44 protein-coding genes, 1 tRNA gene, 3 pseudogenes and 1 riboswitch (1 of these 49 only partly in view) are annotated in these 57,671 nt (G+C 46.5%); of the genes and pseudogenes, 19 read left to right on the forward strand and 29 right to left on the reverse strand.

Features of this window, described 5'->3' with window-relative positions; translation table 11 throughout:
* A protein-coding gene (gene rapA / locus A8L45_RS03945; protein ID WP_068899465.1) for an RNA polymerase-associated protein RapA crosses the window boundary here: on the reverse strand, positions 1 to 1,831 show its 5' portion. Its footprint begins 1,088 nt before the window's first position; 1,831 of the gene's 2,919 nt are visible here — the first part of the coding sequence; the start codon lies at positions 1,829 to 1,831; its stop codon lies beyond the left edge, outside the window.
* Positions 1,832 to 2,127: 296 nt separating this feature from the next.
* On the opposite strand from rapA, the gene A8L45_RS03950 reads away from it, so the two are divergent.
* Positions 2,128 to 3,501 carry a PhoH family protein gene (locus A8L45_RS03950; protein WP_068899467.1) on the forward strand — a complete coding sequence of 458 codons (1,374 nt, stop codon included), beginning with the start codon at positions 2,128 to 2,130 and terminating at the stop codon, positions 3,499 to 3,501.
* 66 nt (positions 3,502 to 3,567) lie between these two features.
* Here A8L45_RS03950 and A8L45_RS03955 read toward each other — a convergent pair whose 3' ends face one another.
* The 11 genes and pseudogenes from A8L45_RS03955 to leuA all read right to left on the reverse strand — a co-directional run bounded on the left by A8L45_RS03955 (position 3,568) and on the right by leuA (position 16,546).
* Complete coding sequence (locus A8L45_RS03955) at positions 3,568 to 5,007, reverse strand: transporter substrate-binding domain-containing diguanylate cyclase (RefSeq protein ID WP_068899469.1); 1,440 nt, start codon at positions 5,005 to 5,007, stop codon at positions 3,568 to 3,570.
* Positions 5,008 to 5,144: 137 nt separating this feature from the next.
* Positions 5,145 to 6,143: a GGDEF domain-containing protein gene (locus A8L45_RS03960; RefSeq protein ID WP_068899633.1), complete on the reverse strand. Its 999-nt coding sequence runs from the start codon at positions 6,141 to 6,143 to the stop codon at positions 5,145 to 5,147.
* 82 nt (positions 6,144 to 6,225) lie between these two features.
* Positions 6,226 to 6,921 (reverse strand): thiamine ABC transporter ATP-binding protein, encoded by a 696-nt coding sequence (gene thiQ / locus A8L45_RS03965; protein ID WP_068899470.1) that lies wholly within the window; start codon positions 6,919 to 6,921, stop codon positions 6,226 to 6,228.
* Positions 6,905 to 8,506: a thiamine/thiamine pyrophosphate ABC transporter permease gene (gene thiP, locus A8L45_RS03970; RefSeq protein ID WP_068899472.1), complete on the reverse strand. Its 1,602-nt coding sequence runs from the start codon at positions 8,504 to 8,506 to the stop codon at positions 6,905 to 6,907. Before thiP ends, thiQ begins: the two co-directional genes overlap by 17 nt.
* A 4-nt stretch (positions 8,507 to 8,510) precedes the next feature.
* On the reverse strand, positions 8,511 to 9,500 hold the full coding sequence (thiB, locus tag A8L45_RS03975) for a thiamine ABC transporter substrate binding subunit (protein ID WP_068899474.1): 990 nt from the start codon (positions 9,498 to 9,500) through the stop codon (positions 8,511 to 8,513).
* A 52-nt stretch (positions 9,501 to 9,552) separates the two neighbouring features.
* Positions 9,553 to 9,662, reverse strand: a riboswitch (TPP riboswitch).
* 477 nt (positions 9,663 to 10,139) lie between these two features.
* Positions 10,140 to 10,952: a DUF547 domain-containing protein gene (locus A8L45_RS03980; protein ID WP_068899476.1), complete on the reverse strand. Its 813-nt coding sequence runs from the start codon at positions 10,950 to 10,952 to the stop codon at positions 10,140 to 10,142.
* A 56-nt stretch (positions 10,953 to 11,008) separates the two neighbouring features.
* Positions 11,009 to 11,770, reverse strand: coding sequence for a DUF4344 domain-containing metallopeptidase (locus tag A8L45_RS03985; protein WP_068899478.1), 762 nt, complete (start codon positions 11,768 to 11,770; stop codon positions 11,009 to 11,011).
* Positions 11,771 to 11,842: 72 nt separating this feature from the next.
* Positions 11,843 to 12,445, reverse strand: coding sequence for a 3-isopropylmalate dehydratase small subunit (gene leuD, locus A8L45_RS03990; RefSeq protein WP_068899480.1), 603 nt, complete (start codon positions 12,443 to 12,445; stop codon positions 11,843 to 11,845).
* An 11-nt stretch (positions 12,446 to 12,456) separates the two neighbouring features.
* Positions 12,457 to 13,865: pseudogene (gene leuC / locus A8L45_RS03995) on the reverse strand (3-isopropylmalate dehydratase large subunit).
* A gap of 29 nt (positions 13,866 to 13,894) precedes the next feature.
* Positions 13,895 to 14,986, reverse strand: a complete 1,092-nt coding sequence (leuB, locus tag A8L45_RS04000) for a 3-isopropylmalate dehydrogenase (protein ID WP_068899483.1) — start codon at positions 14,984 to 14,986, stop codon at positions 13,895 to 13,897.
* Between the two features lie 2 nt (positions 14,987 to 14,988).
* A pseudogene (gene leuA / locus A8L45_RS04005) lies at positions 14,989 to 16,546 on the reverse strand (2-isopropylmalate synthase).
* A gap of 833 nt (positions 16,547 to 17,379) precedes the next feature.
* Here leuA and A8L45_RS04010 point away from each other — a divergent pair.
* Positions 17,380 to 17,886, forward strand: coding sequence for a phosphatase PAP2 family protein (locus tag A8L45_RS04010; protein ID WP_068899485.1), 507 nt, complete (start codon positions 17,380 to 17,382; stop codon positions 17,884 to 17,886).
* 30 nt (positions 17,887 to 17,916) lie between these two features.
* A pseudogene (locus tag A8L45_RS23730) lies at positions 17,917 to 19,070 on the forward strand (MJ1255/VC2487 family glycosyltransferase).
* 57 nt (positions 19,071 to 19,127) lie between these two features.
* Here the strand turns inward: A8L45_RS23730 and A8L45_RS25465 are convergent.
* From A8L45_RS25465 to A8L45_RS04030, 3 genes are all read right to left on the reverse strand, one after another.
* Entirely contained in the window at positions 19,128 to 21,032 is a 1,905-nt protein-coding gene (locus A8L45_RS25465; RefSeq protein ID WP_281181483.1) for a CoA transferase, read from the reverse strand.
* Entirely contained in the window at positions 21,032 to 21,631 is a 600-nt protein-coding gene (locus tag A8L45_RS25470) for a CoA transferase (protein ID WP_281181484.1), read from the reverse strand. Before A8L45_RS25470 ends, A8L45_RS25465 begins: the two co-directional genes overlap by 1 nt.
* Before the next feature lie 168 nt (positions 21,632 to 21,799).
* Positions 21,800 to 22,726, reverse strand: coding sequence for a LysR substrate-binding domain-containing protein (locus tag A8L45_RS04030; protein WP_068899494.1), 927 nt, complete (start codon positions 22,724 to 22,726; stop codon positions 21,800 to 21,802).
* 289 nt (positions 22,727 to 23,015) lie between these two features.
* On the opposite strand from A8L45_RS04030, the gene A8L45_RS04035 reads away from it, so the two are divergent.
* The 7 genes from A8L45_RS04035 to A8L45_RS24400 all read left to right on the forward strand — a co-directional run bounded on the left by A8L45_RS04035 (position 23,016) and on the right by A8L45_RS24400 (position 32,443).
* Positions 23,016 to 24,596: a BCCT family transporter gene (locus A8L45_RS04035; RefSeq protein ID WP_175401899.1), complete on the forward strand. Its 1,581-nt coding sequence runs from the start codon at positions 23,016 to 23,018 to the stop codon at positions 24,594 to 24,596.
* Positions 24,593 to 25,753, forward strand: a complete 1,161-nt coding sequence (locus A8L45_RS04040; RefSeq protein ID WP_068899495.1) for an iron-containing alcohol dehydrogenase — start codon at positions 24,593 to 24,595, stop codon at positions 25,751 to 25,753. Before A8L45_RS04035 ends, A8L45_RS04040 begins: the two co-directional genes overlap by 4 nt.
* A gap of 18 nt (positions 25,754 to 25,771) precedes the next feature.
* Positions 25,772 to 27,265, forward strand: a complete 1,494-nt coding sequence (locus A8L45_RS04045; protein WP_068899497.1) for a CoA-acylating methylmalonate-semialdehyde dehydrogenase — start codon at positions 25,772 to 25,774, stop codon at positions 27,263 to 27,265.
* A 333-nt stretch (positions 27,266 to 27,598) separates the two neighbouring features.
* Positions 27,599 to 29,395 (forward strand): AMP-dependent synthetase/ligase, encoded by a 1,797-nt coding sequence (locus A8L45_RS04050; RefSeq protein ID WP_068899499.1) that lies wholly within the window; start codon positions 27,599 to 27,601, stop codon positions 29,393 to 29,395.
* A gap of 489 nt (positions 29,396 to 29,884) precedes the next feature.
* A complete protein-coding gene (locus tag A8L45_RS04055) occupies positions 29,885 to 31,618 on the forward strand; it encodes an acetolactate synthase 3 large subunit (RefSeq protein WP_217492117.1) in 1,734 nt (577 codons plus the stop codon).
* Positions 31,618 to 32,115: an acetolactate synthase small subunit gene (ilvN, locus tag A8L45_RS04060; protein WP_068899502.1), complete on the forward strand. Its 498-nt coding sequence runs from the start codon at positions 31,618 to 31,620 to the stop codon at positions 32,113 to 32,115. Before A8L45_RS04055 ends, ilvN begins: the two co-directional genes overlap by 1 nt.
* A 187-nt stretch (positions 32,116 to 32,302) precedes the next feature.
* On the forward strand, positions 32,303 to 32,443 hold the full coding sequence (locus A8L45_RS24400; RefSeq protein WP_175401900.1) for a hypothetical protein: 141 nt from the start codon (positions 32,303 to 32,305) through the stop codon (positions 32,441 to 32,443).
* Positions 32,444 to 32,514: 71 nt separating this feature from the next.
* On the opposite strand, the gene pykF is transcribed toward A8L45_RS24400, so the two are convergent.
* The 4 genes from pykF to A8L45_RS04085 all read right to left on the reverse strand — a co-directional run bounded on the left by pykF (position 32,515) and on the right by A8L45_RS04085 (position 39,342).
* Positions 32,515 to 33,927 carry a pyruvate kinase PykF gene (gene pykF / locus A8L45_RS04070; RefSeq protein ID WP_068899506.1) on the reverse strand — a complete coding sequence of 471 codons (1,413 nt, stop codon included), beginning with the start codon at positions 33,925 to 33,927 and terminating at the stop codon, positions 32,515 to 32,517.
* 769 nt (positions 33,928 to 34,696) lie between these two features.
* Positions 34,697 to 36,745, reverse strand: a complete 2,049-nt coding sequence (locus A8L45_RS04075; protein ID WP_068899507.1) for a M20/M25/M40 family metallo-hydrolase — start codon at positions 36,743 to 36,745, stop codon at positions 34,697 to 34,699.
* A 318-nt stretch (positions 36,746 to 37,063) separates the two neighbouring features.
* Complete coding sequence (locus A8L45_RS04080) at positions 37,064 to 38,365, reverse strand: sterol desaturase family protein (protein WP_068899509.1); 1,302 nt, start codon at positions 38,363 to 38,365, stop codon at positions 37,064 to 37,066.
* 23 nt (positions 38,366 to 38,388) lie between these two features.
* Positions 38,389 to 39,342, reverse strand: coding sequence for an alpha/beta fold hydrolase (locus A8L45_RS04085; RefSeq protein WP_068899511.1), 954 nt, complete (start codon positions 39,340 to 39,342; stop codon positions 38,389 to 38,391).
* A gap of 278 nt (positions 39,343 to 39,620) precedes the next feature.
* Between A8L45_RS04085 and A8L45_RS04090 the strand changes: the two genes are divergently transcribed.
* The 3 genes from A8L45_RS04090 to A8L45_RS04100 all read left to right on the forward strand — a co-directional run bounded on the left by A8L45_RS04090 (position 39,621) and on the right by A8L45_RS04100 (position 42,400).
* Entirely contained in the window at positions 39,621 to 40,277 is a 657-nt protein-coding gene (locus A8L45_RS04090) for a TetR/AcrR family transcriptional regulator (protein ID WP_068899513.1), read from the forward strand.
* Between the two features lie 241 nt (positions 40,278 to 40,518).
* On the forward strand, positions 40,519 to 41,187 hold the full coding sequence (locus A8L45_RS04095; protein ID WP_068899515.1) for a type II secretion system protein: 669 nt from the start codon (positions 40,519 to 40,521) through the stop codon (positions 41,185 to 41,187).
* 376 nt (positions 41,188 to 41,563) lie between these two features.
* On the forward strand, positions 41,564 to 42,400 hold the full coding sequence (locus tag A8L45_RS04100; RefSeq protein ID WP_068899517.1) for an SDR family NAD(P)-dependent oxidoreductase: 837 nt from the start codon (positions 41,564 to 41,566) through the stop codon (positions 42,398 to 42,400).
* A 270-nt stretch (positions 42,401 to 42,670) separates the two neighbouring features.
* On the opposite strand, the gene A8L45_RS04105 is transcribed toward A8L45_RS04100, so the two are convergent.
* Positions 42,671 to 42,913, reverse strand: coding sequence for a hypothetical protein (locus A8L45_RS04105; RefSeq protein WP_068899519.1), 243 nt, complete (start codon positions 42,911 to 42,913; stop codon positions 42,671 to 42,673).
* Positions 42,914 to 43,283: 370 nt separating this feature from the next.
* Between A8L45_RS04105 and A8L45_RS04110 the strand changes: the two genes are divergently transcribed.
* From A8L45_RS04110 to A8L45_RS04125, 4 genes are all read left to right on the forward strand, one after another.
* The gene (locus A8L45_RS04110; RefSeq protein WP_175401901.1) at positions 43,284 to 43,844 is read left to right on the forward strand and encodes a P-loop NTPase family protein; all 561 of its coding nucleotides are present in this window, start codon (positions 43,284 to 43,286) and stop codon (positions 43,842 to 43,844) included.
* A gap of 147 nt (positions 43,845 to 43,991) precedes the next feature.
* The gene (locus tag A8L45_RS25180; protein ID WP_068899523.1) at positions 43,992 to 44,282 is read left to right on the forward strand and encodes a tyrosine-type recombinase/integrase; all 291 of its coding nucleotides are present in this window, start codon (positions 43,992 to 43,994) and stop codon (positions 44,280 to 44,282) included.
* Positions 44,283 to 44,476: 194 nt separating this feature from the next.
* Entirely contained in the window at positions 44,477 to 44,758 is a 282-nt protein-coding gene (locus A8L45_RS04120; RefSeq protein ID WP_068899525.1) for an NERD domain-containing protein, read from the forward strand.
* A 190-nt stretch (positions 44,759 to 44,948) separates the two neighbouring features.
* On the forward strand, positions 44,949 to 46,895 hold the full coding sequence (locus A8L45_RS04125) for an AAA family ATPase (protein WP_068899527.1): 1,947 nt from the start codon (positions 44,949 to 44,951) through the stop codon (positions 46,893 to 46,895).
* Between the two features lie 141 nt (positions 46,896 to 47,036).
* Here A8L45_RS04125 and A8L45_RS04130 read toward each other — a convergent pair whose 3' ends face one another.
* The 3 genes from A8L45_RS04130 to A8L45_RS04140 are packed head-to-tail and all read right to left on the reverse strand — an operon-like array spanning position 47,037 to position 49,356.
* Positions 47,037 to 47,342, reverse strand: coding sequence for a hypothetical protein (locus A8L45_RS04130; protein WP_068899529.1), 306 nt, complete (start codon positions 47,340 to 47,342; stop codon positions 47,037 to 47,039).
* Positions 47,294 to 48,163: a hypothetical protein gene (locus tag A8L45_RS04135; RefSeq protein ID WP_068899530.1), complete on the reverse strand. Its 870-nt coding sequence runs from the start codon at positions 48,161 to 48,163 to the stop codon at positions 47,294 to 47,296. The genes A8L45_RS04130 and A8L45_RS04135 overlap by 49 nt, the downstream gene beginning before the upstream one ends.
* Positions 48,163 to 49,356, reverse strand: a complete 1,194-nt coding sequence (locus A8L45_RS04140) for a ParB N-terminal domain-containing protein (protein ID WP_068899531.1) — start codon at positions 49,354 to 49,356, stop codon at positions 48,163 to 48,165. Before A8L45_RS04140 ends, A8L45_RS04135 begins: the two co-directional genes overlap by 1 nt.
* A 983-nt stretch (positions 49,357 to 50,339) precedes the next feature.
* Here A8L45_RS04140 and A8L45_RS04145 point away from each other — a divergent pair.
* Complete coding sequence (locus tag A8L45_RS04145) at positions 50,340 to 50,930, forward strand: cytochrome c oxidase assembly factor Coa1 family protein (protein WP_068899536.1); 591 nt, start codon at positions 50,340 to 50,342, stop codon at positions 50,928 to 50,930.
* A 12-nt stretch (positions 50,931 to 50,942) separates the two neighbouring features.
* On the opposite strand, the gene A8L45_RS04150 is transcribed toward A8L45_RS04145, so the two are convergent.
* The 6 genes from A8L45_RS04150 to rpsU form a co-directional block, all read right to left on the reverse strand.
* Entirely contained in the window at positions 50,943 to 51,257 is a 315-nt protein-coding gene (locus tag A8L45_RS04150; protein WP_068899538.1) for a hypothetical protein, read from the reverse strand.
* A gap of 210 nt (positions 51,258 to 51,467) precedes the next feature.
* Positions 51,468 to 51,543: transfer RNA gene (locus A8L45_RS04155), tRNA-Ile, on the reverse strand.
* A 154-nt stretch (positions 51,544 to 51,697) separates the two neighbouring features.
* A complete protein-coding gene (rpoD, locus tag A8L45_RS04160) occupies positions 51,698 to 53,536 on the reverse strand; it encodes an RNA polymerase sigma factor RpoD (RefSeq protein WP_068899540.1) in 1,839 nt (612 codons plus the stop codon).
* A gap of 94 nt (positions 53,537 to 53,630) precedes the next feature.
* Positions 53,631 to 55,382 (reverse strand): DNA primase, encoded by a 1,752-nt coding sequence (dnaG, locus tag A8L45_RS04165; RefSeq protein WP_068899542.1) that lies wholly within the window; start codon positions 55,380 to 55,382, stop codon positions 53,631 to 53,633.
* 111 nt (positions 55,383 to 55,493) lie between these two features.
* Positions 55,494 to 55,937 (reverse strand): GatB/YqeY domain-containing protein, encoded by a 444-nt coding sequence (locus tag A8L45_RS04170; RefSeq protein WP_068899544.1) that lies wholly within the window; start codon positions 55,935 to 55,937, stop codon positions 55,494 to 55,496.
* 24 nt (positions 55,938 to 55,961) lie between these two features.
* On the reverse strand, positions 55,962 to 56,177 hold the full coding sequence (gene rpsU / locus A8L45_RS04175) for a 30S ribosomal protein S21 (RefSeq protein WP_005301411.1): 216 nt from the start codon (positions 56,175 to 56,177) through the stop codon (positions 55,962 to 55,964).
* A 182-nt stretch (positions 56,178 to 56,359) separates the two neighbouring features.
* Between rpsU and tsaD the strand changes: the two genes are divergently transcribed.
* Positions 56,360 to 57,379, forward strand: a complete 1,020-nt coding sequence (gene tsaD, locus A8L45_RS04180; protein ID WP_068899545.1) for a tRNA (adenosine(37)-N6)-threonylcarbamoyltransferase complex transferase subunit TsaD — start codon at positions 56,360 to 56,362, stop codon at positions 57,377 to 57,379.
* The last annotated feature ends 292 nt before the right edge of the window (positions 57,380 to 57,671 follow it).

Here is a 57,671-nt window from a genome sequence, read left to right on the forward strand (position 1 = left end):
TCTCGATATCACGCTGTTGGCCGATGCGGTCGAGACGACCGATGCGTTGCTCCAGTAGATCCGGATTGATCGGCAGGTCAAACATCACCAATTGATTGCTGAACTGGAAGTTGCGGCCTTCAGAACCGATTTCAGAACAGATCAGGACCTGAGCACCGCCCTCGTCCTGCGCAAAATAGGCTGCCGCCTTGTCACGTTCAAGAATGGACATACCTTCGTGGAACACAGTCCCCCGGATCCCCTCACGCTCGCGGAGGGCCTGTTCAAGGCTGAGTGCCGTCTGGGCGCGTGAACAAATCACCAGTACTTTCTCGTTACGGTGAGATTTAAGCAGGTTCAGCAACCAGTCAATTCGCGGGTCAAATCCCCACCATGAAGCATCTTCACCTTCAAATTGCTGGTAAATATCTTCAGGGTAAAGCCATTGAAGCGCTTTCTCCTCGGCAGACTTACCACGGCTCATCATACCAGCAACGCGCATTGCTGTGGTGTACTGACTGGGGATTGTCAGCGGGTACAGATTGAGGTGTCTGTCCGGGAAGCCCTTTATGGCTGAACGCGTGTTTCGGAACAGCACCCGGCCGGTGCCGTGTCTGTCCATCAGGTTATCAATTAACTCATGGCGAGCATCTTGACGTTGCTCCTCATCCAGATCACGGGCCTCAATGATCCGCAGCAGTGGTTCAACGTCCTGCTCGGAGAGCAGTTCAGTAATACTGTTTTTGGCGTCATTGGTGAGCGGTGAGTCAGCAAAAAGCTGACTGACTGCATCCGCTACCGGCGCATACTGACGTTCTTCTTCAACGAATGCCTCATAGTCGTAGAAACGGTCCGGATCGAGCAGACGCAGGCGGGCAAAATGGCTCTCGTGGCCGAGTTGCTCCGGTGTTGCGGTCAGTAGCAACACGCCCGGAGTATTTTCAGCAATCGCTTCGATAACCTGATACTCACGGCTTGGCTTTTCCTGATTCCACTCAAGATGGTGTGCTTCATCGACAACCAGCAGATCCCAGCTGCCTTCAGCAGCCTGCTCAAAGCGTTTACGGCTTTTACGCAGGAAATCCAATGAACACAGCACCAACTGTGCAGTGTCAAAGGGGTTTTCTGCATCAGCAAAAGCTTCTACGCAGCGCTCTTCATCGAAAATAGAAAAATGAAGATTAAAGCGACGCAACATCTCAACCAGCCACTGGTGCTGGAGTGTTTCAGGAACCACGATCAATACGCGCTCTGCTCTGCCTGACAGCACCTGCTGGTGGATGATCATACCGGCTTCAATGGTTTTACCCAGTCCAACCTCATCTGCTAGCAATACTCGGGGGGCGTGGCGGCGGCCTACTTCATGAGCGACAAAAAGCTGATGCGGGATTAAGCCTGCACGCATACCGCAAAGGCCACGTAATGGACTACGTAGTTGCTCGTACTGGTTCTTCAGGGCACGGTAACGCAGCGCAAAACGATCCATTCTGTCGATTTGACCCGCGAATAATTTATCCTGCGGTTTACTGAATCTGAGGTGATGATTCAGCATAATCTCACGCAGAGAATAGTCCTCTTCTTCCGTATCCTGACGTGTCCCTATGTATGTCAGCACTCCTTGCTCTTCAACGACGTTTTCGACGGTAAGCGACCAGCCTTCGTGGCTTTCAATTACGTCTCCCTTGTTAAACATTACCCGGGTGATTGGAGCATCACTTCGGGCATAAAGACGGTTTTCTTCACAGGCTGGGAACATCAGGGTAACGGTGCGCGCATCAAGCGCAACAACTGTCCCCAGTCCCAGATCGCTTTCAGTATCACTGATCCAACGTTGTCCTAGAGCGTAAGGCATAATTCGGTGAAACCTCTGTTAAAAGCTGGCACTGAGCAAAATAGGGTGCCAAGAATGCATAGTGACTAGTGCATGCCTGCCTGAGAAATACAGTGTAGGCCATGACGGGCACTCAGAAAAATGGTCAGATATGGTACTTGAACTTGTGAAAAGGGTCACGGTTAATGTGGTGAATCAAGAGCATGTCACAAGAGAGTAACAAAATTTACGTTCTACTATGGGTATGACGCCAAATATGTCTTAGGATTAAGATAAGCGGTGAAAACCCGCTAGCCTTAGCAACCAAGGAGGTGCCTATGGGCGATGGTGACCGAAAATTCTTTGTACTGGATACCAATATCCTGCTCCACGAACCTTTCGCAATTTATTCCTTTCAAGAACACGACGTGGTCATTCCTATGACCGTATTAGAAGAACTAGATCGCATCAAAGACAGCAAACGTGATATAGCGCGTGATGCCCGTGTTGCGATCCGTGCACTGGAGGACATATTTAAGGACGCGACACCCGACCAAATCACTAAGGGGATGAAAGTCGGTAAAGAGGGGGGAACCGGCACAGTTTCAATTCTTGCCGATTTCGAAATCAAAGAAACGGTCCAGGCTTTTGCTGACAAGGCAGGAGATAACCGGATACTCAATGCCGTCCTGTATTTACAGACCAAACGCTCGCCACGCAAAGTGGTTCTGGTGACCAAAGACATCAACATGCGTCTTCGGGCAAAAGGTGCTGGCGTGAGGTTTGTTGAGGATTACCGTTCCGACCAACTCATTGACGACGTCAGCCTTTTGTCTAAAGGTTTTCAGGTCTTCAAGGGGGGATTCTGGGATCAGGTGGTTGCCTGTGAAACAGAAAACAGCGGGCGCACCACACTGCATACCCTACCTCGTGACCAAATAGCAAATACCTACATTAACCAGTATGTGCTGGATGAAGGTGAAGAATTTGCGGGGCGGGTTGTATCTATTACTGACAGCGAGTTGCAACTTAAGGACATCAGCAGGGAGCGTCTGATGCACCGTGAAGCCTGGGGGATCAGGCCGAAAAATATCTATCAGGGGATGGCACTGGATGCATTGCTCGACCCGAGTATTGATCTGGCTATTCTCACCGGCCCTGCAGGATGTGGTAAAACGATTCTTGCGATGGCTGCGGCGCTGGAACAGGTGGTTGAAAAGGGGATGTATGACAAGATCATTGTGACTCGGAATACGCCAGAAATCGCCGAATCTATTGGTTTTCTGCCCGGTACAGAAGAAGAGAAAATGATGCCTTGGCTTGGGGCTGTGACCGATACACTGGAAGCACTCCATAAAAATGATGAGTGCGCAGATGGTTCGATGCGTTACATCATGGAAAAAGCCAACATCCAGTTTAAATCTATTAACTTTATGCGCGGTCGCTCAATTCAGAATGCCTTTGTTATTTTGGATGAGTGTCAAAACCTCACAGCATCACAACTGAAAACCATCATTACTCGCTGTGGCGAAGGAACCAAACTGGTCTGCTCCGGTAACCTTGCGCAGATTGACAGTCCTTATCTGACCCCGGTGACATCCGGATTGACGTATATCGTAGAACGTTTCAAGAATTTTGAGGGAAGCGCCAGTGTCTATCTCAATGGCGTCGTGCGCAGCCGACTTGCGGAGTTTGCTGAAGAAAATCTCTGACAGCGATGTGCCAAATGGCAAAGGGCTGGTGAAAACCAGCCCTTTTTCCTTTTTAGCTCGTTACCGTTACCACGGAAGCTCAGTATCCAGATGCCGATGGCCATCAATACCTGCGCTGAGATTATTTACTCTCTCTGCCTTGTGCTGCCGCATCCTTTTCAATGCAGTGTTAACCAGTGCGCTGCCCTCATCACCGTCTTCCGGGTAGTGAGCAAAGCTATAGCAGAAACTGAGTGGCAGTACCTGCTGATTAAGAGACAGCGGGATCGACGGCAATGACCGACGTAACTTGTCTATCCGCTTAATTGCAAGGTTACGGTCACAGTAGTCAAACAAAATTGCAAACTCCCCACCGCCCAGTCGCGCAATCACGGCTTTGCTTGAAAGCTGTCCACGAAGCTGGGAAATCAAGTGTTTAATGGCGATGTCTCCCACCTGATGACCACACTCGGCATTGAGTTGGCCGAGATTATCCAAATCCAACACCGCTATTGAGTATGGGGATGGACTAAAGCGTTTCTCATTAAGCACATTGTAAAAGGCGTCCCGGTTGAGGGTACCTGTCAGGCGATCTAACTGCGTCACCTGTTCTAATTTTGCCGACGAGGTTGCCAATGCTTTCAGGGCATTTTTAAGGTCCTGAGATTTTCTTCTCAGCACCATAGGTATGATAGACACGACAGCAATGAACAAAATCGATACTGAAATCAGTGGCCATTTTAATTTTGAACCTTGCACAGCACTTTCTTCCAGTCCGGGAATGTCATCGAACCATTTATGGTAAAGCGCATCCACTTCCTTATCGGTAATATTTTCCAGACCCTTTTCAATCGCTGGCATTTGTCGGGCATTCTGTCTGCTCACCGCAAAATGGATTGAGAAGCTATACAACTTTTTGCGTGGCGTAAAAGTGCCCTGGCGGTCGTTTTTATACAAACCGTAAAGCGTGGTATTGAGGTCATCGATAAAGACATCAATATCACCGCGATAGGCCGCTTCATTTAACCCGCCAAAGGTGTCATAGCGACGGATACTTTCTGAGGGCAGGCGAGTGGTCAAAAATTCATCTTTCACACTGGCTGTCACAGAGCCGACTTTCAGATCACTGAGATGTGAGAGTGCGGTATCGTTAAGTTCGCGTTTGGCAAAAAGGTACACATCGTATTTTTGCAGTGGCAGTTCCCGCGAAAAGTAAAGATACTTTGCACGGTTACTGGTGTAACCCAGCCCACCATGGATCACTGTCGTGTCTGTACTTGCAAGGGCAATCGATGCAGGCCAGTTCATTAACTGGAATTTTATCTCTACGTGATTCTTCTCGCCGTATAGCTTCCAGAAATCTACCATTATCCCATCGGGTTCACCTTCACTGTTGATAAAGGAAAAGGGTTCCCAGGTCGATGAGCCTGTGACGATTAACTGCTTTGGAAGGGCTGCTGCGCAACTTGAGTACAGCAGGGTAAAAACAACCGCAATAAGCAGAGCAGATTTTTTAATGAGGTACATATATCCTAAACAAAAAAGGCTAAAGACGACTAAAAGTGCGAACAGCATCACACTATTATACGTCTGGTACTACCTCTCAGCAAAGACATAATTGAATATTTTATGCGCCGATTTTATGACGCTAAACGTGATAATTGTCAAAAGAGTTCGACATCATCTTCGGGGATCATTTCAACAATGTCTCCCGATGCAAGGAGATCGTCGTAGAAACAAATTCGGTTACGACCAAACTCTTTCGCTTTATACAGTGCTTGGTCGGCAAACCCCAATACTGTGATTGCGTTTAACTCGCTTTCATTGATGGAGGCTGCGCCTAATGACACAGTGACATCCTTGACTGCTCCGTAATCCCTCGCACAGACCAAACTCAGGAAACCGTTCAGCAGAGCTTCGACCTCTGCACGCGGTCTGGCGTGAAGTATGACTACGAACTCGTCGCCTCCGTAGCGGAACAGAATGTCGTCATCATCAAAATGCGCCTTCATGATCGCAGTGATCAGAAGGATTACCTCGTCCCCGAATACGTGACCATAGTTGTCGTTTATGCGTTTAAAATGGTCAATATCAAAAATACATACCCAATGGTCGCCATTCTGCGCGATATCCGTGCTCTGAATCAGATAACGATCCAATAAGAGGTCTATCTTACTGGTCAACACTTTGCGGTTGTAAAGACCCGTTAGACCGTCACGCTCACTGGCAGAGATGATCTTCTGGTAGTTTTCGTAGACCTTGGCCAGGCCTTCGACAAGGTGGATATCATCGCCCTGTAGCTTTGCACATTTACAAAACACAACTGCGCTGATTGCTTCATCAGTTTCGCCTGCATGGATGGGAACAGCGACCATAGCCTGCAGATCTTTCGGGCTATATTCGACCACGTTGTCACCACAGCTTATGCAGTTTCTCAGCACCCGTTCAATAGCATCCTTTTCATCCTCGTACAGAAAGATGTCAGAACTGGCGAGCACCATAAACTCAGGGGATGAATCTCGGTTGTAATCCAACACTAATACTTGTTCCGCAGGGGTTAACTGAAGGACTGTGGTTATGAGACTTTCGGTAATAGTATCAGTTTCGGTCTGCGCAGTTATGTCAACGACGGAATCAAGCACATCAATGTTGGTTACGCTCACAAGCACATCTCTCTTTTGGGAAAAGTCTTAGCAACAAGTATAGATGCGACTAATTTATGTGCAATATTGTTGTTGTTTCCAATTATTTGTGACTCAAATACATTTTTAATGTGGGTGGGGGGGTATCCAGTAATGATATTGGGCCCTCACAGGCAATTTGCCCCTGATCGACGAACAGCAGATTATCAGCGATGAGTCGAGCATCTTCGGGGTGGTGGGTCACCATCAGAATGGTCGCTTCCTGTTGCTGGGCCAGTTTTTTAACCAACAGCAGCATTTCCTGTCGCAACGCAGGATCCAATGCCGAAAAAGGCTCGTCCAGCAGTAACAACGGTCGTTGGCGGATCATACACCTCGCCAATGCTACACGTTGTTTCTGTCCCCCTGACAAAGCGTCAGGCAAGCGGTTTAGGTATTCTGATAAGCCCACTGCGTCTGCAGCATCGAATACCTGCTGCCACGCTGCCTCATTAAGTTTCAGTGAAGGGGAAAGGCCCAGTCCAATGTTGTCTTTCACTGAAAGGTGAGAAAACAAATTATGTTCCTGAAACAAAATTGACAGGGGACGCATGTGCGCTGGAGCAAATGTGAAGTCCTGACCGCCAAGCGTCGTCTCTCCCATATCCGGCTCGAGTAAACCGCACAGGAGCATGAGAAGGGTGCTTTTTCCCGCACCGCTGGGGCCCAAAATCGCATTAATGGACCCTTGTTCGGCGGTAAATGAAAATGACAACTTGGTCGTCTGATAACTATGAGTAAGGTTATTGACCTTTAGCATGACCTGCCTTTCTAACAATAAATTCGATAAAGCTATAACAACCCAGACAGAGTAAAAACAGTACCAGCGATGCGGCTGCGGCGGCATCCATCTGGTAACTGCCCATCAGGCGGAACAGGTATAACGGTAAGGTTTCAAATTGCTGGCTGCCCACTAATGAAATAGCCCCCAAATCACCCGTCGAGAGTGCAAAGCTCACAGCCAAAGCGCGGGCTATCGGGCCACGCAACACTTGCCATTCAATCAGCTTTAGACGGTTCACCCCTTTAATGCCAAGTGAACTGCACAGTGAATTGTACTGCTGAGACAGTTGCAAAGCTGGCTGACTGAGTACTTTCACTACATAGGGTAAAGCCATCAGAGCGTTCGCGATAATGACCAACCAGAACGCCATACTGAATACATCGGCAACACTTCGGATAAGCAGGAAAAGCCCGGTACTCAGAACGACACTGGGCACTACCAAAATAATGGTGGCAATCATTTCGATAGTATCGGCTTTCTTGCGCATATTGTTCAGTCGCCAGAAACGGCTGGACAAAACGATGGTGCCGCCAAGAACAAAGGCGATCAGGGAAGACATTGTTGCAATTTTGAGAGTGTTCAACGTTGCCTTCCACAGCGTGGGAGCGGTAAAGACATCTGCCGAAGATGGATTAATTCCTTGATACACCACCATGACCAGCGGGGAGAGCACAAAAACAGTTGCCACCGTTATCCAACTGACATCCCAGCATTTTGCAGATGGCGAATCCTGCCTAGCTGGCAGGCTGAGATTGTCACCACCCACACTGACAGATAATGGACGGTTGGCCCGTTGAACGGCCCAATGAAAAGCTGCGCACAGGATAAGTTGCCACAGCGCGAGTAAAGCACCGGTCTGCAAATCAAAGTCGAAGCGAATAGCCTGATAAATGGCAAGCTCAATCGTTGTTGCACTGGGGCCTCCGCCCAACGCCATCACGGTAGCAAAGCTGGTGAAACAAAGCATAAACACCAGACCTGCGATATGGGGAAGTTGCTGGCGAATAAAAGGCCATTCAAGTAGCTTAAAGCGGTGCCAGCCTGTCATCCCCAATTGATGGGCAAGACGTTGCTCCGGCGCTGGTATTCTCTCCAGTGTCTGGACCAGCAGTTGGGCCGCGAAAGGCATATTGAAAAAGATATGAGCCAGCAAGATCCCATTTAAGCCGTAAATATTGGTATCAGTTATGACACCAAAAGATGCCAGCGTATGCTTAATCAGTCCCTGATTACCACAAATAGCCAGAATACCGAAGACACCCACTAATACAGGCATGACCAATGTCATTGAAAACAGCCGCAGTAGCAGGCGTTTTCCTCGGAAATGACGTCGTGACAGGGCGTGGGCAACCGGGATTGCCAGTCCTACACTGAGCAGCGTCGAGAGAAACGCCTGTTTAATGCTGAATACGGTGACATGTCGCAAATAAGCGTCACTGACCAGTGACCCGATATCGAGCGACGGAGCCTGTATGAGCAGTGACAGTAGAGCAGCGAAAATCAATAAAGAAATTAAACTGGCCGCAGCAGTGCCGGGCCAGGTTCTTGAAGGGTTTAACACAGAGTTATTTCACCAGAGCAGATTGCCATTCCCTAATCCATCCACGTCGCTGGCTTGCCACTTCAGAGGGTGAGAATTGGAGACTGGTTGTCGGAACATGCAAGGTCTCAAAACCCTTGGGTAAGTTGATCGCAGTGACAGGATACATCCAGTTACCTGTTGGGATAGTATTCTGGAAGCCGTCGCTCAGCATAAACTGCAAAAACTGATCAGCCAGTTTCTGATGCTTTGAGTTCTTCACTTTTGCTGCGACTTCTACTTGTAGGTAATGTCCTTCAGAAAAGTCTGCTGAAGCAAAGTTAGCATTTTCTTCGGCAATCAAGTGGTATGCAGGAGATGTGGTATACGATAGCACCATATCCGCCTCACCTTTCAGGAACATATTGTACGCTTCCGACCAACCTTTGGTGACGGTTACTGTTTTCTTAGCCAGTTGTTGCCACGCTTGCGGGGCATTATCACCGTATATGGATTTTATCCATAGCATGAGGCCCTGACCCGGTGTTGAGGTTCTCGGATCTTGATAAAGTACCTTGATATCATCGCGGCTCTCAATCAGTTCTTTTAAGCTCTTCGGTGGGTTTTTAAGCTTGGTTTTGTCGTAAACGAAAGCGAAGTAGCCGTAGTCAAAAGGGACAAAAATTTTGTTGTTCCAACCCTGAGGTAAATTCACCTTGCTGGTATCTGCATTGTGCTTTGCCAGCAGCCCGGAACGCTCCGCTTCTTTCATCAGGTTGGTATCTAAACCCAGTATCAGATCAGCCTTACTGTTGTTTCCTTCAAGGCGAAGGCGGTTCAGGATACTGACACCATCATCCAGTGCCACGAAATCCAGCGTACAGTCGCATTGTGCTTCAAACGCTTTTTTAACCGCGGGACCCGGCCCCCAGTCAGAAGCGAAAGAATCATAGGTATAAACAGTCAGGGTATCTTGCGCGTATGCATTGCCAGCCATGGCGAGCAGGGCGGCAAGGGACAGAAATAGTTTTTTCATGTGTGCCTCACGTCACTGTTAGGCGGCACAGGTTTGAGGAACCTCAAATGCAGGACTTGGGATATCTCATTCCTACGCCAGCATTATCTGGTTCAGGTAATATGGGTTCAGCTTGTGCCATCTCAGCTACTGCTCATTGAACAGGCTCCCCATGAGAGTTGTCACAGTGTATACAATGCGGTGAAGAACACCAACAACGGAAGGGTAAATAAGTTGAGGTTCTACCCATGTTTGCGTTTGTCTCTGGGATCTTATTTTTTTAGGCGTAATTTGGTCATACCACGTTCAATATTTATGTGTTTCATCTATTGCTGAAACTCTACTACTCATAAGTAGCATCAAGTAGTAATCCCGATTGTTGCAGTACTCTTGAGGCGCTGAAGTTGCTTACTCCTGCATTGGGCATATTAATGTGGAGGATGTCTTCGGTATCACGTCAGTAGTGAAGGTCTCTGAGGGGAAGTGTCACGTATTAGGGCATGTTATCGTGGATTATTATGAGATGAAGAACTCGAAGGACGAGGTCGTTGGAGGCCTGTCCGAGACTCAGATAATGGAACGATTCCTCTTATGTCGTCTCTCAATACTGTGATCAAAAAGGAGGCGTAATTTTTACGCCTCCTCATATCATCGAACTGATTATTTCTTCTCGTTTAGGTTCCAGTCGTAGCGGTATTTGATTTTGCCAGACCAGCCTGCAATGTCCGGGTTTTTGCTGTAAGACTGGATATGTTCCAGCACGGCTTTCTCATTGTTACCGAAATCACTGGCGAACCATTCGTAAATAGACGATAGCTCAAGTTGCTTACCCTCTGGCATCACACCTTTCTGGCTGTTAATAAAGGCTTGCGCTGCTACCTCACGAACCTGTTCACTGTTTGATGCCGTCAATGCCTGCGGTGGGAGGTTTGGGCAGCCAAGGCTGGCGCAATTAATTACATAATGGGTGCGGGGATCATTCCAGATTGGGCGCAGTATCCTGTGCTCAATATCATTTAGTGTGAGTGTTTTGCCCACCACTGATACAACATCGTCATCCCATGGCCCAAAGCTGAACAGGCCGCCCAGTTTCTTGATAGATTTCAACGGGTAGTTGTCGAGGATGAGTTTGACCGTGACAGCATTATACAGGTTTGCCCAATAGGCATATTGCTGGGCTTTATTAAGAGTGCGAGGATCCAGTAGAGTCAGGCTGTTGATGTAATCCTGAAGTTGAGCGTTATCTTGCTGGCTCACGGTACTATAGCGAAAAAGGGTATGCTGTCCCTCTTTGACCAGATAACGATCAAGCAATTGTTGCCATTTATCATGACTCACTGTCACCGTACTGGCTTCGTTACTCTGATTCCAAAAAGGCCAAAGATCACTTTTAGGTGCGGCATGTGCCACCATAGAAACTAATGCTATAGCGAAAAGGAAAATGTGGGTGAACAGGCGCCATGTTTTACTCATTATTTCTCCAAAAAATTCGTTCAGTGTGTGCTGATCAGACCTGACTAATGAGAATTCTATTTCATTTGATTTTTAAAGACTCTCGCCATATCGATTATCCGTTCCCAGTTTCGGCTCTGATTTTCAAACTCTTCCTGACAGTATGATTCTCTCTCTTCGCCTGCCAGCTCTTCATTAATTAGGTTACTGTATTTTTCCGGGTCGCTGCCGTAAATTAAGCAGAGTGCGCTGGCATAGCGCTGCGCATCAAGGCTGTGTTCACCCCAGAAGTCTGACTCATTAAATTCGTCTACTTCCAGATCATGGAGCGCAAATAACTCGGCGGCAGCAAATGCGTGATCGGTTTTCTGATGCCAAATCATGATCAACGTTGCAAAGGTATCGACCGCATCCTCCTCTTTTCCAAGGATAGGGATGTCATGATCAAAAACTAATGCATGACCAAATTCATGCAGCATAACGTGTATCAGACCGTATCTTGATGCGTCCTGTACTGACACTCCTTTCTCTAATACCGCATCCGGGGATCTGAAACGTCGTTGAACTTCATTGATAAATGCGTAGGGGATGAGAATTTGCATCTGTTCAGGGTCAAACAGAGGGCCGTCATCACCACCGAGTGTCAGTGTCAGCGTTTGATAAAGCGGGTACTCTTCGTTAACCAAAGTGATAAGTGTGTTGGCGATAGGTTTTGCGAATTCTAGCGCGGTACGCTGCTGTTCATCTTTGGGGGGAGTGACAGTGAGCTGTGTTTTTCCATAGGCTATGGATGCCTGACATAGCAATATTAGTAATAGGGACTTAATGGTCTTGAGCATACTTGTCTCACTCTAAAAAAATGGAAACCCTGAGGTTTCCATTCTTATAGTAAGACGAGTTAGACGCTGTGATCAGGCAAGAAAAGAAGGAATTTTTTGCTCATATTCACTGATTTTATCACTGTGTTGAAGTGTCAGACCAATGGAGTCTAACCCTTCTAACAGGCAGTGACGGCGAAAATCATCAATCTCGAATGTATATGTTTTATCACCCGCTGTGACGGTTTTAGCAACCAGATCCAGCGTAATTTCTGCACCCTCGTTGCTCTCCACATACTTGAAAAGCTCATCAACTTCAGCGTCGTCCAGTGTTACAGGCACTATCTGGTTATTGATGGAATTACCATAGAAAATATCGGCAAAACTTGGCGATATCATCACTTTGATGCCATAGTCGGCCAGTGCCCATGGAGCGTGTTCACGAGATGATCCGCAGCCAAAGTTCTCTCGTGTCAGCAACACACTGGCGCCTTTGTAGCGAGGCAAATTCAGCACGAATTCAGGGTTAGACTCTTCGCCCGCATCGTCCAGATAACGCCAGTCATGGAAGAGGTGGACACCAAAGCCCACTCTGTTCACCTTCTGCAGGAACTGCTTAGGAATAATGGCATCTGTGTCGACGTTAGCGGCATCCAATGGAATGACGAGTCCTGTATGTTGTTTGATTCCTGTCATCTCTTGGTTCCTCAAATCTGGTTAACATCGACGAAGTGACCAGCGATAGCGGCAGCGGCTGCCATGGCTGGACTGACAAGGTGAGTACGACCCTCACGGCCTTGTCGGCCTTCAAAGTTACGGTTACTGGTTGACGCACAACGCTCTTTAGGTCCAAGTCGGTCATTATTCATAGCCAGACACATAGAGCAGCCCGGTAAGCGCCACTCAAAACCAGCTTCTATGAATACTTGATCCAAACCTTCCTGTTCTGCCTGTGCTTTAACCTGCTCAGATCCCGGAACGACCAGAGCCTGTACACCTTCTGCTACTTTATGACCCTTCGCTACCGCAGCGGCAGCGCGCATATCTTCGATGCGTGAGTTGGTACAGGAACCAATGAACACCTTATCTATGCTGATCTCAGTGATCTTTTGGCCGGCTTCCAGTCCCATATATTTCAGAGCGCGTTCTGCTGAGTGACGTTCAATAGGGTCGGCGAAGCTCTCCGGATCGGGCACACTGTCGTTGACTCCCACCACCTGGCCGGGGTTGGTTCCCCAGGTCACCTGATTACTGATGTTTTTTGCTTCCAATGTCACCACAGTATCAAAGGAGGCACCGTCGTCCGTTCTCAGATCATTCCAGTACGCCAGCGCGGCCTGCCAGTCGTCTCCTTTGGGAGAGAACTTGCGGTTCTCAAGGTAACTAAATGTCGTTTGGTCAGGGGCGACCAAACCCGCTTTAGCACGAGCTCGATTGCCATATTACAGACGGTCATCCGTCCTTCCATGGTGAGAGCCTCAATCGCCTCTCCACAGAACTCGACAACATGGCCCGTACCACCTGCGTGACCGACCTTTCCAATGATTGCCAGTACAATATCTTTTGCTGTCACACCCTCGTCGACATGACCACGAACCTCGATCTTCATGGTTTTTGCCCGTGCTTGCTTCAGAGTCTGGGTCGCCAGTACGTGCTCAACTTCTGAGGTACCAATACCAAAAGCCAACGCGCCGAAGGCACCATGAGTGGCGGTGTGTGAGTCGCCACACACAATGGTGGTGCCGGGCAGGGTGATCCCCAGTTCCGGGCCCATAACGTGGACGATCCCCTGGTAAGGATGGTTGAGGTCATACAGAGTGACGCCAAATTCCTTACAGTTTTTCGCCAGTGTCTCCATTTGTATTCGCGCCATTTCACCCGATGCTTTGATGTCCTTGGTCTGGGTGGACACATTGTGATCCATGGTGGCGAACGTTTTGCTGAGCTGGCGAACAGGGCGTCCTTTTTCCTTCAGTCCATCAAAGGCCTGAGGAGAGGTGACTTCATGAACCAAATGGCGGTCGATGTATAACAGAGGGGTTTCGCCCTCTGCCTCGACCACCACATGAGCATCATAAATTTTCTCATACAGCGTTTTAGGTGTGTGTACTGACATGCTTAACTTCCTTGATTTATTTTAATATTTTACTTTGCTTCGCGGATATATCCGGCAATTCTGTCACCCATTTCAGAGGTAGACAGTGGCGCTGTATCACTGGTCAAATCGGCAGTAAGTTCACCGGCTTCCAGAGCTTTTGCTACTGCAGCTTCTATTGATTGAGCGGCCTGCTCTTCGGCAAGGCTATAACGCAGCATCAATGCAGCTGATAATATCTGTGCGACAGGGTTGGCAATGTTTTTACCTGCAATATCTGGTGCTGAACCGCCAGCGGGTTCATACAGACCAAACTTACTGTCATTCAGGCTGGCGGAGGGCAGCATCCCCATCGAGCCTGTGATCATGGCACATTCATCAGAAATGATGTCGCCAAAGAGGTTTGAGCAGAGCACTACGTCAAACTGAGACGGGTCTTTGATCAACTGCATCGTGGCGTTATCGATATAAATGTGTGAAAGCTCAACGTCTGGGTAATCTTTAGCGATGTCTTCTACCACTTCACGCCATAAGATAGAGGTTTGTAAGACATTCGCTTTATCAACTGAGCATACTTTTTTGCTGCGCAGTCTGGCTGATTCAAATGCGATGCGGGCAATACGCTCTATTTCAAACCTGTGATACACCTCAGTATCAAAAGCCTTTTCTTCTGGACCACTGCCTTCACGCCCTTTGGGTTGACCAAAATAAATACCGCCAGTCAGCTCACGTACTACCACAATATCAAAACCTCGCTGGGAGATATCGGCACGCAGCGGTGAGAATGCTTCCAGCCCATTATGGATCTGTGCAGGGCGCAGGTTACAGAACAGTTGGAAGTGCTTGCGCAGTGGCAAGAGTGCACCGCGCTCTGGCTGCTCGTCAGGTGGAAGATTTTCCCATTTCGGTCCGCCGACCGATCCAAAGAGTACAGCATCAGCGGCTTCACAGCCCTTTAACGTGTGTTCAGGTAAAGGAGAACCATGATTATCAATGGCAATACCACCCACGTCATATTCACTTCTGTCGAACACCAGCCCGAACGTATCCTGAATGGCATCAAGCACCTTGTGTGCCTGTTGCATCACTTCAGGGCCAATGCCGTCACCGGGTAATACTGCAATCTTGTACTGTCCTGCCATGGTTACACTGTCTCCGTTTTTAACGTTGCCTGTTGTTTAATTTCTGCAATTTTATCTGCGCGATAGATGCTGTTTATCACGTGAAGCAATGCCTGACCTGAGGCTTCAATGATGTCTGTCGATGCCCCTGTCCCGTGATATTTACGACCTTTATAGTTGGCGATAATGTCAGCCTGACCCAAACCGTCCTCACCCTCACCTTTTGCCGTGAGGTCGAACTTATCCAGCACGATGTCGTAGCCGGTAACGCGGTAAATACACTGGTAAAGTGCGTCAACCGGACCGTTACCGATGGCGGCTTCAGACACATCTTCACTGCCGCATTGTAAGGTTATGGTGGTCGTGGCCATTACGCTGCCAGACTGAACGCTGAGGTATTTCAGCTTATAAAAGTCATCTTCTTCCTGAACGTTATTGAAGAACATCAGGGCTTCAAGATCGTAATCAAACACCTGTCCTTTTCTGTCAGCTAATTTCAAGAAAGATTCATATAGGGTATCAAGGTTATAGTCTGAGTCGGTGTAACCTAAAGTGTCCATGTGGCTTTTCACCGCTGCGTCCCGATCGGCTGGTCAGGTTCAGAGCTTTATTGTTCAGGCCTATCGACTCGGGAGTCATGATCTCATAGGTTTTTTTATTCTTAAGAACACCATCCTGATGGATACCTGAGCTGTGGCTGAATGCATTGGCGCCAACCACGGCTTTATTTGACTGGATAGGCATATTACAAAGTTGGCTGACCACTTTACTGGTGCGGCTGATCTCTTTGTGGTTGATCCCTGTCGTTACTCCCAGCAAATCTCCACGGGTCTTGATGATCATGGCGATCTCTTCAAGTGCGCAGTTACCAGCTCGCTCACCAATACCATTGATCGTGCCTTCAACCTGACGGGCGCCAGCTTGTATCGCGGCGATAGAGTTAGCCACTGACATACCCAGATCGTCGTGACAGTGAACAGAAATGACGGCTTTATCTATGTTTGGTACCCGGTTGAACAGGGTTTCTATGATGCCACCAAACTCGTCCGGTACCGTATAACCGACAGTATCGGGAATATTCACTGTGGTCGCGCCTGCTTTAATTGCTTCCTCGACCATTCTGCATAAGTTATCAATGGGTGTACGGCCAGCGTCTTCACACGAAAACTCAACATCGTCTGTATAGCGACGTGCCCGTTTTACTGCGGCAACCCCCATCTCTACTACCTGATCGTAACTGCGACGCAGTTTGTCCTGAACATGAATAGTGGAAGTAGAGAGAAAGGTATGGATGCGGAAGGCTTCAGCCACTTTGAGTGATTCGGCAGCGACATCTATATCTTTGTTAACCGCACGAGATAAGGCACAAATTCGGCTATTTTTGACGTTGGCTGCAATGGTCTGCACCGATTCAAAGTCGCCCGGGCTAGAAACAGGGAATCCGGCCTCGATAACATCAACACCCAGTCGCTCGAGTGCCAGCGCAATTTGAAGTTTCTCTTTAACAGTTAAACTTGCTGACAGCGCCTGCTCACCATCGCGTAATGTGGTATCGAAAATTATCACTTGGTCGTCTTTCATTGTCGTTCCCTCTTTTCCCTACTATTTTCCAGTCCGCCATACGAAAAAACCCGCGCTGTTAGCGCGGGTTTTAGACATTCTTTTGTTTCCGTTTTCTGTCCAAAAACTACCCGCGCGAGGATTCGCGATAAGAAGGAGTAGTTCTAGCAGCAGTACAGGAAACGTCATCTTTATTCACTCACAATAAGTATGCACAAAGAAATATCAAACCGTTCGCCTAGCCGTCAATACGAAATGCAAAAATAATGAGAAAGCATTAACTAAATTCTCAATACTGGTTCAATTCGTTGCAATATGAGTATGTCGCAGAATAATCCACTAAAGGGCTATCTTGGGCTAAAAATCAGAAAAAAATAAAGATTCGAGATATATGCAGTGTCAGGCGTCAAAAAGCCATCGTGGTATCTCTCTGATATCACAATAAATATCTTTGCCTCTGAGAGTGGGAGAAATATCGGGGTGCAATACAGAAGATGCCTTAATGGAAAACTGACCGATGTGCTTGGCGTTGTCTGCATCCGTCTACAAAAAGCCAGATATGTTTGAAATAAGGTGCAGTAAACCTCAAGAGGGCAGACCTCTCTATGTCCTCTTAATAACACCGGCGGTATTCCCGTTTTCTTCCTTTGATGAGTACCAGGGGCTCTGGGAGATCTGACATGAAAAGTCCATGTAACCAATACTGATGTTTGCTAACTACCCGTTATTTTTATCGAGTTATTTTGTCAGCCGTTGAGTAAACGCGCAGATTCACATGTTTGTCGGAAAACCGTCACCTGAGCGTAATCGGCAATTACTAGTCTTCTCTGAGTTTGATAAGAGGAGAGTGAATTATGAGGGGTCTGATGGCAATAAAAAGAGTAGACAATGCGGTCTCTACTCTTTTTCTGTGTAACAGATTCAGTCCTTCGATTGCGAAGCTCAGTCGATGGGTGTCGAGAACAGGTGACGGGCCAATGTACGCCGTCCTTGGCGCAGTTGCTGCGCTGACCGATGGTCTTCACGGTCAGTCTTTTTTGGTTGCAGGCCTGCTTGCATTCGCGATTCAGTTACCAATTTATGTCACTCTCAAGCGGTCATTCCGCCGGGCAAGACCGTCTGACTTACCATCATTTATCACACCTTCTGATCTCTACAGTATGCCGTCAGGCCATACAGCAGCAGCATTCTTAATGGCATCTTTGCTCAGTCACTTCTATCCCGAGTGGGAGCCGGTCTACTGGTGCTGGGCAGCCATGATTGGTATTTCCCGAGTGTTGCTGGGGGTGCACTTCGCCACCGACATCTTAGCAGGAATGGTTTTAGGCCTGAGTTGTGCTGGCATCATCCTGTCACTTTAAGCGCGGCAAACAACATTACAGAGGATAAAAATGAAAATACTTTATGGTGTTCAGGGAACCGGAAATGGCCACATTTCCCGTGCCCGCGCAATGGCTCGCGCATTTGCCGATTTACCGGATGTTGAGGTCGATTTTCTCTTTTCTGGTCGTGACCCCGAAAAGTATTTTGATATGGAAATTTTTGGCGATTATCAAACCCGTACTGGCATGACATTTATTACTCATGCCGGTAATGTCAGTATTCTCCGCACAGCCATTCACAACAAGCCTCTTACCCTGCTGAAAGAAATCAACAGTCTTGATGTCACAGGGTACGATCTGGTGGTGTCAGACTTTGAACCTGTCAGTGCCTGGGCGGCACGACGCCAGAATATTCCCTCACTGGCTATCAGTCATCAGGCCGCTTTCTCGTTTGATGTTCCGAAGCGGGGTGAGGGGTTTCTTGATGCCCAGATCATGAAGTATTTCGCACCCACAGAGCATAAAATTGGTTTGCACTGGTATCACTTTGATAACCCGATTCTGCACCTATCGTGGATGTTGGGTCTGTGAGTGAGGCAGAGACGTCAGACTTTGTGCTTGTCTACCTGCCGTTTGAGGATCTGGATACGGTTGTTGCCTTGCTCAATCAGCAGGAAGGAGAGTTTGTCTGCTTCCACCCTGACGCGACTAAAGAGAAAATTGTCGATAAAGTCACCGTCAGGGCACAGTGTAAGGAAGGCTTTCACGCTGCATTGATGAAGTGCTCTGGAGTGATTGCCAACGGCGGATTCGAGTTGCCCTCTGAAGCGTTGACTCTGGGTAAAAAGCTATTGCTGAAACCTCTGATGGGACAATTTGAACAGCAAAGTAATGTCGCAACCCTCGATATGCTTGGTCTTGCGACTTGTATGGATGATCTTAACCCCGAGATCATTCGCCAATGGCTCGAAAAGCCGCCTGCTCAGGTTGTTGATTACCCCGATGTTGCCCCAGCGATTGCCAAATGGTTGGTTAAGGGCGATTTCAACGAGCTTCCGGCACTGCAAAATCAGCTTTGGCAGCAGGCGGTCTTTCCTGAACATGTGACTGATCTGTTGTCAGATTTCCGCGATTGGTCTCAGGTTCGAACGTCATCATTTTTGACTACCCGACGAGACCGAAAAACGTCTGGAGATACACCACAAGACAAGCCTGCGCAGTAACAAAAAAAGTGCGCCAGGTTTCTGTGACTGAAAAGACCTGACGCACTAACTCATTGTTTAGCTGGGTAGGTACTCTCTTCCCCAGCTAAGGCTCACCCGGTTATCGACAACCAGCTTTTCGATTTCATCATCTTTAATACCTAACCAACTCAGCACCTCCTTGGTGGAGCGACCGAAAGCCTCGGTAGGCGGAAGGGAAATAATGGCGGCGTTCTCCGGCCGAATCGCATAATGGTCGACGATGGTAATGCAATGTCCGCTTGGGTGGTCTTGATATCTTGAAAAAGCATAGCTTCCCAAGTGTATACCGACTCTACCATCTGCATCGCGAGTGTAATGTTTCCGCAGCCATTCAATACTTTTTGGATCGGCAACGGCAATACCCACTTCGTCGAAAAGATGAACCCAGTAGGTTGTTCCGACACTTCTCAGACGCTCGGCGATGTACTCCTGTCTTAAATTATCTGGAAGCCTCGACAGCAAGGAGAAGTCGGACAGGCTGGCGAGCAAATCTAACTGATTATCCTCGGCATCCAAAAATAGCCACCCATCCTGAGTTTCGTAAAAACGCGAAAGCCAGTGGTATCCGAGCGAGTCGCGTCCAGAAGGTTCGTTAAATGGTGCCCTGTCAGCATAGTCATAGGCGTATTTGATTTGTGCAAGGTTAGCGATAGCTGAAAGTGAGGTTCTACAACGCACAGCTTCACCCGTTCTCTCTCTGTGATACAGCGCCAGTGCCATACTTAGTCCGGCCGCAAAACCACAGTTAACGTCAAGCGTGCCTAAGTGGGCGTGCTCCTCTGGTGTGTCCGGCCCACCAAACCGACTCATGATCCCACTGTTGGCCTGAATGATATCGTCGTAGCCGATGTAGTTGGTTTTCTCTGCCCGCAGTGGACCGCCAAAGCAATCAAGACGACAAAAGATCACATCAGGATTGATAGTTTTCAGGCTGACTTCATCCAATCCCAAGGGAATAACCTGTCTATCTGGTGCATTGATCACGACGATATCGCAGCTTTGCACCAATTTGGTAAATATGTGTTTTCCCTCTGGTGACAGCATGTCCATCAGCATACTTTTCTTGCCGATATTTGACTGAATGCTGAACAGGACGCCAATCAGCGGATCGTACATGGGTTCAGTCGGGTCGAGCTTGATAACGTCAGCGCCAAAGCGGGCAAGAAAAGCAGCAGAATGAGGGCCTGCAATCACATTGGTTAAATCCAGAATTCTTACGCCTGACAGCCAACCTTGTTTATCAGAGGCCAACACCACATCATCGGCGGGGGAATGTGCCAGCGTATTTAATCTAAATTGCGTCAGTGCGTCAGAGTAAGAGACAAACTGTCTGGCTTTGGTTTTAATGGCTATATCGGCCTGATGCTCGAACCATACGAGAGGACCGGGGACACGCATTTCGCCGAATTCCGGGTCTTGAATATCGACAATTAAGCCACTATCGCGACAATGTTCACTGTTAACCCACTCCTTGGTCGTTCTATGCGGGGCTCCGGGAATGCCGTTCTCACCAAAAAGAAGGCCCCATTCGTCAGAGGTTTTTTTGACAAATTCGCGTTTCATTTTTTCTGAAATACGCTGAGCCCATTTTTCAGGAAGTGGGTACACCCCGATCGACGTCTCTCCGCTCCACTCATCAAGAGGCAGATAAAGGTCATCCACTTCCGGTAACCCTTCTTCGATCAGTTCATCGTAAATGCCGACAAGGTTCAGGCAACGTCTGGCGTGATTGCGATGTGACGGACAGACAACGTAAAAATAGCGACCATCTTTGCATTTGTAGGTGCGGTAAAAGGGGTCGAGGTATTCTTGTAACGCCTGATAGCTGACATCCATCGGCTGGTTTTTTTCTCGACGGTCACGAATTTCTTTTTCGCGCATCGTCAGGTAACGCTCGGGCAAATCTTCAATGACAATGGAATTATACGAAAGCCCCTCCATCAGGCTGCTGCTACTGGCACCTCAATATGTTCGCCAAGACCTGTTTTTTCACGTGAAAATAGGGCTAATGCCAGTGAACTTGCAGCCATTGTAGTGGCATAGGCAGAGCCGAGAGACAGGGGCGAAAAGCTGGGGTTCAATCCCATAAGGACACGATTAAAGCCCATATCAGTGAACGCGCCGGATGTTGCTGCAATGATGGATTCTGTCGCCTTCCACTCGCGGCGAAGTGTGTCGTTGGAGGCAAAGCCAGGAATGGACAGTGAGATAAGGCGCTTGTTGTGCTCTCTTAGCGCTGCAAAATCAATTCCGAGTTTTTGTAGCTTACCGGGTCGAAAATTCTCGATAATGATGTCGGCTTCGCGGCACAGTGACAGTGCTTTTTCCCTGTCTTGATCCTGTTTTAAATCCAGTGACAGGCACAGTTTATTGCGATTAAGGGTCGCATTCGCCGGATCTTGCCACAGAGGTCCAGAAGGCGGGTCGATATGAACGACAGTTGCACCCATGTCAGCCAGAATCATAGCGACGGCAGGGCCAGCAATATATTGACCAAAGTCAACGACATTGACTCCGGCGAGCGGCAGTTCGTTGTTCATCAATTCTTATTCCTTTTTTCCGTGTCTAAATGTAAGACTCAAAATGCGTAGGAACAGCAATGCTTGCTGTGTCATTAAACGCTTAAAGATTAATTTTTATTTAATCGAAGGACTATTAATAAAAATGAACTCAAAGGAATAAGAATTTTTATATCTTAACTTGATTGATTAATTATAAAGGGGCTTGTTATTAATATTATTTATATCACTTTCCACTTCACTCATTATCCAGTCAATAAATAAAGAAGCATGAGGATGAAGTATCTTTGTTTTAGAGTTTGCTAAGTAAAAAGCTTCACACGTAATAACATTTTCATCAAATAATCTCACTAATCTTTTCTCGTTAATATATCGCTCTGCAAGACTACTTCTCCCAAGTGCAATACCGCCATGATTAGCGGCTACTTCAAGTGCATTGACCAAGGTATCGAACTGACAGCCTTGATCAAATTCTGCATTGATCACCTGCATTCTATTAAACCAGTGTCCCCAGCCATCTTCATAACCAATAACATGTAATAACCGCTGTTTCTGCAATAACTCGGGTGTCAGTTCGTCGGGTAGAGAAGCGCGGAAATCCGGGCTACATATTGGGAAAAGGGTATCCCAAGTCAGCCGCCTGGCCTCAAGATCACTCCAGCGTCCATTGCCATAAACCACCTCCAGGTCGGCATCGTGTTTTCTGTCTGCGCCGTCGAACCAGATATTACTGGTAATTTTCAAATTCACCTGCGGATGTAAGTCTCTGAAAAGTTGCAATCTTGGCGATAACCAATTGATAAAAAACACTAAATTAACTCTGATGGTTAACAGCTTATTACGGCCCTGACCAAATAGCTCTTCTGTGATTTCTGACAATTTTGAGATGGCTTCATGCACGACGGGCAGGTAGGCACTGCCCGCCTCGGTGAGCCTGAGACCGCGCGGCAAGCGGATAAAAAGCGTGGTACCCAGCTGACTTTCCAATCCCTTAATCTGCTGGCTGATTGCTGCCTGAGTGATGTGTAATTCTTCTGATGCATGCGTAAAACTCAAGTGACGTGCTGCGGCTTCAAATGAGCGGAGCCAGTTTAGCGGAGGTAATCTTTTCTTCATTATGAGACGTCCTATCCACGTAGAATCATGTTTTCCCTTTCAAAGTAGTTCAAATTTTTCCGGGATCAATAGTTGGTCAGTCATCAATCTATAAAATAATTTATATCTATGGGGCAAATTTTCTTGATTGTCTCAGCAATATAAATTGTGACTAACTATCTCCAGCTTAGTATTACCGTTTTTGTTCGATTGAAACGGTTTTTAAGGACAAGCTGATTAAACTCAGTATTTATTCTGAGGCTTTATTTCGTCTGAATATATTTAGGAATTAAATGAAAGGGAGAGATAGATGAGTAATATAGATATTCAATCGAACAATAAAGAAGGGATCTTTGCCGGTGTTAATCCGGTAATGGCTGTCGGTTCATCAATACTGGTTATATTATTCGTCTTATATACCGTTATCGATCCTGAAAATGCCAATAAAGTGTATTCTGCCGCAAAAAAATATATCGCGACAGATTTAAGCTGGTATTACGTAGGTTTGATGAGTGCCTTCCTCTTTATTGCTTTCTACTTTGTTTTTAGCCGTTACGGCAGCATCCGACTGGGTAAAAATGATGAGAAACCCCAATTTGGTTTTTTTTCATGGTTTTCAATGCTTTTTGGTGCAGGTATCGGGATAGGGATACTTTTCTGGAGTATCGCAGAGCCTATGTACCACATGCAGACCAACCCTTTTATCACTAAAGATCAAGCGTTATCGATTGAAGCAGCGCAAATTGCCATGAGGATCAGTATCTTTCATTGGGGTCTGCATGGCTGGGCACTATTTGCAATTTGTGGCATGTCTTTGGCTTACTTTGCTTATCGCAAAGGCTTACCGCTGTCGGTGCGGTCAGGACTCTATCCTGTATTTGGCGACAGGATTTATGGCCCACTCGGCCATGCCGCAGACCTGTTAGCCGTATTCGGCACTGTATTTGGTATTGCGACGTCGCTAGGGCTTGGCGCACAGCAAATGAATGCCGGACTGGAGTATCTTTTTGGAATCCCGATCAGTACGCAGACTCAGATCGGGCTGATCGTAGTGATCTCGATGATCGCAACCTTCTCTGTTCTCACCGGTGTCGATAAGGGGATCAGGATCCTCAGTGAGCTCAACATGCGCCTGACGGTAGTGATGTTGGCGTTTTTCATCATTCTTGGACCAACAGCTTATGTGATTGGTTCGTTCTTCACCAATCTTGGTGATTACATGCTGAATGTCACCACACTCGGGTTATGGGTCGATCCTAACCCTGAAAATACCTGGCAGGGTGCCTGGACAATCTTCTACTGGGGCTGGTGGATTGCGTGGGCACCTTTCTGTGGCATGTTCATTGCGCGCATTTCCCGTGGGCGGACTATCCGTGAATTTGTGCTTGGTGTCTTGCTTGCGCCCACAACTCTCGCAGCATTCTGGATCACTATCTTCGGCAACACAGCAGTTTACATTGAGCTCTTTGGGCAGGGCGGGGTCGTTGAAGCGGTCAATAACGACCTGACGTTAGCACTGTTCAAAACCATTGAGCTGATGGACATTGGCTCAGTACTCACCATTCTCGGTGCTTCCATCTGTACCATCATGCTGGTGACCTACTTTGTCACGTCAGCGGACTCGGCCACTCTGGTTATCTGCACCCTTTTATCTATGGGCAATGAGCATCCGCCCGCGCGATACAGAATTTTCTGGGGTATGTCGATTGGCTTTGTGGCGGCCGTTTTGCTTCTGGCAGGCGGGCTTTCTGCATTACAAACCGCGTCTATCGTTGCTGCACTTCCTTTCTCGCTGGTGATCATTACTACCACATTCGGCCTCTATAAAGCGCTTCGCCGTGAACCGCTGCCCGGTAAGCCTGATTCAGATATAGCAGGAGTAGCAAAATGATTGCGTCAGTCACTTTACCAAGAACGATAGAAATGGGAGGAGGAGCGATTAAGCAACTTCCTCAGATGGTCAAAAACCTTGCAGCATCCCGTGTCCTAATTGTCACTGATCCCACCATGGTTCAGCTGGGATATGTCGATACTCTGCAGTCGATCCTCCACAATGCGGATATTCATGCCGATGTCTATTCGGACACGATCCCTGAGCCAACGTCGTCTTCTATTGACGCCTTGGTTGAGGCTGCGCGGCAAGATGATTTTGATTGTCTGGTCGCGCTCGGCGGCGGCAGTGCCATCGACAGTGCCAAAGCTGCCAGTATTTTGCTCGCTTTTGGAGGCAAAATGCGTGATTACAAAGTGCCGAGAATGGTCAATGAGTCGGGGATCCCACTGATTGCAGTGCCGACAACGGCGGGAACCGGATCGGAAGTAACCCGGTTTACGGTGATCACCGACGATGAGACTGATGAGAAGATGTTATGTGTTGGGCTTAGCTTCGCACCTGTTGCCGCAATAGTGGATTACGAGCTGACCCTGTCTGTCCCGGCGAGGATCACTGCTGATACCGGAATCGATGCCCTGACTCATGCCATCGAAGCCTATGTCAGTAAAAAAGCGACACCGTTCAGTGATTATCATGCGCTTGAGGCAATGCGCCTGCTGGCGCCGAATTTACGTCGGGTCTTTCACGACGGGCGCGATGTCGCTGCCCGTGAGGCGATGATGCAGGGAGCGACGCTTGCGGGACTGGCATTTTCTAATGCCTCGGTCGCGCTGGTACACGGAATGAGTCGGCCGATAGGGGCCTTTTTCCATGTGCCGCACGGCCTCTCTAATGCCATGTTATTACCTACTATTACTGCTTTTTCAGTAGAAGCCGCAGAGCACCGTTATGCCGATTGTGCCCGCGCAATGGCTGTTGCCAGTGATGATGACTCTGACAGCCTTGCCTGCCAGCAGCTGGTTGATGAACTGGTCAAACTCAATCAAGAACTGGGTGTACCGACACTGGCTGAGTTTGGCGTGTCGGCCAGCCATTTTGATCAGGTGCTCGATACCATGATTGATCAGGCCATTGCATCAGGCTCTCCTGCCAATAATCCAAGGGTGCCGTCACCACAGCAAATGGCGGCGCTCTACCAACAACTCTGGACTTAAGGAAAAGGAAATACAGGAATGAATAGAGTCGGACACCTGATTAACGGAGAACTCTCCTACGACGAAGCGGGCAGACAAGCCGTCTATAACCCTGCGACAGGAGAAGCGATCCGCGAATTGTTGCTCGCACCCGAGCAGACCGTGAATAATGCTGTTGCGGTAGCAAAAGAGGCGTTTAAGGGGTGGCGAAACCAGCCTGCCATCAAACGCGCACGCATCATGTTTGAATACAAACGCCTGCTCGAAGCCAACAGGGATAAAATTTGTGCGCTGATTGGCGAAGAGCACGGCAAGATAGGTCACGATGCAGCGGGAGAGCTTCAGCGAGGCATTGAGAATGTGGAATATGCCTGCTCTGCGGCTGAGCTTTTGAAAGGCGAGTACAGCAAAAATGTTGGCCCCTCGATTGACTCGTGGTCGGAACATCAGCCTCTTGGCGTGGTGGCAGGTATCACGCCGTTTAACTTTCCTGCCATGGTGCCACTGTGGATGTTTCCGATGGCATTAGTGTGCGGCAACTGCTTTATTCTCAAACCGTCGGAGCGTGATCCGAGTGCGGCATTGTTTATTGCTCAGCTACTTAAAGAAGCAGGTCTGCCTGATGGGGTGATGCAGGTGGTTCAGGGTGGTAAAAGTGTCGTGGATACCCTGCTGACCAATTCCGATGTCGAAGCTGTCAGCTTTGTCGGTTCAACCCCAATTGCTCGTTACATCTACAGCAAAGCGACAGAAAATGGCAAACGCTGCCAAGCCCTTGGTGGCGCGAAAAATCACGCCATCGTGATGCCTGATGCTGACATTGATAATGCTACCAACCAGTTGCTTGGCGCGGCGTTTGGTTCATCTGGTGAACGCTGTATGGCGCTCTCGGTTGCCGTTACTGTGGGAGATGACGCGGCGGATAAACTCATAGACAGCCTCACTACAAAAATGGCGTCACTGAAGGTTGGCGCGTATAGCGACAACAGCAACGACTATGGTCCATTGATCAGCCGTGAGCACCAGATGAAAGTGAAAGACTACATTGACTCCGCGGAACAAGACGGCGCCAACGTTCTGGTAGACGGAAGACAGGTGAGTGTCGAGGGATACCCAGAGGGCTTCTTTGTTGGGGCGACGTTGATCGATTGTGTCACCACCTCAATGCAAAGCTATCAGGAAGAGATCTTCGGACCTGTGCTGCAAATCGTCCGTGTAACCACGATGGAAGAGGCGATGGCGATCATCGATGCACATCAATACGGCAACGGCACCTGTATTTTTACCCGTGATGGCGAGGCGGCGAGATATTTCTCGGACCATATCCGTGTCGGTATGGTGGGTATCAATGTGCCGCTACCTGTGCCTGTCGCATACCACAGTTTTGGCGGCTGGAAGCAATCACTCTTTGGTGATTTGCATGCTTACGGGCCGGATGCAGTGAAGTTCTATACCCGACGAAAAACCATTACCCAGCGTTGGCCTTCAGCCAGTGTGCGCGAGGGAACCAGTTTCTCCATGCCCACACTCTAGTGCCTTGTGAAAAACACACAGACGCCCGGTATCAGAATCATACTGGGTGTCTGATGATCACCTTTATCTCCTCTGCCTTTCCCACAAGTCATCCACCGTATCTCACTCTTGCATCATATATTTCTTAGCTTTAGGTGAACAAAGAAAATGTGATCCTTAACGATTTGTGAGTGAAAGATTCGTGTTATCTATCTACAAAATTTGTGCACTTACACTTGTATTTCCTATGTGGACGATTAAACTTCACCCTTTAATTGAGCTAACAAGTGTTAGCTCAAATGGATCTGACCACTTAAGCCTATCCGCTACCCCGATGCGCTGAGAGAGAACAACATGTCACTGAATTTTCATATCGTTACCCGTATACGCCAACAGGTTGCCAGTCATGGCGATAAAACTGCTGTGCGTTTTCAGCAGGATCAGGGGTGGGGAGAAACCAGTTGGAAAGCCTTCGGTGACAATATCGACGCAGTGTCCAAGGCGCTGCTGGTGGCAGGTCTGGCCGTTCAGGACCGCATAGCTATCTTTGCCAATAACTCGGCAGAATGGACAACGACTGATCTCGGCGCGCTCCAGGTACGCTGTGTTCCCGTGCCTATTTATCCGACCAACACACCGGGTCAGGCGGCTTACATCATTAATGATGCAGGTGCCAGAATCCTGTTCATTGGCGAGCAAGCGCAACTCGACGCCGCTTTATCAGTTATTGACCAATGCCCGACAGTAGAAAAAATTGTCTGCTTTAACAAAGATGTTGATGTCAGTCTGCATCCGCTTTGCTGTCATTGGCAGGACTTTGTGTCATCGGGGAATGACAACGTTGCAGCTGAGCTTACCAAGCGAATTGATGATCGGGCCATCGATGATCTGATGACCCTGATTTACACCTCGGGTACGACCGGTGAGCCAAAAGGGGTGATGATTGATTATGCCAATATTGCCGCTCAGCTCCGCACACACGAAGATGCACTACCGCTGACAGAAGACGATGTATCACTGGCATTCCTGCCGCTGTCGCATGTGTTTGAACGTTGTTGGAGCCTGTACGTATTAATGAGTGGAGCGACGAACTGCTACCTCACCAATACAGGCGATATCCGTACTGCACTGAGAGAGGTGAAGCCGACCACCATGTGTGCGGTTCCGCGCTTCTACGAGAAAATTTATTCCGCTATTCATGAGAAAGTGGCAGCTTCCAGCCTGACCAAGCGTGCCATGTTTAGCTGGGCAGTGACTGTCGGCGCAAAAGTGGCTGATATCCGTCGTCAGGGCGGCAAGCCAAATTCAGCACTGAAAGTCGCGTATCGAGCAGCAAACAAAATGGTGCTGTCAAAACTCCGTACTCTGTTGGGCGGCAACATTTCTATGATGCCTTGCGGCGGCGCCAAGCTCGACCCGGAAATTGGCCGTTTTTTCCATGCCATTGGTGTAAACGTCAAGCTGGGCTATGGCATGACCGAAACCACAGCGACCATTTCCTGCTGGGATAATGGATTGTTCAACGCCGATTCCGTGGGTAAACCCATGCCGGGCGTTGAGGTGAAAATCGGAAAGGATAACGAGATTCTGGTACGCGGCGACATGGTCATGCGCGGTTACTTCAACAAGCCTGAAGAAACAGAGAAGACTTTCACCGAAGATGGCTTTCTGAAAACCGGAGACGCTGGGCACCTTGATGAAAAAGGTAACCTGTTTATTACCGACCGCATTAAAGAGCTGATGAAAACCTCTGGCGGTAAGTATATTGCGCCACAAGCCATTGAAGGTCGTCTAGGTAAAGACCACTTTATTGAGCAGATTGCTGTTATCGCCGATGCCAGAAACTTTGTTTCAGCACTTGTGGTGCCGTGTTTTGACTCTCTGGAGCAACATGCAAAAGAGTTGAATATTAAATACCATGACCGTCTTGAGCTTATCCGCAACAGTCAGATTGTTGAAATGTTTGAGAAGCGAATTGCCAGTATGCAGACTGAACTCGCCCGTTTTGAACAGGTGAAAAAGTTCACCTTATTGCCGTCTGAGTTTTCGATGGCACAGGGTGAACTGACGCCAACGCTCAAATTACGCCGTAAAGTGATTCTGGAGCGTTACAAAAAACAGATCGAGGCGATGTACAAAAAACATAAATAATGAACGACCTTCTGATGCTGACAGATTTGTCAGCATCAGTTCACAACCGTTAGTAAAGCCTTACCCTGACTGGGATCCTGCTTGTTCCGATTCGAAGAACTTAATTTACCTCTCATATTTTCTACCGGCAAACTCTAAAATTTAACCATTCTGATACAAAAATGTATTATGACAGTTGAAATATGGCATTTCATACGGCAAATCCTAATCCTCCATTCAAATATATATACTAAATAATGTCTCCTAAATAGTGATAAAGACTAAAGGTTATTGGTTAAGCCAGTGCCATTGATGATTAATGACGCTAAATTAAGACAATGCAATCAAAAGCTGTTTGCTTCATAGACATTTGTAATATCGAAAGGTTAAAGTTATTAGGCTGATTCAGCGCTTGTTACGACCGGCGTTGAAGGCATAGCGGGTATACAGCCGACACAGATCAGCTTTAACCCCTTTCCCAGGCTACAAATAAGTCCTGACTATGCAGACATGGAGGCAACAGTGGAAATGTTATCCGGAGCCGATATGATCGTTCGCTCTTTGATCGATCAAGGCGTAAAACACATCTTTGGTTATCCCGGCGGTTCTGTCCTGGATATTTACGATGCTCTTCACCAAAACGGTAGCGATATCGATCACGTACTTGTTCGTCACGAACAGGCTGCAGTGCATATGGCCGATGGCTATGCCCGTGCAACTGGTGAAGTTGGCGTTGTTTTGGTGACATCAGGTCCCGGCGCAACCAATGCTATTACTGGTATCGCGACAGCATACATGGACTCCGCGCCTATGGTGGTGCTCTCGGGTCAGGTACCAAGCCATCTGATTGGTAATGACGCGTTTCAGGAATGTGACATGGTGGGTATTTCGCGCCCTGTGGTCAAACATAGCTTCCTGATCAAAGATGCCAAAGATATACCGACAATTCTCAAAAAAGCATTTTATCTTGCAGCCAGCGGCCGTCCCGGTCCGGTAGTGGTTGATTTGCCGAAAGATATGCTGAATCCTGCAGTAAAACACGAATACGAGTATCCAGAAACGGTCTCCATGCGTTCTTATAACCCGACAACGACGGGTCACAAAGGACAAATCAAGCGTGGCTTGAAAGCGCTTCTGGAAGCTAAGCGTCCGGCGCTTTATATCGGCGGCGGTGCTATCATTGCAGACTGCGGCGAGCAGGTCGCCAAGCTTGCCGATACCCTGAACATTCCAGTGGTCAGCACCCTGATGGGGCTGGGCTCATACCCGGGTACTGGCGACAAATCAGTGGGTATGCTGGGCATGCACGGCACCTACGAAGCCAACATGACCATGCACAATGCCGACCTTATCTTTGGTATTGGTGTGCGGTTTGATGACAGGACCACCAACAACCTGGAAAAATATTGTCCGGGTGCAAAGATCATGCATATTGATGTCGACCCATCAAGCATCTCGAAAACCGTTGCAGTGGATATTCCAATTGTTGGCTCTGCTGACACCGTGTTGGACAGTATGCTGAAAATGCTGGTTGAGCAAGGTGGCACCAACGATGAAGCAGCCCTTGCCGAATGGTGGTCATCGATCAATGAATGGCGCAGCCGCAAGTGTCTGGCCTATGAAAAAGATAACGATCGCATTAAACCTCAGGAAGCCATTGAGGCACTATACAAACTGACCAACGGCGACGCTTACGTGTCATCTGATGTTGGTCAGCACCAGATGTTTGCTGCGCTGTACTATCCGTTTGACAAGCCAAGACGCTGGATCAACTCCGGTGGCCTCGGCACCATGGGCTTCGGTCTGCCTGCGGCGATGGGTATTAAGTTCGCCTTGCCAGACGAAGAAGTGGTCTGTGTGACGGGCGACGGCAGTATCCAAATGAACATTCAGGAGCTGTCCACGGCGCTGCAATATGACATCCCGGTAAAAATCATCAACCTCAACAACCGCTTCCTCGGTATGGTGAAGCAGTGGCAGGATATGATTTATCAGGGGCGTCACTCTCACTCATACATGGATTCTGTACCTGATTTCGCCGCGATTGCGGAGGCATATGGTCACGTAGGGATCCGAATCAACCATCCGTCTGAACTGGAAAGCGAACTGAAGCGTGGTCTGGATATGAAAGACAGGCTGGTTTTCATCGACATTAATGTGGATGAGACTGAGCATGTTTACCCTATGCAGGTGCGTGGTGGTGCGATGAATGAAATGTGGTTAAGTAAGACGGAGAGAACCTGATGCGCAGTATTGTATCAATATTAATGGAAAATGAGCCGGGTGCTCTGTCGCGTGTCGTAGGTTTGTTCTCACAGCGTGGTTATAACATTGAGTCGTTGACAGTATCACCGACCGATGATCCCACCTTGTCTCGCCTCAACATCACCACCACCGTGGTGAAAGACTCTGAGCGTGAGCAGATTGAGAAGCAGCTTCACAAGCTGGTTGATGTGCTGAAAGTCAGTAATGTTACCGAAACCGACCATATCGAGCGTGAGCTGGCAATGGTGAAAGTGAAGGCGAGTGGTTTTGCTCGTGCAGAAGTAAAACGAACTGCTGACATTTTCCGTGGTCAGATAGTCGATGTCACCAACTCTCTGTACACCGTACAAATTACGGGTACCACAGAGAAGATAGAAGCCTTTATCTCAGCCATGGCTCAGGTAACGGACATAATTGAGGTGGCCCGGAGTGGAGTGGTCGGCATCGCCCGTGGAGAGCGAGCACTGCGTCAGTAGTGTGTTTCATTCTGCCTAATCCAACAAAAAGCCGGTGAAAACCGGCTTTTTTTATCACGGTTGCTACAGGCTGAGCGAGTCTGGCTGATTTTCACTTGCATCCTGATGGTTAAAATGTAGACTGTGCCGCTCGTCACATTTCGCTTGTTTTTTGTTCACTGCTACACAAATTTTATAAGAGGTAAGTGTGTTCCATACGATCAATAAATGTCTTGTAAGAGCTACGACAGTGACCCTTGCCGTTCTGGCGTTGAAAATCAGCATGATTTATCTGGTTCCAATGGCAGTACTGTTCAATACGCACGGTAAAGAACTGACTCGCTGGTAATGCCGATAAGCTGACAACCACGCACAAAAAAAGGAGCCAACTGGCTCCTTTTTTACTTTCTGCACAGCGTATTACAGCATGTGTACAGAAGAGGTGTTGGTCGTGCCTGAAGCAACCAATGCACCTGATACCATTACCACGATGTCACCGTGCTGAGCCAGACCAGATGCCAGCGCGATCTCTTTACCATGGATGTAGAACTGGTCAGTGCTTTCAAAGCCATCTACCACTACAGGCGTTACACCCTTAGTCAGACAAAGCTGTGCAGCCGTTTTCTGCTCAGTGGTCACAGCGATGATGTTCGCCGTTGGGAAGTATTTACGGATAGAGCGTGCAGATTTACCCGCCTGAGTTGCAACAACAATCAGTGGCGCACCCAGTTTCTCAGCTGAATCTACCGCACCTTTACACACTGCTTCAGTAATGCGCAGACGAGAGCTATCCAGACGAGAGCCCATTTCAGCTTTCATTGCTCCGTCAGTACGCTCACAGATTTGCGCCATGATGCTAACTGCTTCGATAGGATATTTACCCTTCGCAGATTCACCAGACAGCATAACGGCGTCAGTACCGTCCATGATGGCATTGGCAACGTCACCAGCTTCTGCGCGGGTTGGACGTGGGTTCTTGATCATCGAATCCAGCATTTGCGTCGCAGTGATAACCATCTTGCGTGCACGGTTACACTTCTCGATCATCATTTTCTGAGCGAAAATAACTTCTTCAACCGGGATCTCAACACCCAGGTCACCACGTGCAACCATGATACCGTCAGATACATCAAGGATATCGTCGAAGTTGTCCACACCTTCCTGGTTTTCGATCTTAGAAATGATCTTAATGTCAGCGCCGCCGTTTGCTTCTAGCAGCTCACGGATCTCCAGTACGTCTTCTTTCTTACGGATGAAAGAAGCAGCAACAAAGTCAACGCCTTGCTCACAACCAAATTTCAGGTCAGCTTTATCTTTCTCAGCCAGTGCTGGCAGTTTTACAGAAACGCCCGGCAGGTTAACGCCTTTGTTTTCGCCCAGCTCACCGTTGTTCAGAACTTTACAGATAACTTCAGTGGTCGTGGTTTCAACCACTTCCATTTCAATCAGACCGTCATCAACAAGAATGATGTTGCCTTGCTTAAGATCCTGAGCAAAACCCGGGTAAGTTACTGCAACACGCTCTGAGTTACCGACTACAGAAGCGTCAGTTGTGAAAGTGAATTGCTGTCCAGCAACCAGAGACACATCGCTGCCGCCTTCAAGCTTGATAGTGCGGATCTCAGGACCTTTGGTATCGAGGAGAATAGCGAGCTGCTTACCGCTTTCTTTCATTACTTCACGCAGGTTAGCGATACGCTTACCGTGCTCGTCGAAGTCACCGTGTGAGAAGTTAAGGCGCATAACGTTCATGCCAGCGTCAGCCAGCTTGGTCAGCATCTCTTTAGATTCAGTTTTTGGTCCAATCGTACAAACGATTTTGGTCTTTTTCATGCGGGATTGTCTCCGGTGTGAATGTTACCCAGAAAAATTATTTCTGTGTGAGCCCCAATATTTTTTCGTAAAAAAACAACAAACATCGGTAAAGCAGACGCCGATATTTTTGGGCTCTTACACAGGGTTAATTCAAAAAATTTAAAGCGTAATTATGTTGTTGAAGCGTTCATGTCGCTTGAAAAACACAACTTGTCGCGCACTAGAAGCCAGTATACCTACAAAATAAGACGGAATTTTGATCTTAAACCGCTGTGAGAGGATCAAAGCTCTGAAGAAGGATATTTTGTAAGCTGCCGGGATGGTTACACATTCTTAAAATTTTCGAAGGTAAATTTACCACACTATGTTATCTAGATCACCATTGAGTAACGTCAAGACGAGCAAATGTGAAGATTGCCCGAGCGGATTATTAACCAATTGTTTACAGCCTGTATGTGATTAATTTGTTTTTAGTCACAAAAAAATGTAACAAAAAGTATAAAATTCAACCTGTTGCTTTGAGGTGACTAATCAACACATTACATAAACGTTAAAACGCAGCGAGATAATATTGAATGCGTGATATGCGGTGTAAAAAAAGGCGAAAAATTCCCCGCTTAACCGGGGTAAGTAGTTCTTTCAATAATTCACCGCACATTGTGACGCATGGCTGTGAAAGACAACGCACGCGCCTGTCACTGTGATGAAAAAAGACCAGCGACGTGCTGGCCTTTTGATTAATGTTTCATGATTGATGGTTTACAGACTAGTCAGTTTGCCGAATAGATCAGTTTACCGAGCAGGCACCCAATGCTTCCCATCCACCCCACTGTCCAGAGGTCGCTGGATCTTTACCGCGAGTCCACCATCTGGCTTTATAACGTTTGCCCTGATGAGAGACGATATCGCCTGATAGATACACCTTGTCGGCTAACCATGCTGGCTCACTACAATTGTCAGGATTACCACTGTCTTTAAGCACGATGCTTTCACTCAGGGTACTGCTCAGGCCTTCCTCATCAGTGACTTTCAGTGTCACTGTGTATTCGCCGTAGTTACGGTAAGTATGAGACGGAGCCTCCGCAGTGCTGGACTGACCATCACCGAACGTCCACAGGTGGCTGACAACACCCTTATCGTCTGACGACTGGTTGCTGAACGTGACCTTAAGATCATTCACATCAAAGCTGAAGCGCGATTGTGGCGGCTCATTCTTACAACCTGTGTCATCGTCATCATCTCCGTCACCCACCTTCTTCCATACATTGGTATAGATGTCAGGGCGGGCACCGGTCGACCACCAAATCGCCTCATAAATGCTGCCGTTGTAGCGAACTCTGTCGCCCATCGAGTAGGATGTGGTTTCTGACCACTCAGGCGCAGATTCGCTCAGCAGACAGGTTTGACTGATAGTCACTTCTTTCGTCGCCATATCGCTCAGGCCATCTGCGTCAGTAACCGTAAGCCTGACAGAATAAGTACCCGCGCTGCTGTAGGTATGTCTGGGTGATGTCATCGTAGACTCATTACCATCGCCGAAGCTCCAGCGATAATCGACAATGCCCTTATCATCGGTTGACTGATCAGTGAAAGCGACAGTACTGCCATCTTTCGAGTAGCTGAACCCAGCGACCGGACTTTCGAGAGAATCACCACCTAAGTCAGTCATTTCAACCGCATAAACCAGTGCCAGCTTGGCAAACTTGAAAGCATGAGCGGCGGCATGACCACTTTGCGCCAGCGTGTCGTTGACGGTATGAATCGCCTTGTTGTGTTCACCAAATTTTGATTCAGACGGCATAGACGCCGGGAAGCCATTTCGGTGCCATGAAGCATGGTCAGAACAGGCATAGCCACACGCGGTCGAATTGGCGCGATACTCCGGTAAATACTCAGAGACCAGAGATTTCAGGAACCGGGTTTGCTCGTCGTTGGTGTAATCACTGATAAAGTAGAAATCATCCATTGAGCCGTGGTAGTTGGTCATATCCAACTGAAGAACACCCTTAACGTCTTTATTGGTGTTCTTATATTCAGCCGCAATTTCAGCCGAGCCTTTAAGGCCCACCTCTTCTGCCGCATAACCCATAAATTGTAAGGTGCGGTCGGGCTTAAAGTTAGGCTGGCTTGCCAGTACCCGAATTACTTCGGTGAAGGTCGCAATACCGGAGGCGTTATCGTCTGCACCCGGTGCGCGGGTGTTCTCGCCTGTGCTTCTGCCTACCGTTGAATCAAGGTGACCACCGATGACCACGATCTCATCGGGTTTGGTATGGCCTTTAAAGGTAAGAATGACTGAGTCCTGAGGCCAGTCTCTGTGGTTATATTTTTCAACCGTCATATCTGAACGGCCACTCGCCAACGACTGCCATTCATCATGAATATAATTTGCCGAATTGACACCGTGAGTCGTGGTGTAAAAGCGGTTGGTGAAATTCGACAGGGAACGAATCATGTCAGTGATCCGCGATTCCTGTACCTGACCCAGCCAGTTCGGAATATCGGATTTGGCTGTCAGGGAGGGGGCAGTGAAATCGGTTTTGAGCTGCGCCGCGAGAATGGCCTGTTCAGCATCTTCCCGCGAGTTGTGGACCATGTAGCCCGGACAACGAAAAAAGTCATCGTGCATCAGGGCAGTGAGCAGGTCCTGTTGGTCACTGTCAATACGGATCACTGCGGCCGGAGAGGCGGCAAAGCCCTTCACATCCGATACCAGAGCGTATCCGTTCAGTGACGATATGGTTGGCAGTGTATCTTTGTCCACCGTCAACCATAGCTGCTCTGCACTGACTGCCGCTGGCAGCATCAGTGACACAGCAAGTAAAGATTTGTACATAGTGATATGTCCTTATTAGAAAAGGGTATGAGTTTCAGGGACAAACCACTCGATATCTGGCAATGAGAAATACTGCGTAATGAGACTTCGTTTCGTGGCCACATATCAGACTGACAGGCTACTACATTGTCCGGAAAAGCATATCCAGACTATTTGAAAGGAAATAGCAGCGAGACAGGAAAATATAGTTTCAACTCAGCCTTGAGAGTGACCACGATATAAATGATGATTGTTATTGAATGGGCAAATAACTCCAGTGAGAGCGATCAACAAATTAACAATGAAATCAATGTTTTGCTCGGTTAAGGAGCCAGTAAATCACTGGCTTTCCTCGCTGATGTGAAAATGTCGGGTGATGGGCGGCGTGTAATTCACAGAGCCAAAAATACACTTGGCTTTGGTGAGCCATCCTTTGTTGTAATACACCTCATACATTATCTGTAGTATCCCTGAGAGCAGCAGGCGGATAGGGTTGTGATGAAGCTTGGGCTTGCCCCATAAACCCACATCTGGTTTGGGAGCGTCAGGTTTTGGCAGCTCCTTAAAGGTGCCGAATACAATATCCCAGCAATAAGCAATACCGCCGCCTATATTCACCTGATTGGTAGTATTGGAGGTAACAATCTCCTCATCATTGGAGTGATGCAGGTAGTGGTAAAGTCCGTTACCGGAAATAAAGCACAGCACCCTCGTCCAGCGGGAGCGGATCCCTTCCTTGAACAGCGCAGTCTGATGACCATAAGGGTCAGCAAAGGTGATGATCAGGTGGAAGAAAAACATCTCCATAAAGAGGTGTTCTTCATAAAACAGCTTGGCAATTGCTGCAAACAGGAAGGTTTTGGCAAACACCACACCGATGAAAAATGGAATGGACGTGATCACCACATTAGTCGTCGCAGGTGTCAGGATGTCCGGCATGTGATGAAACCTGTGCAGGGTCAGCCACATAAAACGATTCAAATGGCACAAACGGTGTACCCAGTAATGGAAGAAGCCCTGCGCCACATAGGTCAGAATAAATGCCGCCAGCAAAGGTAACTCAATCACAGTGGGAATAGAGTCTGCCAAGGTGATCGCCGCATGGATGAGATTTTCTACCGCATTAAAGCCCGCCTGAAAATCAAACCCCAACCACCAACCTATGGTACCAATCATCACCACAGTTGCGAAAACAAACACCACGTTAAGACTGTTAGCGACCATAAACAGCACAATGGTTTTTATCGGCAAAGCCGAATCATTGCTGGAGTATGCCAGTTGTCCGCGCAGGAACAACTGTAGCCTGTTGGCAAGGTTAGCCCCCAGCGCCAGTAAAGATAGCCAGAATAATATGGGGGAATCATCATGAAGATCGGTAAAGAAAGATAAAATCAGCGACCATTCCCACGCGTCACCCAGACCGAACCCAAGAAAGATCCCCGGATAGGTCTGTACCATGACAAAGGTAAATACCACGATAAAACCGATCAGTGATATCCGCTCGATAAACTTGAGGCTGTCAGGTAGATCTGGGATCTCGGCATTAAACAATAAATACAGCCAGCTTCTTTTTTTACGTTTCGGCGTACTCGACTCTTCTGCGGGTTTTGATGCCGACAACGGTTGAGAAGGTTTTTGCATACTCAATCCTCCCAAAGACGTAATTAACGTTGAGAAATATGGAGATCGATGACATCTGCTGCTTTGCTTGGTACTTCAAGGAAGGGGAGGTGACCAATATTATTGAAAATCACCTTTTCCGATCCCGGGATCTTATTATGAAAAACATCCGCCATATCCGGACTCAGTAACTTGTCCTGATCACCCCAGAGGATCAGTGTCGGCACGAAAATATTGCTGAGCTGGTTATCCAGCAGATCCTTGCGGTATACCTGACGGAAAATTTGACGATGACGAGGTGTACGGGCAATAGCCTCCTCTCCAAGATAATTACGAACCCAGAAAGGCACCCAAGGTGGATCAGACATGGTCATATCCAGCGTACGCTCATAGTCAGCCTGTGTTTCCGGCTCGAAGATTGGCCTGCTGTTTTCGCCTTTACCTTTGTCCAGTTCGGTTTGGGTGGGTGTTATCACGCCTGCTGCATTGACCAGTGTCAGGCTGGACACATCTTCAGGATGCGTAATGGTATAAAGCGCCGCGATATGTCCGCCCATTGAAGAGCCAACAAGGTGATAGCGCTTGGCTAAATCCAGGTGTTGTAAAAAGTGATTCAGGCGGGCAACCTGCTGAGAAATCGCATAATCTGACTCAGGAAAATATGAGCTGCGGCCAAAGCCCGGCAGGTCTGGCACTATCATGCAGCCAGCACTATCGATATTTCTGGCAAAACGGAACCAGTGCGAGGCCTCAGCGGTAAATCCGTGTATCAGCACCAAGCAGGTGTCTGCTTTGTTATCGCTGTCCTGCTTCACGTAGTAAATCCACTTGTCTTTACCCACGTTCACACTTTGCTCATCCAGCCCCGCCAGCATGGCCTCAAAAGAGCGGTTTGTCTCAAATGTCCATTGCCCTATTGATGCAGAGGCCGACAAACTCAAGCCACAAAGCAGCAAGCCTGCCGCAAGCTTGATACCGTGTTTTACCAGACTATTCATGATTCGTTCCTTCCTCACATTCACTTCTTGTCACCTGTTTATTCTTCTATTAAACAACTGAAAATAAGTGTGTTAATCCGTTACTTTCGATGAACTAGCTACTGACATTTATCTGATGCATATAACCGAAACCAGCCTTAAATTAAGCGGTTATCCCTATACTGAAACAGTAGAAAGGGCCTCTGTTACTGCACCTTTGGCTTATTTGGGTATATCATAAATTATAAATATACTCGTATAGTACTCGCATTTGAGTACATGGCCGGAGGGGGGAAGACATGCCTACCATACCGATAGATCCCAATGCACCATTACCCGCGACTTCCCTGATAAAGATCCCAAGACAGCCGCGCTCCATTGCCATGGTGCATTGCATTCTCAATGCCGGTATCGAGATCATCAGGGACAACGGATTGCAAAGCATGACCACCAACAAGGTGGCAGATCGTGCCGGGGTGGGTATTGGATCCCTGTATCAATACTTCTCCAACAAAGAGAGCATTCTGGCCGGGATCATCGAGCGATCACTGTTGGAAGTGGAGCAGATCCTGCAGAAGTTTCTGGCAATGAATATTGATATAGATGCCGATACCTTGCTGCGATCAGGGTTAGTGGTCATGCTGCGTTACTACGACAGTTATCCCAATGTGATCAAACCCATATTGCGCGAAGCTCCCTTGCTGGCACAGGGCAGTGCAGCGGTATTAATTGAAAGGCTGCTCACGGATTTTTTGCAGGCATATCTGCTGCATAACAGCCACCGTTATCGGATCAGACGGGGCTATGCCGGAATGTATGTGACTGTTAATGCAATGATTTATATCTTTATGAAATGGACAGTCGACCCCTCACCCATGCTCACTGAAGAAAAGCTGGTAGACGCCATGATGGATCAAATGATGAGCGCAGTGGAAGTGATAGAACCCACCCAGTGATCGCGTATTCGCCTCACTTTAATGCGTCATCTGCCAGCACCCACTCGCCGCTACTTACATAGCCTGAGCCTCTGCGACTCACAATAAGCCTCTGCAACTCAAAATAAATATCATCATCATTGAACAACTTTATTTGAACGTTGTTCATAATAAAACTAGAATACAAAACGCTGTTGCATTGGGATATGTAACCTTAGTGAACGTTTAACGGATTTTCTCATTGTGCAGTAAGAGTACAGATATGATCTCAGAACAACTTGATTGCGTTGACGTCCTCAGCGCATCTCTCCCCGTGAAATCACAACGGAGAAAAACACCGCGTACGGCCCAGGGTTTCACGCTGGTCAGCATGATAGTCACCATCGTGATACTGGCAACCTTGGCGGTAATCGCGTCAGCTCACTATACCTCTTTTTCTGCTGACGCCCGCACCGCCGCACTCAAGTCAGTGGCCGGAAACATCGCATCAACCGCTGAAATGACCCATGCTGAAATGGTAATGGCAGGTCTTGCAGGATGGAATCCAAAACATAGCGAGCTGAGAAGAGCAGTCCGTGGCGGCTATTTTGGCGATGACGAACCGGGTCGTAACCCCTTTGCCTTCTGTGGGCACGATTGCTATTTCATGATGGGTTACCCGTCAGCGGGATCGAAAACCCTCTCATCACTTGTCGATGGTATCGGCCAGAAAGACGACATAGTGTTTGCGGGTTGGGGTAACAACGACCGACAAGCACAGGGGGTAACAGGCACTAGTGTTCTTCTTGCTCTGTTCTCTTTTCGCGATAACGTGAACATCAACAAAAGCAACCCTGGCAACAACACGCTTAAAAAGCACAGTTGCTACATCTGGTATGCAGGCAGCAGGCCTGGCCGCAGCTATAAGCTCGGCGTCTCACCCTGTAAGTAAAACGATTGAGAGAGCATTCTTTCGTTATACAGCTTTCTTCCCTCCACCTCATTATCAGCAAGTCATCATACTAAAGGTTGCGACATGGCCGTTTGGTAGTGAGGTGAGCCGTCTATTTCTTATCTTGCCTTCCTTCCTTTCATGCTTCTTACTGCAATTACTCACTCCTGCGGTAAACCCTCTTTAACCGCTGTGAGTCATACATCAGCGCAACGTTGTACCAAAAAAAAGAAACGCGCTGTTTGGGCGGCGCATGAGAAGAAGAGGGCGGCATATGAACAAAAAGGGGCGACAAAGTGTGCTTCATTTAAGGCTATATAAGCATTGGGTTGCAAAGCTTATATGCATACTGACCTTTAGTGGGGAACACAACACAATGAAAAACATAAAAGACAAACATGTTTTAGTTACAGGCGCAGGCAGTGGTATTGGCAGGGCTACCGCCATTGCCTTTGCTCAAGAAGGCGCGAAGTTGTGGTTGGTAGATATTAATGAACTAGGAAACAAAGAAACGGCCGATACCATTCGTGAGTCAGGTGGAGAGGTAAGCGTTCACTACTGCGATGTCACCGATGCAGAGGCGATGAACGAGCTGGCCAATACCATTCATCAACAAATCGATCATATCGATATACTGGTAAATAATGCCGGAATCGGTGCCGCAGGACGGTTTATCGACACCCAGTTGGAAAGCTGGCAGAAAGTGCTTTCCGTCAACGTAATGGGCGTCGTTCACGGCTGCCATGCCTTTTTGCCCCGTATGGTGGAGGCTGCCAAAAGAAATCGCAAACAGGCAGGCCACGTGATCAACCTGTCTTCGCTGGCAGGTTACTTTGCCCCGCCAGACTTATCCATCTACAGCACCAGTAAATTTGCCGTGTTTGGCTTTAGTGAGTCTTTACGTGCAGACATGGCAAAGTACGGGATTGGGGTCAGCACCATTTGTCCCGGCATTGTGTATACCCCCATCGTGGAGAATGCGCTGGCCGAGGGAGAAATGGCAGAAAAGCCGGAATCTCTCGACAAAATGGTCGCCTTCTACAAAAAGCGTAACTTTTTGCCCCACCGCGTGGCCGAGCAGATAGTGAAGGCGGTGAAACGCAACAAAGGCGTTTGTCCTGTCACGCTGGAGAGCCACTTTATGTATTTCATGAAACGGCTTATTCCGGGGATAGTTGGCAGAGTGTCGAGAATCGACAACCCAATCGTTTAATCGTCTCTGGGCATTGAACATGAGACGTTAAAACGAAAAAGTGACCGCCCATTTGACCCTCAGTGCTGAAAAGCAAAAGAGTGTTAAACGCGGCCACTTTAATAGAAAGAGACAGAGGGTAGGTGATAGAAGATGATAAAAGTAAGCCATCACTTACCCTAACGGCCTTCTATCAATTAGCCTAACGGCCAGCTAGCACATGGCCTGCTTTATAAAAGCCAGGGCAAAAAATGCAGTGAGCAAAGGGTTGTGAGCAGGCGGTTTATCGCGTTACATCAAGAAAAACCACGCCACCACACTGATAACGACCAACACCAAACCGAATTTTGTTTCAGTGGGCAGAGTCTCGTAGTTTTTCTCTCTTACCCAGCCCAAAAACATCAGTGTGAAGCCAAACCACTTGGCGACAGAGGCTAACTGCGCAGGCAAAAATCCACCAGTGGCAAAGTTGACGCTCTCGATAATGGCAACCAACAGACTGACAACAAACAACACTTTGACGGCTTTATCCATTTAATGACTACTCCTTAATTGCTATAAGCCATAACGGCTGCAAGCATACCAGAACCTCTGGCCGTTGATGCACTTCTGCGTATAAAATCCAGTATTGATACGGAATGTGAAGTTATCTTTATTTACAGAGAGAAGTTATTTTTCTGCTGCTGATTAATCTATATACCAAGTAATAGCCCGGTCGCCCGAGTCGTCATCGCGTAACAGCGCCACAGATTCACAGCATTAAATCCTCATCCTTCCCGTTTGCCAGTCTCGTCGAAACACCGCGCTTACCTTTTCATCGTCAGTCGCAATTTTCATCGTGACCCGTTGTTACCCTTGAGTAAATCGTTACGCTTCTGCTCCCTTTTATTGAGAGGTCATCTTTATGAAGAAAATCAATGTGGTCGGCACCAGCGGAAGCGGTAAATCATTTTTCTCAAAACAGTTGGCTGAAAAGCTCGGCGTACCTTATTTAGAGATGGATGCGATATTTTGGAAGCCCAATTGGCAGATGTCTTCAGATGAGGAATTTTTTGCCAATCTCAGTACCGCGCTCGAACGGGATGCCTGGGTATTGGACGGCAACTACAACAGAACCCGACCGATAAAATGGAAGGACGTAGATACTGTTGTCTGGATTGATTACTCGTTTACGCGAACGCTCATTCAGGCCATTAAGCGCGCCTTAATGCGGGTAATGTCAAACAAGGAGATTTGGCCGGGCACAGGAAACACAGAGTCGCTCAAAAAGCTGTTCTCCAAAGAGTCGATTGTTTGGTGGACGATAAGGAACTACCACAAAATAAAGCGTCGCTATGAAGCGGATTTAAACGCAACCGACTACTCACACATCCGCTTTGTCCGCATTCAGAGCCGCCGTCAGGCAAAAGAATTTTTAGCCTCGCTTGATGGGGTTGAGCATAGAGTGGGGTGTTCTGGAAGTTAGCGAGATGGGTTTGTGCGTGCAGGTGGCTATGTTGCCACTTGCACGCATTGGACATTTTACTTCCGCAAAAATACGCCATCTTTCAGTTGCTAACGCCAAGTCAAAATCAGGCGAACCGTACCGCTGAATAATGAAGCCTCTGAAACCTTGAGTGAGTGGCGAACGCAAACCCCAGATAACAGCTATGTGTTTCAGGGCAAAACAGGCGTACCACTCACAGACGTTAAAAAGCCATGGGTCACTGTGCTCGATATTGCATTGATTGAGAGCTTTAAATTTCACGACCTACGTGACCACTTTGCCAGTAAGCTGATGATGGCGGGTGTTGATTTGAACAGAGTTCACGAGTTACTAGGCCATTCAGGCCTAAAGATGACGCTAAGGTATACACACTTAGCGCCAGAGCATAAGGCGGCAGCTGTAAATTTGATTTGTTAATACCATTTTTACTGAAAGTTTAACTAGTCCACTTGTATTTATTGATAGGATATTTAAAAATGTCGATGGAACTTAAAGATAATATAGTTAGAAAATATTGCGCTGGTATTTACTATCATTAATTTAAAAACAGTATTTTTCTGAACATGGATGTTCAATTAAATTATTCTAGAATAAAAATTTAGAAATGTTATATGGCAAAGATGTATCCAACTTTTGGTCCGAAGACTAATGAGAGTCACTATGCAGAACCGAAGTTTTATAATTTATTAAAAAATGGTTTAGATGATACCTATACGGTCATACATTCAGTGCCGTGGTTATCTTCTGCAATTAAAGAAATTTATGGTGATATAAGCGCAATTGGTGAAGTTGACTTTTTAGTCATTCATCCAATTAGAGGTGTTTTAGCTGTAGAAGTAGGGGGAATTCTTCAGAGATGTAAATGGTTACTTCTACAGCCAGGGTGGAAGTAAAAGCCACTTTGATCCATTCAATCAACTTAATCGTGGCGTTTTTTCCATACAAGATTTATTAAAGAAAAATAATATTCATACAAGATTAGGTAGAGCCTATTTTTTTCCTAAAATAGATGTAGGTTTTAATCTACCACCCGAATATCAGGATGCACATAATAAAATTCGTTTAGTCATAGACTCAGGAGACTTGGGGAGAGAAGCTATTAGAATAGTAGAGATAATGGACTACTATAAAGACCTACTAGCAATAAAACCTCTCACTCAATATGGCGTAAAAAAAATAGTTGATTGCTTAATTCCTCAAGTCTATAACAAAGCATGTTGGATTTCTAGAATAAAAGATGATAATAGAACTTGGCTTAAACTTACTGATGACCAGATATATATTTCGAAAAAGGCTATGGATAAACAGCGGACGATAATAACTGGTTGGCCGGGTTCTGGTAAAACTATTGTACTCATTCATGTCTGTAGGCAACTGGCTGTTCAAGGTAAAAAAACATTAGTTGTCACATTTAACAGACTCCTTTCAAATAAAATTTCTGATGAGCTCAAAGGAACTAGCGATTGTAAGGTATTTAGCTTTAATAAGCTTTGTACTGAATATAGTGAAGAGGGAGTTTTTACTTTTTGTATTGAAGAATCATTAAGGAATATAGTTAAACAGAATAAACTATCAGAATTTGATGTTCTTCTAGTAGATGAGGGGCAAGCAATAAGTGAGGAATCATGGAGGTTATTTGAAGAGTGTTTTAGGGATAAAAAAATTGTAGTTATGTGTGATGACGCACAAGCATTTGGCTATGAGAATTCAGTAAATCTAGCTTTTTTAGAAAGCCTAATGAACGTCAAAGCTTTTTTATTAACTGAAAGTATGCGAATGCCTAAAGCAGTTTGTGAGGAGCTAAAGTTATTTAGCACTCCTGACTATTCAGTTATTAATAGAAGAGAATTTGAAAAAGATACATTAAATAGAGTTGTTACTTTTGATCAATCTGAAAAACTTAAAAAAGCGATTGCTAGATTATTGAGTGATGGCATCGCTAAGTCTGATATTTGTATTTTAAAACCAGCAAAGGTAACTGTTCCAATTGACTTGGTTCCAGTTGGAATTGAATTAGAAAATATTGGAAAGTATCGAGGATTAGAAAAGCCAATAGTTATAATCTATGCACCATCAGATATGAGTCAAACTGATTTCTTCTGTGCTTATTCCAGAGCTACTAGTCGTTGTATTGTAATTTTAAGTGCTAATCATATACAATATGGCGACTATGGTGAGCTGGGACGTTTAATTTATAAAAAAGATCCTGAAAGAGTAAAGTCATTGGCAGAAAAAGGTTTATTGAAAAATAAAATTTTTAGTAAACACTCAGGATTAAAATTCAATTTAGAGATTAGAGATATATTAAATCTATATTGGTGCGAAAAATGGAATAGCTACTTTTTTTATTCGGAAAAATACCCGTTACTCCAAGAGCTTATTCTATGTCATTTAGAAGTTACCCATATAGACGGTATAATCAGTTGGACTGATAGAAGCCTAAATCATTTTAGAGTTTCTGGAAATAAAAACATAACACTGAGATCTAGAGTTTCTGATTATGAATTAAATAATTGTTCCAAATGTGGTTGCGAAGTAATCAGTGACTTTGGATGTGGAAATTGTGATGATAACTTTTCTTTCTATGATATGATATGTAGTAAAAATGAAATTAAAAATCGCTTTAGTAAGATAATTAATATAATTAAGGGTGAGGAAACTCTTAGTAAAGAAAGTAAGAATAACATATCTCCTTTTTTAAGCGCTTCACTTTTGGTTATGAATAAACTGGATGACTTTATAAAATATGAAATATTATCTATTATAAATAAAGCAGATAATTACATAACAAAAACGATTATTATCCATATCTTTTATTTAATTTTTAATAATAAACATAATAAAGATATACTAATTATAAATAAATCTGTAATTGATTTTGTAAAACGCTGCTCTCCAAGTATAAGGAATGAACTTTCAGATGCTTCTATTGCAGCATTTGTATCTAATTCAATCGTGTTTTTAGAGAGCTCGAATATACTAAAAAAAATTGGGAAAGGTAAATTTGTAGTTATAATAAAAGTTATTTAGTGATAGTGTCATCCTATTTCACTAATATGACTTTTGTTTTATTAATTTCTTCAAATTTTAAGAACTATACCCTAATATTTAAATATAGGGTATAGATAAATTACTTCGTTTACTTTAGTAAACTATATTTATAAAAATGTATTATTGAGATAAATGTAATTCGTATTCACTAAAGAGATACTCAACAGCCTTATATAAAAATAATGTTAGAGGAGGCCAGCATGAATGAGTGATTTTCACTTTCTCTTGCTCTTCATAATCTTCTTGATGAACAAGTTGATTTCTTATAGAGTAGATTTTTCCTGCAACTAGTCGTTTGTGCTCATCTTTATCAGATAGAGTTAAACCATCGATAAATTTACCACCTGAAATACCTGATGTATCAAAGCAATCAAATGTTAGTAAAGAGAAGAGATTTTTATAGATTCTTTCTCTTTCTCTCTCCATTTTATAGACTCTTGGACTATCTTCGCTAACTCAAATGCATTTTTGTTCGTACCAATTTGGTCTCTTAGGGTTAGCATCCATGGTAAATAATATAGTCCCTCTATACACCTATAAACTTCTAAATATATATGTTTCCAATGAAGTGATGTAAGAGATAAATATATATTTTCATAATTTGCACTATTTAATTCAATAATGTTATTTGCTGTACTTAATATATCACTATTGATGTTCTCAGATCTAAGGCATGGACAATATAAAGCAAGTTTTGCCGCTAAATACCATATCCCAAGTTCAGGAATTACAGAGTTACTATCTAGCTTAAATACCTTAATGGGACGATATACATCAATTAACTCGTCAATTTCATGGCCCTGATAAGATTCTTTTTCTTCTCTATGCCCCAAAGCAAGCTTTTCTTCTAACTCCCTATCTTGGCTATTTTCAAGCGAGGGTTTGTAGAAACCTTGTAGATGGTAGCAAAGCTTAATAAAAAAGCATTCTTCGATATGATGCTCTTGTGCATTTAAATTATCTATACAATCAAATAATTTATCCGTATCACAGCTTGGAAAAAACTCTGTAGAAATAACTATATAATACTCATCTTTACATTTTAATTTCGCTATGAAATCCCCATTTCGTAATGTTATTACTTCGTCAGAGTATACTTCTAATGAATCAAATCGCTCAAATTGCTCTGACTGTATTTCTGGATTTAATCCTGCGGTCTTTAATTTTTTGATATCCCCGATTTTTGCTAAAGCTACGATTGGTTCGAATATTGACTTAATATATTCATCATATCTTACTTTAGCCATTAATTACCTGCCCTTCTCCAGCATGGTTTTAACGAGTTTTCTATTTTTTCTATACCTTCTAAAAGTGTTAAAAAAGATGTTGTGAAAAAATTCCTTTCAAATTGACCAACCTTAGAACTTTTTACACTTAGTAGCAGGTCTAAATTCTCTATATCCAGCAGCTTTTCAAGTTGTTCATTATTCATTTTTTCTACTCTTTCAAAAAACAACTCGAGCTTCTTACAGATTACTTCAAACTTTAGTTCTGATTCATCCCAATCTATATCAAATCCAGGTTGATCAAAAATATATATGGACATTGCTACGCAAAACCCAACCATTGCCGGGAATGATTTAAATATATCTTTACCAGTTTTAAACCTAATCAACCTTTGTTCTACTTCGCCTTTAGATTCATATCTAGAAATGGTTTTATCAAAGCTAGTTAGTAGTTCAATTGTCTTGATGAAATAGTCGAGGAATCGCTCATGTGAAGACGATTCAATTATATCTAATCGTGCGAAATCTTCTGAAATAGTACTTTTTAATTCAATGTGGTTTTTTCTTGCAGAGAAAAGTAATAGTAACTCAATCAACTTTTCGCTTTGATACTGACCAGCTCTTGTTCTTCGTCTTGATTCTTCATCTTGGTTGAATATATCAATATTTCCACTCACTTTATCACTAATTATTTTGAGTAGAGGATTATATACAGTATTTAACTGACGAGATACCTCCCATGGAACCTGACCTGTATTTAGTACCAGCATTCTGTAAATAAGGCTGTTAAGACTATCTGATACCCAGAACTCTACTCTCAACTCATTATTTTTTACACTCGGGTTCAATTCAATAGCTTCAGCTATAGCTGTAGTTCGTTGCATGCCATCAATTACAGACAGACGTCCGGGAATATCCTTTTTCGCAATTTTTAGCAACTCATCGAGATTATCAATACTGTTGAATTTTTCAATCTCTATTGGTTCAACTAGAATACCTATTACAACAGGAGGTAATATAGCATTATTCTGAATGTCCTTAACCATACGATCACGTATAACTAATGCTGTTTTTGTTTTTAAAGGTGTTCTCTGCCCTTGTAATCCACCTTTATCTTTATAGACATCATCAATGAGATCTAGATAATCCGATATTTTCATCGGTGTAATGATAGATGTGCATCTCAGCTTTTTCTCAATAAGCTTGTGTAACATAAACCCCTCAGCTTTGGCCGTACGACTAAATGTAGTCTTGAAAGCCAGAATGTATCATGACTTTGAGTTATTGTCCTGTAAGTAGACAAAGGCTCTGTGTATAAATTTAGTCAAATAGTAAAGTTCTGCACTTGATATGAGGCTAAGCGTAGATATCCGAGAGTAGTTCTTTATTCTTAAGAAAAGTAGGGGTTTAGTTGTTCGACGTAGTTAAAGTACTTTCTGTGATGTGTAAAGAGCGCTAATTCTTTCTTTATATTTTTGAATCTTTATCTAGATTTTGACGTGTCGTTTTAGGCGATGCAGAGTGTATTTTAGCTGTTTCAGTTAGCTATTTTTAGCATTCATGCCGTATAACCATTAAGCTATTACCTTCATCGAGAGCACAAAGAACTCCCCCTTTTGATTGCAGCTAAATCCTCGATCAACGTCACCAAATCAATACACCCACTCCGATACACTTGCCTTTAGACTTAATTATGTATTCGTTTATATTTCAATGAATTTACTGAGCCTGTAGGCCGACGAGGCCGCATTTTCACTTGCCCTAGTTACAGCGTTGGCCTAAAGGCCTTATGGTTCGGCAGCAAAGCCTTAAATCTTAATTAAAAGGATTGGTATGGAAAAAAGACGCTTCTATAGACTTGATGAAATCTCAGACGTAGCTCCTGTGACCAAAGGTGGTTTATTAGAATCTGTCGATAGTGGGCGGTTACCGCTTTGTGCTTGGATCGATGCTAGGGCTTTATGCGCCCCACTGCGAAGTAGGCCTGTACTCGCCAATCTGTTTGATTATTGCGGATTAGCAGGGATCTCATCGTAGCAATCCATTCATATTTAAATACATAGATGGTCTTGGCTTGTTTGGAATAACTTTACCTTTGCTTGATATTGCAGGTAAATCTTATCGTACTGCATTGCCATCCGACCTGAAGTGAGTAGCCTAGAGAGCAGAAATCACCGAATAGTAGGTATCAAGTCATATGGATAATGACAAATATATCCCAGAAGAAATTAAAGGCTGGAACTGGGGAGCATTCTTAACCAGCATAATCTGGGGGATCCGTTTTAAATGCTACAAAACGTTTTTGGTTTACATACCATTATTTGGCTTTTTTTATCTCTTTGTTGTTGGTGCTAGAGCGAATCAGTGGGCTTGGCAGAATAATCATTGGGAAAGTATTGAGGCATTTAAAGCCACGCAGAAAAAGTGGACCTTGGGCACGCTGGTTTTCTATATCGCGCTCATAGCTTTCGCAGTGACATATGTAAATAAAGGTGTGAGTGAGTTTGAAAATGCGCCATACGCCAGCCTTGCCCTAGTTGCTTTGGAGCAAAGTGAGAGCTTCCAAGCCAATATTGGTAAGCCTTACGAATATTCGCTTTATGCTGGAACGCAAAGAGGTTATGAAGCAAAAGGCTTTGCGGAGATGACGTTTGATGTTCAAGGTGTTAATGGCAAGGGTAAGCTTTTCGTTAACGCTAGTCATGTTAATCAGGTTTGGCAGCTTGAATGCCTCAGCATTCAATACGCCAACAGTAAACAACCTGACATACTCATTCCGTGTGACTAGTTATAACGCCTACTAGGGTATCGAAAGGTATTTAAATGACGTTATCGCAAGCTGCTTGGCGTATTGTTTAGCCGCTTGTTTACTTTCAAACGGGTATATCTCGGCTTTCTGAAGCTCTTCAATTGCACCTTCAATGTTACGAACCATCCAATGACCGCTGGCGATTGATGAAGAGCCACTACAGATGAGCTTATTTGTCAGGTTTCCACTCCCGTCTAGCGTCCAATAGTCTTTTTGAGCGACGTAAGTTAATTCAACTTCTGCAATGCTGCCGTCTACTCGGTAAAACTTTGGCGGTTGGTGAGTGGTGATCAAGTAGTGGCGCATTCCCAGTGTTCCCTTTAGTGAGAGTTATCAAGGTTAGGGTACGTTCGAAGTGAGAAAGCGAATAGCTTGGCACGTTGATTTATCGAAGGGGTTCACTCTTCTGTGCCGAGGAATGTAATGTCTATTTGCAGAAGAAGTGGTTATTGCTTGAGTTGCTTTAGAAAAGCAAAAGGCCTGAACAGTGATAAACCGTTCAGGCCTTTCTAAATATGGTGGCCCCTCGCAGATTTGAACTGCGGACCAATCGATTATGAGTCGAGTGCTCTAACCACTGAGCTAAGGGGCCGTTGTAGGTGGTTGATTATAGGGGAAGAGCATAGGGCTGTCTAGCTTACCTTTCTCCAATTCCGCGCGGTTTTTAACCGTTTAAACCATCTGAGACAAACAAAAAAGGCGGGATGTGCCCGCCTTCTCATTTTTACCGCTTTATTGGTGAGTTTTTACTCATCCAGGAAGCTGCGCAGTACCTCTGAACGGCTTGGGTGACGCAGCTTACGCAGGGCTTTCGCTTCAATCTGACGGATACGCTCACGGGTTACGTCAAACTGTTTACCTACTTCTTCCAGCGTGTGGTCGGTGTTCATGTCGATACCAAAACGCATGCGCAGCACTTTCGCTTCACGCGGCGTCAGGCCCGCCAGAACTTCACCAGTTGCCATGCGCAGGTTGTTCATGGTCGCGGAGTCCATTGGCAGTTCCAGCGTGTCATCCGGCAGGAAGTCACCAATGTGCGAGTCTTCATCATCACCGATTGGGGTTTCCATCGAGATAGGCTCTTTAGCGATCTTCAGTACCTTGCGGATCTTGTCTTCTGGCATCTGCATGCGCTCTGCCAGCTCTTCAGGCATTGGCTCACGGCCCATTTCCTGCAGCATCTGACGAGAGATTCGGTTCAGTTTGTTGATGGTTTCAATCATGTGAACCGGAATACGGATGGTACGCGCCTGATCAGCAATCGAACGAGTGATTGCCTGACGGATCCACCATGTCGCATAGGTCGAGAACTTGTAACCACGACGGTATTCGAACTTATCAACCGCTTTCATCAGACCGATGTTACCCTCCTGAATCAGATCCAGGAATTGCAGGCCACGGTTGGTGTACTTCTTGGCGATTGAGATAACCAGACGCAGGTTAGCTTCTACCATTTCTTTCTTGGCGCGGCGTGCTTTGGCTTCACCGATAGACATACGGCGGCTGATGTCTTTGATTCGCTCAACAGACAGGCCAGTCTCTTCTTCGATGATCTTCAGCTTTTGTACGCAGCGACGCAGGTCTTCTTCGTACTTGGCAACACGTTCGGTAAATGGTTTGTCCATTGCCAGTGCCGCGTCAATCCAGTTGTCGCTCGACTCATTGCCTGAGAAGAGTTGAACAAAGGTTTTCTTCGGCATTTTGGCCTGATCAACACAAAGGCGCATCACCAGACGTTCCTGGGTACGTACACGGTCCATGGTTTCACGCATGTCCGTGACCAGGCGGTCGAATTGTTTTGGCACCAGTCGGAACTGCTTGAATGTTTCAGACAGTCCTTCAACCGCTACAGCGGTGGTTTCGTGGAAGCGGCCGTGCGTGTCGATGGCATTCTTCATGTTCTCGTATGAGCGTTGTAGCTCTGAGAATTTCTCACGCGCCAGTTCCGGGTCAATACCGGTATCTTCTTCAGAATCATCGTCATCGCTGTCGTCGTCGATGTCGTCATCTTCATCTTCAAGTTCAGCTTCACTCAGCTCTGAGCCGATGTGGGTTGCGGTCGGTGCAATGTCTTGCTCATTAGGATCAATGAAGCCCGAGATAATATCGGTCAGACGGAGTTCTTCTGCTTCAACCTTGTCAAACTGGTCAAGCAGATAAGAGATAGAGCTTGGGTATTCTGCGACAGAAACCTGTACCTGATTGATGCCGTCTTCAATTCGCTTGGCGATGTCAATTTCGCCCTCGCGGGTCAGCAGTTCAACGGTACCCATTTCACGCATATACATGCGAACGGGGTCTGTAGTGCGGCCAATTTCAGATTCCACACTGGAGAGAGCAGCTGCTGCAGCTTCCACTGCATCTTCGTCAGCTACTGACTCAGACATCATGAGCTCGTCGGCATCGGGAGCAGTTTCGACAACCTGGATCCCCATGTCGTTGATCATCTGAATGATGTCTTCTATCTGATCGGAATCGACAATGTCTTCCGGTAAGTGGTCGTTAACTTCTGCATAGGTCAGATAGCCTTGTTCCTTACCTTTGGCGACAAGCAACTTTAGCTGTGACTGCGGATTTTGATCCATAGACGGTATCCAACTTCGGGTCTGAGTGAAGAAATTTAGTATGCGGAAACGCAAACTTCCAATTCTACCAAATCACAAGAGTACTGACTAGTTTCTAATCGGGTCGGTTGAGGATTAACAACTGCAATTCCCGTTTTTCTTCGACTGATAAGCCAAGAGTGTTCGACTTTGCTTGTAACTTAGCTATTTGTTTTTCGACACACTGGGCAAGAACGTTGTCCAGTGCATCCAAGAAGACATTCAAAATATCGTCTTCTGTATCGTTCGGTACTTTCCAACTGGCGAGTGTGGCGAGCATTGCCGCTTTATCTGACTCTCGCCAATTTTCTAAAATCTGGCCCGTAGTGATATTGGGACGGGTTCGACACAATTCAAGTAACGAGACAAATAAATCTAATCCCGGAATGTCTGGCTCATTCATGCCATCAAGTGGCGGTACGTGCTCAACGTAGTCAGGGTTTTGTAATAGCAGAGATATTAAGGCACGCATTGGCGTGAGTTTCAGCTCTGCTGTCGGGCGCTTGGCCTGACTTTTCCCGTTTTTGCTGAGCAGTTTTTCCAGCTGACTTTCGTCCGGCAGCATGAGTTTCTGGCCCAGCTGTTTTCTCAAGTATAGTCGTAACGTGCCACCCGGCACTTTATCTATCAGCGGGACGGCGAGGGTGCTGAGCTTGGCTCTGCCCTCGTTACTGCTCGAATCTACCTGAGTCATCAGGGTGGAGAACATAAAGTCTGACAGTGTCATGGCACTTTTCAGGCGTTCTTCAAACCCTTCTTTACCTTCCTGTCGGATGCATGAGTCCGGGTCTTCGCCATCTGGCAGGAACATAAATTTAAGCTGTCGGCCATCGCTGAGATGGGGCAGGGCCTGCTCCATCGCACGCCATGCGGCATCGCGTCCGGCGCGGTCTCCGTCGTAGCAACATACAACGGTGGAGGTTTGCCGAAACAGCATTTGTACATGGTCGGCAGTGGTTGAGGTGCCCAGTGAAGCGACGGCGTAATCGACGCCAAACTGTGCCAGTGCCACTACATCCATGTAACCTTCTACGACCAATAACTGATTTGGTTCACGATGGCTTTGCAGTGCCTCGTATAAACCATATAGCTCGCGGCCTTTGTGGAAGATGGGGGTTTCCGGTGAGTTGAGGTATTTGGGGGTGCCGTCTCCCAGTACCCGACCACCAAAGGCGATCACTCGTCCGCGTCGGTCGCGGATTGGAAACATGACCCGGCCACGAAAGCGGTCGTAGCGGCGGCCATTGTCGTTCTCTATCAACATGCCAACACTGACCAGTGCCTGCTGGCTGTCTTTATCGCGGCCAAATCGGTTTTTGACCTGATCCCATTCATCGGCGACATAGCCAATGCCAAACTGCTGTACGATCTCGCCGGATAACCCTCGGTTTTTCAGGTAGTCGATGGCGGTCTGGCCTTTACTGCCGCGCAGTTCACCTTGATAGAACTGGGCGATCTGTCCCATGGTCTGGTACAGGTCTCGTTTTTGATCGCTGCGGGCATAGGGGCCGCGTGGGCCTGAACCCTGCTCGCGGGGAACTTCCAGTCCAAGCTGACCGGCGAGTTCTTCTATGGCTTCAACAAACTCAAGGCGGTCGAACTCCATAACAAAGTCGATGGCGTTGCCATGTACCCCACAGCCAAAGCAGTGATAAAACTGTTTTTCCTGACTGACGGTAAACGAGGGGGTTTTTTCGTTATGGAAAGGACAACAGGCACCGTAGTTCTTGCCCTGTTTTTTGAGCTTTACCCGGGCATCGATAAGTTCAACGATATCGAGCCGAGCCAGTAGGTCATCAATGAAGGCGCGTGGGATCTTGCCTGCCATAATTTACGATCACCAACCTTTTTGAATGGGAGGGAAAATGTCTTACTTTAAGATACGAACAAGCCGCGCACTCCGCAATGGATGCACGGCTTGTTTGCAAGGTGGAGCAAATTATCCCAGATTAGCTTTCACTAACTGGCTAATTTTGCCCATATCAGCGCGGCCCTGAACCTGTGGTTTCAGTATTGCCATAACTTTACCCATGTCTTGCATGGATGCGGCACCGGAGGACGCAACCGCCTCTTTAACCAGTGCAGTGATCTCTTCTTCAGACAGTGGTTGCGGCATAAATTCTTCCAATACGGCGATTTCTGCTGTTTCCACGTCTGCGAGGTCATCACGGCCAGCCGACTGATATTGCGCTACGGAATCTCGGCGCTGTTTAACCATTTTAGTTAATACAGCAAGAATTTCGTCTTCGTTCAGAGTTTTCTGTCCGTCGACTTCCTGCTGTTTAATTGCCGCCATGACTAGACGGATGGTACCAAGGCGAGGTTTATCTTTCGCCTTCATTGCCGCTTTTTGTTCGTCTTTAAGACGTTCAATCAATTCCATGCGCAATCCTCTGACTAAATCGAATTAGTACAGACGAACGCGGCGCGCGTTTTCACGAGCCAGTTTCTTCAGGTGACGCTTAACTGCTGCTGCTTTAGCGCGTTTGCGAACAGTAGTTGGCTTTTCGAAGTGCTCACGACGGCGAACTTCAGAAAGAATACCTGCTTTTTCACAAGAGCGCTTGAAGCGACGCAGAGCTACGTCGAATGGTTCGTTTTCACGTACTTTAATTACTGGCATGTGCCTTTCACCTCAGGGGTTGTTCAGTAATCGCTGGTGATAATATGACCAGCCTTGATTAAAAATGGTGCGGAATTCTAATCCGAGACTGGGGGTCTTGTAAAGCATAACTGGTGAATTTGATGTCACCCATGTAATATTGCCGCCTATTTTTGATTTTAGGTTATCTGTGCTGAGGTGTTATGCGAATTCTGGGCATCGAGACATCGTGCGACGAGACGGGTGTCGCCATCTATGACGATGAAAAAGGGCTGCTTGCTCACCAGCTTTACAGCCAGGTAAAAGTGCATGCTGATTACGGTGGCGTGGTGCCGGAGCTGGCATCCCGCGACCATGTTAAAAAAACCATCCCACTGGTGAAGGCAACGCTGAAAGATGCAGGCCTGACGCCGGATGATCTCGATGGGGTTGCGTATACCGCCGGGCCGGGTCTGGTGGGTGCGCTACTGGTGGGTGCGACTATCGGCCGCAGTCTGGCATACGCTTGGAATATTCCGGCGGTTGCGGTTCACCATATGGAAGGCCATTTGCTGGCACCTATGCTGGAAGACAATCCTCCACCGTTTCCGTTTGTGGCACTGCTTGTGTCTGGCGGTCATACCTTATTAGTAGAGGTGAAGGGGATTGGTGAGTACCAGATCCTTGGCGAATCGGTTGATGATGCCGCGGGTGAAGCGTTTGATAAAACTGCCAAGCTGATGGGGCTGGACTATCCGGGCGGGCCGCTGCTGTCGCGTCTGGCAGAAAAAGGCGACTCAAGCCGTTTTACCTTCCCGCGCCCAATGACAGACAGACCGGGACTGGATTTCAGCTTCTCTGGCCTGAAAACCTTCGCGGCGAACACGATTGCTGCGAATGGTAATGATGATCAGACCCGTGCTGATATTGCCCGTGCCTTTGAAGATGCGGTAGTGGATACGCTGGCAATTAAATGTAAGCGCGCCCTTAAGCAATGTGGCATGAAGCGGATTGTGATTGCAGGCGGCGTAAGTGCTAACCGCCATCTGCGTGCCAAACTGGCAGAGCTTGCAGACAATATCGGCGGTGAAGTGTATTACCCTCGCACGGAATTTTGTACCGACAACGGTGCAATGATTGCTTATGCAGGTATGCAGCGTCTGAAAAACGGTGAAAACATGGATCTGGGCGTGAAGGCATTCCCTCGCTGGCCGATTGATCAGCTCAAGCCAATCGCTGAGTAATTTCACTCGTTCCCTCATCTGCTTTGATGAAGAGCGGGTCGTATTAAAGAGCAGGTTCTGATGAAGAATGTGCTCTAATATAGAAGAGGCTGCAATGTGCAGCCTTTTTTGTTTCTGGTGTTTAGGCTGTTTTTGCTTTTTCCGCTAAGTAAGGCATCTTCTTTTATTCGCCTTACCTTTCCTTCACTCTTCCTCTTTATTAACGCCATATCACCAACGTGCTGATTTTTAGTTTTAGAATAAAAATTCTACTTTTCTCATATGCAATCCAGTTACTCATCCCGAGCTATGC

Source organism: Veronia pacifica (assembly GCF_001707825.1).
GTDB lineage: Bacteria > Pseudomonadota > Gammaproteobacteria > Enterobacterales > Vibrionaceae > Veronia > Veronia pacifica.

What these genes read in the sequence shown, in the direction of transcription:
- A8L45_RS04120 (WP_068899525.1), top strand. Translation starts at nt 44,477, where the DNA reads ATGGCAAAGATGTATCCAACTTTTGGTCCGAAGACTAATGAGAGTCAC.
- A8L45_RS04150 (WP_068899538.1), bottom strand. Translation starts at nt 51,257, where the DNA reads ATGCGCCACTACTTGATCACCACTCACCAACCGCCAAAGTTTTACCGA.
- A8L45_RS25470 (WP_281181484.1), bottom strand. Translation starts at nt 21,631, where the DNA reads ATGAACAACGAACTGCCGCTCGCCGGAGTCAATGTCGTTGACTTTGGT.
- thiB (WP_068899474.1), bottom strand. Translation starts at nt 9,500, where the DNA reads ATGAAAAAACTATTTCTGTCCCTTGCCGCCCTGCTCGCCATGGCTGGC.
- A8L45_RS04140 (WP_068899531.1), bottom strand. Translation starts at nt 49,356, where the DNA reads ATGTTACACAAGCTTATTGAGAAAAAGCTGAGATGCACATCTATCATT.
- A8L45_RS03980 (WP_068899476.1), bottom strand. Translation starts at nt 10,952, where the DNA reads ATGAGTAAAACATGGCGCCTGTTCACCCACATTTTCCTTTTCGCTATA.
- A8L45_RS04105 (WP_068899519.1), bottom strand. Translation starts at nt 42,913, where the DNA reads ATGGATAAAGCCGTCAAAGTGTTGTTTGTTGTCAGTCTGTTGGTTGCC.
- A8L45_RS04170 (WP_068899544.1), bottom strand. Translation starts at nt 55,937, where the DNA reads ATGGAATTGATTGAACGTCTTAAAGACGAACAAAAAGCGGCAATGAAG.
- A8L45_RS04100 (WP_068899517.1), top strand. Translation starts at nt 41,564, where the DNA reads ATGAAAAACATAAAAGACAAACATGTTTTAGTTACAGGCGCAGGCAGT.
- ilvN (WP_068899502.1), top strand. Translation starts at nt 31,618, where the DNA reads ATGCGCAGTATTGTATCAATATTAATGGAAAATGAGCCGGGTGCTCTG.
- A8L45_RS04080 (WP_068899509.1), bottom strand. Translation starts at nt 38,365, where the DNA reads ATGCAAAAACCTTCTCAACCGTTGTCGGCATCAAAACCCGCAGAAGAG.
- A8L45_RS04145 (WP_068899536.1), top strand. Translation starts at nt 50,340, where the DNA reads ATGGATAATGACAAATATATCCCAGAAGAAATTAAAGGCTGGAACTGG.
- A8L45_RS04010 (WP_068899485.1), top strand. Translation starts at nt 17,380, where the DNA reads ATGAGGGGTCTGATGGCAATAAAAAGAGTAGACAATGCGGTCTCTACT.
- A8L45_RS04130 (WP_068899529.1), bottom strand. Translation starts at nt 47,342, where the DNA reads ATGGAGAGAGAAAGAGAAAGAATCTATAAAAATCTCTTCTCTTTACTA.
- A8L45_RS04035 (WP_175401899.1), top strand. Translation starts at nt 23,016, where the DNA reads ATGAGTAATATAGATATTCAATCGAACAATAAAGAAGGGATCTTTGCC.
- leuB (WP_068899483.1), bottom strand. Translation starts at nt 14,986, where the DNA reads ATGGCAGGACAGTACAAGATTGCAGTATTACCCGGTGACGGCATTGGC.
- A8L45_RS04040 (WP_068899495.1), top strand. Translation starts at nt 24,593, where the DNA reads ATGATTGCGTCAGTCACTTTACCAAGAACGATAGAAATGGGAGGAGGA.
- A8L45_RS25465 (WP_281181483.1), bottom strand. Translation starts at nt 21,032, where the DNA reads ATGGAGGGGCTTTCGTATAATTCCATTGTCATTGAAGATTTGCCCGAG.
- leuD (WP_068899480.1), bottom strand. Translation starts at nt 12,445, where the DNA reads ATGACAGGAATCAAACAACATACAGGACTCGTCATTCCATTGGATGCC.
- A8L45_RS04110 (WP_175401901.1), top strand. Translation starts at nt 43,284, where the DNA reads ATGAAGAAAATCAATGTGGTCGGCACCAGCGGAAGCGGTAAATCATTT.
- A8L45_RS04075 (WP_068899507.1), bottom strand. Translation starts at nt 36,745, where the DNA reads ATGTACAAATCTTTACTTGCTGTGTCACTGATGCTGCCAGCGGCAGTC.
- A8L45_RS04030 (WP_068899494.1), bottom strand. Translation starts at nt 22,726, where the DNA reads ATGAAGAAAAGATTACCTCCGCTAAACTGGCTCCGCTCATTTGAAGCC.
- thiQ (WP_068899470.1), bottom strand. Translation starts at nt 6,921, where the DNA reads ATGCTAAAGGTCAATAACCTTACTCATAGTTATCAGACGACCAAGTTG.
- tsaD (WP_068899545.1), top strand. Translation starts at nt 56,360, where the DNA reads ATGCGAATTCTGGGCATCGAGACATCGTGCGACGAGACGGGTGTCGCC.
- A8L45_RS03985 (WP_068899478.1), bottom strand. Translation starts at nt 11,770, where the DNA reads ATGCTCAAGACCATTAAGTCCCTATTACTAATATTGCTATGTCAGGCA.
- A8L45_RS04050 (WP_068899499.1), top strand. Translation starts at nt 27,599, where the DNA reads ATGTCACTGAATTTTCATATCGTTACCCGTATACGCCAACAGGTTGCC.
- A8L45_RS04085 (WP_068899511.1), bottom strand. Translation starts at nt 39,342, where the DNA reads ATGAATAGTCTGGTAAAACACGGTATCAAGCTTGCGGCAGGCTTGCTG.
- A8L45_RS04045 (WP_068899497.1), top strand. Translation starts at nt 25,772, where the DNA reads ATGAATAGAGTCGGACACCTGATTAACGGAGAACTCTCCTACGACGAA.
- A8L45_RS04095 (WP_068899515.1), top strand. Translation starts at nt 40,519, where the DNA reads ATGATCTCAGAACAACTTGATTGCGTTGACGTCCTCAGCGCATCTCTC.
- dnaG (WP_068899542.1), bottom strand. Translation starts at nt 55,382, where the DNA reads ATGGCAGGCAAGATCCCACGCGCCTTCATTGATGACCTACTGGCTCGG.
- rpsU (WP_005301411.1), bottom strand. Translation starts at nt 56,177, where the DNA reads ATGCCAGTAATTAAAGTACGTGAAAACGAACCATTCGACGTAGCTCTG.
- A8L45_RS04135 (WP_068899530.1), bottom strand. Translation starts at nt 48,163, where the DNA reads ATGGCTAAAGTAAGATATGATGAATATATTAAGTCAATATTCGAACCA.
- A8L45_RS03950 (WP_068899467.1), top strand. Translation starts at nt 2,128, where the DNA reads ATGGGCGATGGTGACCGAAAATTCTTTGTACTGGATACCAATATCCTG.
- A8L45_RS04055 (WP_217492117.1), top strand. Translation starts at nt 29,885, where the DNA reads ATGGAGGCAACAGTGGAAATGTTATCCGGAGCCGATATGATCGTTCGC.
- pykF (WP_068899506.1), bottom strand. Translation starts at nt 33,927, where the DNA reads ATGAAAAAGACCAAAATCGTTTGTACGATTGGACCAAAAACTGAATCT.
- A8L45_RS03955 (WP_068899469.1), bottom strand. Translation starts at nt 5,007, where the DNA reads ATGTACCTCATTAAAAAATCTGCTCTGCTTATTGCGGTTGTTTTTACC.
- rpoD (WP_068899540.1), bottom strand. Translation starts at nt 53,536, where the DNA reads ATGGATCAAAATCCGCAGTCACAGCTAAAGTTGCTTGTCGCCAAAGGT.
- A8L45_RS04090 (WP_068899513.1), top strand. Translation starts at nt 39,621, where the DNA reads ATGCCTACCATACCGATAGATCCCAATGCACCATTACCCGCGACTTCC.